The organism is Acidovorax sp. BLS4, assembly GCF_032929295.1.
GTDB lineage: Bacteria > Pseudomonadota > Gammaproteobacteria > Burkholderiales > Burkholderiaceae_C > Paracidovorax.
Genome location: NZ_CP136797.1, coordinates 3,528,015 through 3,585,685 on the forward strand (window position 1 = coordinate 3,528,015; position 57,671 = coordinate 3,585,685).

The 57,671-nt window shown below is 65.6% G+C and carries 36 protein-coding genes (2 of these 36 cut by a window edge); 16 read left to right on the forward strand and 20 right to left on the reverse strand.

The window, feature by feature from the left end; genetic code table 11:
• Window positions 1-180 carry the 3' end of a CreA family protein gene (locus R1Z03_RS16345; RefSeq protein WP_317352829.1) on the forward strand. 324 nt of this gene lie to the left of the window's left edge, so the window shows 180 of its 504 coding nt (coding positions 325-504); the start codon falls outside the window, past its left edge; the stop codon is at window positions 178-180.
• A 101-nt stretch (window positions 181-281) separates the two neighbouring features.
• On the opposite strand, the gene R1Z03_RS16350 is transcribed toward R1Z03_RS16345, so the two are convergent.
• Window positions 282-962: a DsbA family oxidoreductase gene (locus tag R1Z03_RS16350; protein ID WP_317352831.1), complete on the reverse strand. Its 681-nt coding sequence runs from the start codon at window positions 960-962 to the stop codon at window positions 282-284.
• Between the two features lie 215 nt (window positions 963-1,177).
• Between R1Z03_RS16350 and ada the strand changes: the two genes are divergently transcribed.
• Genes ada through alkB form a run of 3 tightly spaced genes read left to right on the forward strand, consistent with a single transcriptional unit; the run spans window position 1,178 to window position 3,651 of the window.
• Entirely contained in the window at window positions 1,178-2,248 is a 1,071-nt protein-coding gene (gene ada / locus R1Z03_RS16355) for a bifunctional DNA-binding transcriptional regulator/O6-methylguanine-DNA methyltransferase Ada (protein ID WP_317360404.1), read from the forward strand.
• Window positions 2,245-2,949 (forward strand): 2OG-Fe(II) oxygenase, encoded by a 705-nt coding sequence (locus tag R1Z03_RS16360; protein WP_317352834.1) that lies wholly within the window; start codon window positions 2,245-2,247, stop codon window positions 2,947-2,949. The genes ada and R1Z03_RS16360 overlap by 4 nt, the downstream gene beginning before the upstream one ends.
• Window positions 2,950-3,000: 51 nt before the next feature.
• Entirely contained in the window at window positions 3,001-3,651 is a 651-nt protein-coding gene (gene alkB / locus R1Z03_RS16365; RefSeq protein WP_317352837.1) for a DNA oxidative demethylase AlkB, read from the forward strand.
• A gap of 17 nt (window positions 3,652-3,668) precedes the next feature.
• Here alkB and R1Z03_RS16370 read toward each other — a convergent pair whose 3' ends face one another.
• Both R1Z03_RS16370 and R1Z03_RS16375 read right to left on the reverse strand, forming a co-directional pair.
• Window positions 3,669-4,406: a hypothetical protein gene (locus R1Z03_RS16370; protein ID WP_317352840.1), complete on the reverse strand. Its 738-nt coding sequence runs from the start codon at window positions 4,404-4,406 to the stop codon at window positions 3,669-3,671.
• 665 nt (window positions 4,407-5,071) lie between these two features.
• Complete coding sequence (locus R1Z03_RS16375; RefSeq protein WP_284429834.1) at window positions 5,072-5,992, reverse strand: transglutaminase family protein; 921 nt, start codon at window positions 5,990-5,992, stop codon at window positions 5,072-5,074.
• 270 nt (window positions 5,993-6,262) lie between these two features.
• On the opposite strand from R1Z03_RS16375, the gene R1Z03_RS16380 reads away from it, so the two are divergent.
• Both R1Z03_RS16380 and R1Z03_RS16385 read left to right on the forward strand, forming a co-directional pair.
• A complete protein-coding gene (locus R1Z03_RS16380) occupies window positions 6,263-8,383 on the forward strand; it encodes a catalase (protein ID WP_284429833.1) in 2,121 nt (706 codons plus the stop codon).
• A 95-nt stretch (window positions 8,384-8,478) separates the two neighbouring features.
• Window positions 8,479-8,871, forward strand: a complete 393-nt coding sequence (locus tag R1Z03_RS16385; protein WP_372588161.1) for a response regulator — start codon at window positions 8,479-8,481, stop codon at window positions 8,869-8,871.
• Between the two features lie 140 nt (window positions 8,872-9,011).
• Here the strand turns inward: R1Z03_RS16385 and R1Z03_RS16390 are convergent, their stop codons facing one another.
• From R1Z03_RS16390 to R1Z03_RS16410, 5 genes are all read right to left on the reverse strand, one after another.
• Entirely contained in the window at window positions 9,012-10,136 is a 1,125-nt protein-coding gene (locus R1Z03_RS16390) for a hybrid sensor histidine kinase/response regulator (RefSeq protein ID WP_284429832.1), read from the reverse strand.
• A gap of 26 nt (window positions 10,137-10,162) precedes the next feature.
• Window positions 10,163-10,750, reverse strand: coding sequence for a chemotaxis protein CheB (locus R1Z03_RS16395; protein ID WP_284405024.1), 588 nt, complete (start codon window positions 10,748-10,750; stop codon window positions 10,163-10,165).
• A complete protein-coding gene (locus tag R1Z03_RS16400) occupies window positions 10,747-11,601 on the reverse strand; it encodes a protein-glutamate O-methyltransferase CheR (RefSeq protein WP_284429831.1) in 855 nt (284 codons plus the stop codon). Before R1Z03_RS16400 ends, R1Z03_RS16395 begins: the two co-directional genes overlap by 4 nt.
• Window positions 11,598-15,074, reverse strand: coding sequence for a response regulator (locus R1Z03_RS16405; protein ID WP_317352852.1), 3,477 nt, complete (start codon window positions 15,072-15,074; stop codon window positions 11,598-11,600). Before R1Z03_RS16405 ends, R1Z03_RS16400 begins: the two co-directional genes overlap by 4 nt.
• Window positions 15,075-15,205: 131 nt before the next feature.
• On the reverse strand, window positions 15,206-16,048 hold the full coding sequence (locus tag R1Z03_RS16410) for a plasmid replication/partition related protein (RefSeq protein ID WP_317352855.1): 843 nt from the start codon (window positions 16,046-16,048) through the stop codon (window positions 15,206-15,208).
• 72 nt (window positions 16,049-16,120) lie between these two features.
• Between R1Z03_RS16410 and R1Z03_RS16415 the strand changes: the two genes are divergently transcribed.
• The 3 genes from R1Z03_RS16415 (at window position 16,121) to R1Z03_RS16425 (ending at window position 22,450) form a co-directional block, all read left to right on the forward strand.
• Window positions 16,121-17,821, forward strand: a complete 1,701-nt coding sequence (locus tag R1Z03_RS16415) for a diguanylate cyclase (protein WP_317352858.1) — start codon at window positions 16,121-16,123, stop codon at window positions 17,819-17,821.
• A 563-nt stretch (window positions 17,822-18,384) separates the two neighbouring features.
• Window positions 18,385-20,529: a TonB-dependent siderophore receptor gene (locus R1Z03_RS16420; RefSeq protein WP_372588162.1), complete on the forward strand. Its 2,145-nt coding sequence runs from the start codon at window positions 18,385-18,387 to the stop codon at window positions 20,527-20,529.
• A 100-nt stretch (window positions 20,530-20,629) separates the two neighbouring features.
• On the forward strand, window positions 20,630-22,450 hold the full coding sequence (locus R1Z03_RS16425; protein ID WP_317352861.1) for an ATP-dependent DNA helicase RecQ: 1,821 nt from the start codon (window positions 20,630-20,632) through the stop codon (window positions 22,448-22,450).
• Between the two features lie 103 nt (window positions 22,451-22,553).
• Here the strand turns inward: R1Z03_RS16425 and R1Z03_RS16430 are convergent, their stop codons facing one another.
• Window positions 22,554-23,561 carry a restriction endonuclease gene (locus R1Z03_RS16430; RefSeq protein WP_317352864.1) on the reverse strand — a complete coding sequence of 336 codons (1,008 nt, stop codon included), beginning with the start codon at window positions 23,559-23,561 and terminating at the stop codon, window positions 22,554-22,556.
• A 116-nt stretch (window positions 23,562-23,677) separates the two neighbouring features.
• On the opposite strand from R1Z03_RS16430, the gene R1Z03_RS16435 reads away from it, so the two are divergent.
• Window positions 23,678-26,491 (forward strand): ATP-binding protein, encoded by a 2,814-nt coding sequence (locus R1Z03_RS16435; RefSeq protein ID WP_317352867.1) that lies wholly within the window; start codon window positions 23,678-23,680, stop codon window positions 26,489-26,491.
• Window positions 26,492-26,546: 55 nt separating this feature from the next.
• Here R1Z03_RS16435 and R1Z03_RS16440 read toward each other — a convergent pair whose 3' ends face one another.
• From R1Z03_RS16440 to R1Z03_RS16450, 3 genes are read right to left on the reverse strand one after another with little or no spacing between them, the layout of a single operon-like run.
• Window positions 26,547-28,910, reverse strand: coding sequence for a xanthine dehydrogenase family protein molybdopterin-binding subunit (locus R1Z03_RS16440; RefSeq protein ID WP_317352870.1), 2,364 nt, complete (start codon window positions 28,908-28,910; stop codon window positions 26,547-26,549).
• Window positions 28,907-29,989: a xanthine dehydrogenase family protein subunit M gene (locus R1Z03_RS16445; protein WP_317352872.1), complete on the reverse strand. Its 1,083-nt coding sequence runs from the start codon at window positions 29,987-29,989 to the stop codon at window positions 28,907-28,909. The genes R1Z03_RS16440 and R1Z03_RS16445 overlap by 4 nt, the downstream gene beginning before the upstream one ends.
• Window positions 29,986-30,588 carry a 2Fe-2S iron-sulfur cluster-binding protein gene (locus tag R1Z03_RS16450; protein ID WP_317352875.1) on the reverse strand — a complete coding sequence of 201 codons (603 nt, stop codon included), beginning with the start codon at window positions 30,586-30,588 and terminating at the stop codon, window positions 29,986-29,988. Before R1Z03_RS16450 ends, R1Z03_RS16445 begins: the two co-directional genes overlap by 4 nt.
• A 295-nt stretch (window positions 30,589-30,883) precedes the next feature.
• On the opposite strand from R1Z03_RS16450, the gene R1Z03_RS16455 reads away from it, so the two are divergent.
• Complete coding sequence (locus tag R1Z03_RS16455) at window positions 30,884-31,567, forward strand: MOSC domain-containing protein (protein ID WP_317352877.1); 684 nt, start codon at window positions 30,884-30,886, stop codon at window positions 31,565-31,567.
• A gap of 39 nt (window positions 31,568-31,606) precedes the next feature.
• On the opposite strand, the gene R1Z03_RS16460 is transcribed toward R1Z03_RS16455, so the two are convergent.
• From R1Z03_RS16460 to R1Z03_RS16480, 5 genes are all read right to left on the reverse strand, one after another.
• Window positions 31,607-31,816, reverse strand: coding sequence for an MbtH family protein (locus R1Z03_RS16460; protein ID WP_284429821.1), 210 nt, complete (start codon window positions 31,814-31,816; stop codon window positions 31,607-31,609).
• Window positions 31,817-31,835: 19 nt separating this feature from the next.
• Window positions 31,836-33,107, reverse strand: coding sequence for a nucleotide disphospho-sugar-binding domain-containing protein (locus R1Z03_RS16465; RefSeq protein WP_372588163.1), 1,272 nt, complete (start codon window positions 33,105-33,107; stop codon window positions 31,836-31,838).
• A 66-nt stretch (window positions 33,108-33,173) separates the two neighbouring features.
• The gene (locus tag R1Z03_RS16470) at window positions 33,174-40,688 is read right to left on the reverse strand and encodes a non-ribosomal peptide synthetase (RefSeq protein ID WP_317352883.1); all 7,515 of its coding nucleotides are present in this window, start codon (window positions 40,686-40,688) and stop codon (window positions 33,174-33,176) included.
• A gap of 1,153 nt (window positions 40,689-41,841) precedes the next feature.
• The gene (locus tag R1Z03_RS16475) at window positions 41,842-43,281 is read right to left on the reverse strand and encodes a D-aminoacylase (protein ID WP_317352886.1); all 1,440 of its coding nucleotides are present in this window, start codon (window positions 43,279-43,281) and stop codon (window positions 41,842-41,844) included.
• 8 nt (window positions 43,282-43,289) lie between these two features.
• Window positions 43,290-44,294, reverse strand: coding sequence for a tripartite tricarboxylate transporter substrate binding protein (locus R1Z03_RS16480; RefSeq protein ID WP_284402992.1), 1,005 nt, complete (start codon window positions 44,292-44,294; stop codon window positions 43,290-43,292).
• Between the two features lie 200 nt (window positions 44,295-44,494).
• Between R1Z03_RS16480 and R1Z03_RS16485 the strand changes: the two genes are divergently transcribed.
• Entirely contained in the window at window positions 44,495-45,361 is an 867-nt protein-coding gene (locus tag R1Z03_RS16485) for a LysR substrate-binding domain-containing protein (protein WP_317352893.1), read from the forward strand.
• 332 nt (window positions 45,362-45,693) lie between these two features.
• Here the strand turns inward: R1Z03_RS16485 and R1Z03_RS16490 are convergent, their stop codons facing one another.
• Window positions 45,694-48,396, reverse strand: coding sequence for an excinuclease ABC subunit UvrA (locus R1Z03_RS16490; RefSeq protein WP_317352896.1), 2,703 nt, complete (start codon window positions 48,394-48,396; stop codon window positions 45,694-45,696).
• Between the two features lie 118 nt (window positions 48,397-48,514).
• Here R1Z03_RS16490 and R1Z03_RS16495 point away from each other — a divergent pair, with 118 nt between their 5' ends.
• The 4 genes from R1Z03_RS16495 to R1Z03_RS16510 all read left to right on the forward strand — a co-directional run bounded on the left by R1Z03_RS16495 (window position 48,515) and on the right by R1Z03_RS16510 (window position 55,045).
• The gene (locus R1Z03_RS16495; RefSeq protein ID WP_284429815.1) at window positions 48,515-49,705 is read left to right on the forward strand and encodes a glycoside hydrolase 100 family protein; all 1,191 of its coding nucleotides are present in this window, start codon (window positions 48,515-48,517) and stop codon (window positions 49,703-49,705) included.
• A gap of 173 nt (window positions 49,706-49,878) precedes the next feature.
• Window positions 49,879-52,011, forward strand: coding sequence for a LysM domain-containing protein (locus tag R1Z03_RS16500; RefSeq protein ID WP_317352899.1), 2,133 nt, complete (start codon window positions 49,879-49,881; stop codon window positions 52,009-52,011).
• The gene (locus tag R1Z03_RS16505; RefSeq protein ID WP_317352902.1) at window positions 51,965-54,331 is read left to right on the forward strand and encodes a hypothetical protein; all 2,367 of its coding nucleotides are present in this window, start codon (window positions 51,965-51,967) and stop codon (window positions 54,329-54,331) included. Before R1Z03_RS16500 ends, R1Z03_RS16505 begins: the two co-directional genes overlap by 47 nt.
• A 102-nt stretch (window positions 54,332-54,433) precedes the next feature.
• The gene (locus R1Z03_RS16510; protein WP_317352905.1) at window positions 54,434-55,045 is read left to right on the forward strand and encodes a DMP19 family protein; all 612 of its coding nucleotides are present in this window, start codon (window positions 54,434-54,436) and stop codon (window positions 55,043-55,045) included.
• Between the two features lie 116 nt (window positions 55,046-55,161).
• Here R1Z03_RS16510 and R1Z03_RS16515 read toward each other — a convergent pair whose 3' ends face one another.
• Together R1Z03_RS16515 and R1Z03_RS16520 are read right to left on the reverse strand one after the other, a co-directional pair.
• A complete protein-coding gene (locus tag R1Z03_RS16515; RefSeq protein ID WP_317352908.1) occupies window positions 55,162-56,337 on the reverse strand; it encodes an FAD-dependent oxidoreductase in 1,176 nt (391 codons plus the stop codon).
• A 17-nt stretch (window positions 56,338-56,354) separates the two neighbouring features.
• Window positions 56,355-57,671: the 3' portion of an amidase family protein gene (locus R1Z03_RS16520; protein WP_317352911.1), read on the reverse strand. It continues 240 nt past the right edge of the window; 1,317 of the gene's 1,557 nt are visible here — the last part of the coding sequence; its start codon lies off the right edge, out of view — the gene reads right to left on this strand; it ends in the stop codon at window positions 56,355-56,357.

The following is a 57,671-nucleotide window of genomic DNA, read 5'->3' on the forward strand; positions in this document are numbered from 1 at the left end:
GTGTTCAGCGAACGCATCTCCATTTTGTTCAAGCGCCTGCGCATCGTGCGAATGGTGGACCCGGCCCGCAACACGCTGGTGTACCTGACGTACTCCGACCGGCTCATCGAAGGCTCGCCGCAGAACGCGGTGACCGCCGTGCCGGTGGACCGCGCCACGCCGATTCCGCTCAAGAAGTGAGGCACGGGGCCCGGGCAAGCGATTCGTGGCCGAATCGCCCCCATGCCCTAGTACCCATTGCCTTCATTGCTATTATTTATATAGCAAAAAGCTGATCCGAATCACTGGCCGGCGGCGATCTGGCGCAGCGCCTGCTCGAACACCTCGGGCGGCTGGCCGCCCTGGATGAGGTGGCGGTCGTTGATGATGACCGCCGGCACCGAATGGATGCCGTGCTGCTGGTAGAACGCCTCGCGTTCGCGCACCACGTCGGCGTATTCGCCCGAGGCCAGCACGGCCTGCGCCCGGTCCGCATCCAGGCCGGCGCCGGCCGCCGCGCGCACCAGCACGCCATGGTCGCCCGGGCTCTGCCCATCGGTGAAGTAGGCCTTGAACAGTGCGTGCTTCAGGGCCGTCTGCGCAGCCTCGCCGCCCGCCTCGCCCGCCCAGTGCAGCAGGCGGTGCGCATCGAACGTGTTGTAGATGCGGCTGCGCTGCCCCATGTCGAACGTGAAGCCCAGCGCGGCGCCGCGTTCGGCGATGGCTTCGCGGTTGCTCTGCGACTGCTCAGGCGTGGCACCGTATTTTTCGGCCAGGTGCTCGGCGATGTCCTGGCCTTCCGGCGCCATCTGGGGATTGAGCTCGAACGGCTGGAAGTGCAGCTGCGCCGCCACCGTGCCGTCCAGCCGGTCCAGGGCCTGCTCCAGCGCGTGCAGGCCGATGGCGCACCAGGGGCAGGACACGTCGGAGACGAAATCGATCTTGAGGGGGACGGGGGTGGCAGGGGCCGGGGGGGTGGTCATGGCAACTCCATTGCAAAGGGCGAACGTGTGATGCTAGGCCGCCTCCCATGACCGTGCACGCCTGTGGGCACTGCCCGTCGGCCTGCGAATGCGATCGCAAGAACCGGGGTGCGGGCCCGCCGCGCCGTGCGTAGATTCAAGGCCAGGCCCTTACCATTGAACGAGGAATCGACGCCATGGCTTCCCGCCCCCACTCCTGCCCCACCCCACGCCCCATGTCCCCGGCGGCGCAGCGCGCCGCCGCCACGCTGGCCGATCCCCGGTGGGCGGCCGTCGCGGCGCGGGACGCCCAGGCCGATGGCCGCTTCGTCTATTCGGTCCGCACCACCGGCGTGTATTGCCGGCCCTCGTGCGCCGCCCGGCCCGCCCGGCCAGAGAACGTGGACTTCCATGCCACGGCCGAGGCGGCGGCGCGCGCCGGCTTCCGGCCCTGCCGGCGCTGCCACCCGGACCGGCCCGCCGGCTTCGATCCGCATGCCGAGACAGTGGCGCGGCTGTGCCGCCTGATCGAAGCCAGCGAGCCTCCACCGTCGCTGGACGCGCTGGCGCAAGCCGCCGGGCTCAGCCCGCACCACCTGCACCGCGTGTTCAAGGCAGCCACCGGCCTCACGCCGCGCGCCTACGCCGCAGCGCACCGCGCGGGAAAGCTGCGCGACGGCCTGCCCCACGCCGGCACGGTGACCGAGGCCCTCTATGCCGCGGGCTATGGATCGCAGGGGCGCTTTTACGAAGAGGCTGGCCGCGTGCTCGGCATGGCGCCCAGCCGCTACCGCACCGGGGGCGCGCAGGTGCGCATCCGCTTCGCGGTGGGCCAGTGCAGCCTGGGCGCGGTGCTGGCGGCGGCCAGCGAGCGGGGCCTGTGCGCCCTGCTGCTGGGCGACGACCCCGACGCGCTGGTGCGCGATCTGCAGGACCGCTTTCCGCGCGCGGAACTGCTCGGGGCCGATGCCGCGTTCGAGCAGTGGATGGCGCAGGTGATCGGCTTCGTTGATGCGCCCCGGCGCGGGCTGGCCCTGCCGCTGGACGTGCAGGGCACGGTGTTCCAGCAGCGGGTGTGGACCGCGCTGCAGGCCATCGCCCCCGGCGAGACGGCCAGCTACGCGCAGATCGCCGAGCGCATCGGCGCGCCGCGCGCGGTGCGGGCCGTGGCCCAGGCGTGCGGGGCCAATGCCCTGGCCGTGGCCATTCCGTGCCACCGGGTGGTGCGCACCGACGGCGCGCTCTCCGGCTACCGCTGGGGCGTGGAGCGCAAGCGGGCGCTGCTGGACAAGGAGGCCCAGGCATGAGCGCGCGCGACCCGTGCGCCATCGACTGGAACGCCGTGGCCCAGGCGCTGGACGGCCAGGGCTGCGCCGTGATCGACGCACTGCTGCCCGCGGCCGACTGCCGCGCCCTCGCCGGCCTCTACGCGCAGCCCACGCGCTTTCGCAGCCGCGTGGTGATGGAGCGCCACGGCTTCGGGCGTGGCGAATACCAGTACTTCCAGTACCCGCTGCCCGAGGCCATCGCGGCGCTGCGCACCGGGCTCTATCCGCACCTCGTGCCGGTGGCCAACCGGTGGCAGGCGGCCCTGGGCCTGGAAGACCGCTTTCCGGCGGACCACGCGGCGTTCATCGCGCGGTGCCATGCGGCCGGCCAGACGCGCCCCACCCCGCTGCTGCTGCAGTACGGCCCCGGCGACTACAACTGCCTGCACCAGGATCTGTATGGCGCGCACGTGTTTCCGCTGCAGGTGGCCGTGCTGCTCTCCGCGCCGGGGACCGATTTCACGGGTGGGGAGTTCGTGCTGACCGAGCAGCGCCCGCGCATGCAGTCGCGGCCCGAGGTGGTGCCGCTGCGCCAGGGCGATGCGGTGGTGTTCGCGGTGCACCACCGGCCGGTGCAGGGCACGCGCGGGCCCTACCGCGTGCAGATGCGGCACGGCGTGTCGCGGGTGCGCTCGGGGCAGCGGCATACCATGGGCCTCATTTTTCATGACGCGGCCTGACGGCAAGGCCCCCGGTGGTGGCCCTGGCCTCGGCCCTTCTTCGCTCACTCCATGACCGACGACCTGTTCGACACCGATGAAGCGCCGGGCGGCCGGCTCGTCCTCGGGCCCGGCGCGGTGCTGCTGCGCGGCTTCGCCCGCCCCGTGGCCGTGGCGTTGCACGCGCAGGTGGCCGCCATCGCGCGGCAGGCGCCGTGGCGCCACATGGCCACGCCGGGCGGGCGCCGCATGTCGGTGGCCACCACGAACTGCGGCGCCCTGGGCTGGGTGAGCGATGCGCGCGGCTACCGCTACGTCGCCGTGGACCCGGACAGCGGCCGGCCGTGGCCCGCCCTGCCTGCCGTGCTGTCCACGCTGGCGGGCGAGGCGGCGGCAGCGGCCGGCTTTGCGGATTTCGTCCCGGATGCCTGCCTGGTCAATCGGTATGCCCCGGGCACGCGCCTGTCGCTGCACCAGGACCGCGACGAACGCGACCTGCGGGCGCCCATCGTCTCGGTCTCGCTCGGGCTCCCGGCCACGTTCCTCTGGGGCGGCCTGGCGCGCGGCGACCGCGCCCTGCGCGTGCCGCTGCGCCATGCCGACGTGGTGGTATGGGGCGGGGAGGACCGACTGCGCTTTCACGGCGTGCTGCCCGTGGCGCAGGGCCACCACGCGGAGTGGGGAGCGGTCCGCGTGAACCTGACCTTCCGCCGGGCGGGGTGATCGGCGGTCGCGTAGCGCTACCGCCGCTCCCGTGCCCGCGCCAGCCACTGGCCCACGGCCTCCCGCACGCCGTCGGACAGCGATTCGGCCACGCCACGGGCGTACCCCTCGCCCAGCACGCCCTGCCCCGCATGGTGGAGGGCCACCACCGCGTTGGCCAGGACCACGCGGTCCAGCCCTGCGCTTCGTGGGCGGGGAGGTTCCCCATGCGCCGTGGTGGTGACCGGGGTCGCGGTGGTGTCCGGCACCTCCGGGGGCGAAATCGGCGCAGGCGCCGGGGCGCGGTGCTTCAGGTGCCAGTGGGCCATCACCGCGCCGATCCCCACGAACAACTGAAGTCCTGCCACGTCGCGGTCGGGCAGCCGCTGGAGCAGGCCCTGGACCGCCTCGCCCAGCAGCTCGCCCGCCAGCCGCGCGGCATCCAGGTCCACCAGCGCTTGCGCGATGCGGGCCACGGCCTGCGGATCGTCGCGCTCCTGCAATTGCCGCGACAGCGCGGCGGTGCCGGTGGCCAACAGCCCGGCCGCCAGCGCCACACGCTGCGCCAATGCAGCGGCAGAGGCTGGGTCTTGCAGCGTGTGCACGGCCAGCAAGGTCCATTCGGAGTGCGTTCGCATCTGCTCGCCCAGCCACAGGACGGGAGACGCCAGGTGCCGGGCACCGAACCGCAGCACGGCGGGATGGGGCTGCAGCAGGTGCATGCCGCGCGAGGCCAGCGCGCCCCAGGCGGGACCAGGGGGCGAAGCTTGGGGCAAGGCACGGGGCGGCAAGCTGGCCGCGCTCGCGGCGGCGGGGTCACCGGGAGGGATGGGCGAGCGCGGCAGGATCGCGGTGGGCTCCTGCCGTTGCGCCGAAGCACGGGGAGAGGCCGGTGCACGAGGGTGCGGACCAGCCCGAGGGCTGCCGGACCCAGCCCCCTCGTGCAAACCGCCGTCCACCGCCGCGCGGCGGGAAGGGAGCGATGAAGGAAGGGCAGCGGATGGCATGAAAGGCGCTCGGCGTTGCAGGGTGGCGAAAGAAAGGTTTCGCACGCGCGGGCCCGAAGCCGGTATTCCAGCCCGTGTTCGCCCTGTACCTGCCGCCAGGTCCTGTACAGCAGGGCCTGGCCACCTCTCCGTGAGGCTGCATTCCAACCCTGCCACGAACGGAAAGGAGGGATTCACCCGAAGAGCCATGCAACTGCGCGAAGCGGGGCCGGCCTGCCCGCGCCGGACATCGGAGATGCCATGACCGCCTTGGCGCACCAGTGCCGGGGCCTTGATTGCTACTAAATATATAGCAATCGAGCCAATGATTACTAGGGCATCGAGCAGTTTTCACGGTCACCAGGCATACCGGCTGCTTCCGCCGGCCAGCGATGCCCCCGGGCAGGGCCGCAAACAGCCCGGGCCGGAGCCACTGCGTTTCCGGCCCGTAGGCCTCAGCCGGCCATCACCGAGTGGCCACCGGACATCAAGGGTGACGCGCCCGAACTCTGCGGCGCATCGGTGGACAATGCCAAGGACGAATGCTGCGGCAACTGCAAGCCCCGCGACGGGTCTTGGACGGCCCATGCGCGGATCTTCGGCGGTTGTGACTGCACGCTGCCGAAGATGGTGGCGAACGCCACGTCCGCGGCATCCCGGCCGGTGGCCAGGCGCAGCATGCCCATGGGAATGGCCGTGCCCGACGGATCGAACAGGTACCAGCGGTCGCCGAGATAGGCCTCGACGTAGGCGTGGAAGTCCGGCGGCCCCAGCGCCGGGTCGGCGCCGTAGTCGGTGCCGGTGGCGATGCGCGCGGGAATGTTCACTGCCCGGCACAGCGCGATCATCAGGTGGGCGAAGTCGCGGCAGACGCCGACGCGCTCGACAAACGTGTCGACCGCCGAGGTGGTCGAGTTGGAGGTGTTGGAGCGGAAGGTCACGTGGTTGCGCACCCAGTCGCAGATCGCCTGAACACGGCTATAGCCCTGCCACAGGTGACCGAACTCGCGCATCGCCAGCGTGGCCAGCCGGTCCGACTGGCAGTAGCGGCTGGGAAAGATGTAGCCCACGACATCGTCGGGCAGGTGGCGAACGCCGACCTCGGGAATGAGCGCCGGATCGGCGGTGTGGTGGTGCAGGTCCACCGTCGCGGTATAGGCCAGCGTGAGTGGCCCGGGTTCGGCATGCAGCCGCAGGCAGCGGGTGCCCGTGGCGGGATCGGTGTGCAAGTGGGTCGGAATGTCCTGGCTGATGACCAGGTTCTCGTCCTGAACGATCTGGCAACGCGTCTGCGCTGCGTGGATGTTGAAGACGAAGTCAGCGCCGGGATCGCCTACCGCGTACTCCAACTCCAACTGGAGTTTCATTCGGATCATGGGGCCTGCCGTGGTGGTAGATGGGAAAGAGCCTGCGTCTGGTGGGTCGGTCATTCGATCGATGCCGCATCAGCCGCTACTGGAGTATGTGCCCCATCGCGGGCGCGCCTTGTCAGTGGACAGCGCATCGAAGTGCCAGCCCGCGCGGCAGCTCGCCCGGTGATCCGCCCTGCGGGCAGTCCGGCCGACGCGGGCTTGTCCTACACCAGCGCCCCCCTGCACGGCAAAAGATCGGCGGTCCCACGGCAATCTCAACCAAAAGGCCCCTCCATGGCAAAAGCACCCGCAGTTCCACGTCCCGTGAAAAAGGCCTCCGCCCCCTCGTCCCAGGCCCACGAAGGCGAAGAACTGCGCGGCACCGGGGGCGAATTGCAGCAGCAGGCCGCAGGCGCCCACCCGGTGCTCACCACCCAGCAGGGCATTCCGGTCGGGGACAACCAGAATTCGCTGCGGTCCACGCCCCGCGGCCCCACGCTGCTGGAGGACTTCATCCTCCGCGAAAAGATCACGCATTTCGACCACGAGCGCATTCCCGAACGCATCGTGCATGCCCGTGGCACCGCCGCGCACGGCTTCTTCGAGCTGACCGAATCGCTGTCTCAGTACACCACCGCCCGCATCCTCACCGAGGTGGGCAAGCAGACGCCACTGTTTTGCCGCTTCTCCACCGTGGCCGGCGGCGCCGGCTCGGTGGACACCCCGCGCGACGTGCGCGGCTTCGCCGTCAAGTTCTACACCGAAGAAGGCAACTGGGATCTGGTGGGCAACAACATCCCGGTGTTCTTCATCCAGGATGCGATGAAGTTTCCCGACCTGGTGCATGCCGTGAAGATGGAGCCCGACCGCGGCTTTCCGCAGGCGGCCAGCGCGCACGACACGTTCTGGGATTTCATCTCGCTGATGCCCGAGGCCATGCACATGATCATGTGGGCCATGAGCGACCGCACCATTCCGCGCAGCCTGCGCACCATGGAAGGCTTCGGCGTGCATTCCTTCCGACTGCTCGACGCAGAAGGCCAGAGCACGTTCGTGAAGTTCCACTGGCGTCCCAAGCTGGGCATCCAGTCCACGGTGTGGGACGAGGCTTTGAAGCTGCAGGCGGCGGACAACGATTTCCATCGCCGCGACCTGTTCGAGTCCATCCAGGCCGGCAGCTTCCCCGAGTGGGAACTGGGCGTGCAGCTGTTCACCGAAGAAGAGGCCGAGGCGTTCCCCTTCGACCATCTGGACCCGACCAAGCTCATCCCCGAAGAGCTGGTGCCGCTCAAGATGATCGGCCGCATGGTGCTCAACCGCTGGCCCGACAACTTCTTCGCCGAGACCGAGCAGGTGGCGTTCTGCCCCGCCAACGTGCCGCCGGGCATCGACTTCTCCAACGACCCGCTGCTGCAGGGCCGCCTGTTCTCATACCTGGACACGCAGCTGTCGCGCCTGGGAAGCCCGAATTTCGTGCAGATCCCGATCAACGCGCCCAAGTGCCCCTTCCACAACATGCAGCGCGACGGCCACATGCAGATGCAGGTGCCCAAGGGCCGCGTGGCCTATGAGCCGAGCAGCCTGCTCGGAGACAGCCCGCGCGCCTCGCTGGCACAGGGCACACGGCATTTCGCCGAAGTGGCCGATGGCGGCGCCAAGGGCCGCGTGCGGCCCGAGAGCTTTGCCGACCACTACAGCCAGGCGCGCATGTTCTTTCGCAGCCAGAGCCCGCTGGAACAGGCCCACATGGCATCGGCCCTGGTGTTCGAGTTGTCCAAGGTCGAAACGCCGGCTGTGCGGACGGCCGTGGTGGCGCAATTGCGCAATGTGGACGACAGCCTGGCCGGCCGCGTGGCGGACGGACTGGGCATGCCGGAACTCCCCGAGCCGTTCCCGGCAGCCGCCGCCGTGCAGGACCTGCCGCTGTCACCCGCGCTGCGCATCATCGACCGCATGAAGCCCACGCTGGAGGGTCGCTGCGTGGGCATCCTGGTGGCGGACGGCTCGGCCGCCGCACCCATCGCCGCGCTGCGCAAGGCGGCGGAAAAGGCCGGTGCCACAGTCAAGATCGTGGCCCCGAAGGTGGGCGGCGCCGTGCTGGCGGACGGCTCGCGGCTGCCGGCCGATGGCCAGTTGGCCGGCACGCCCTCCACGGTGTTCGACGCCGTGGCCTCGGTCCTGTCGCCCGAAGCGGGCGAGCAACTGTCGCGCGAAGCCGCTGCCGTGGACTGGTTCCGCGACGCCTTCGGCCACCTCAAGGCCATCGCCGCGTGCAAGGGCTCGCAGCCGATCCTGAAGGCCGCCGGCATCCAGCCGGACGCCGGCGTGGTGGACCCCGCTGAGACAGCAGCTTTCATTCAAGCGGCCAGCACGCGACAATGGGCGCGCGAACCCTCCGTGCGCACGCTGGCATGATGCAAGCGCTGGCCCACCCCTCCACCCCGTTTTCCACTGACGCGCGACCGCCAGCCGGAGACCTTCACAGACCGCTCGACCGGACCGACCACAGCATGACCCCTCCCTTGCGCATCCTTTACGTAGAGGACAACGCGGAGCTCCGCGAAACCATCGGCATGCTGCTGGAGGGGGACGACCGTGAAGTGTCGCTGTGCGCGACCGCCGAGGAGGCGCTGAAGCTGGATGCGCAGGGCCCCTATGACCTGGTCGTTACCGACGTCAGCCTGCCCGGCATGTCGGGCACCGACCTGTGCCGCCAACTGGTGGCGGAGAATCCGCAGCGCTGGATCGTGCTGTGCTCGGGCTACCAGTTCGGCCACGGACTGAATGCCCTGGGCCCCAATGTGCGTGCGCTGCTCAAGCCATTCGAGCTGGAAGAGCTGGAAGAGCTCATGGATTCGATTCGCGATCAATTGCGCGGATCCAGCTCCAATCACCCCGCCTGACCGCAGAGCACCGCCACAGTGAACGGGGGCTTCGTGCCCCCTTTTTTTTGTTCTTCTGGCAGCACAGCCGCCGCGGCCACGCCAATAGATCCCAACGCTCGCTGAAGCAGGCCCAGGCCGTGTGCGGCCCGTGGGGCAGATCAGCGTGCTGCCGGACGGGCCACGGCCGGCTGGCGGGGCAACTGCACATGGAAGGCCGTGTGGCCCTCGCGCGAGCAGACGTCGATGCGGCCGCCATGGCGCTGCACGATCTGGTGCACGATGTAGAGGCCCAGCCCCAGCCCCTGGTGTTGCCCCGGCTCGCGCTCCCGCCCCCGGAACGGATCGAACAGGTGGGGCACCAGTGCCGGGGGAATCGTGCCGGCATTGCGCACGGTGAACTCCACCCGGTCGGGCGCCGTGCCGTCCAGCATCACCTGCACCGGCTCGGCCGCATCGCCGTGGTGAATGGCATTGCCCAGGAGGTTGGCCGCCACCTGGCACAGGCGCTCGGCATCCCACTGGCCCGTCAGGTTGCCCTTTTGCGTGATCTCGATGGTCCGGTCGGGGTGGCTGACGTGCAGCTCGTGCACCGGGCGCTGCACCAGCTCGCCCAGGTCGGCGGGCCCGGTCTTCACGGGCAGCCCGCCGGACTGGCGCGCCCGCGTCACATCCAGCAGGTCCTCGATCATTCGGCCCATGCGCTGTGCGCTCGACTGCATCTTGCCGGCGATGGCCTGCACCTTGTCGGGCTCCTGCGGCCGCTGAAGCACCAGCGCGCTCGCCAGGAGGGCGCTCAAAGGCCCCCGCAGGTCATGGCTCAGCACGGCCATGAACATCTCGTTCACCCGCAGGGCTTCGGTGCGTTCCTGCAGTTCGCGCGCGAGGGCCACCTTCTGCTTTTGCAGGTCGAAGAACACGTTGGCCTTGTTCACCAGCACGTGCGGATCGATGGGCTTGTAGAGAAAGTCGACCGCACCGGTCTCGTAGCCCTTGAACTGCCAGTTCTGGTCGCGTGAGCCCGCCGTCATGAAGATTAGCGGCACATGCCGGGTGCGCTCGCTGCCGCGGATCAGCTCGGCCAGCTCGAAGCCGTTCATCTCGGGCATCTGCACGTCCAGCAGCGCCAGGGCCACGTCGTTGTGCACGAGGAGCAGCTCCAGCGCCTCGGAGCCCGAAGCGGCCTTGAGAACCTGCACGTCGTCGCGCTGCAGCAAGGCCTCCAGGGCGATCAGGTTTTCCTCCACGTCGTCGACGATCAGGCACTTCACCGGGGCAGTGCGCATGGGGGACGGCGGGATGGGGGCGGGTATCAAGAAGCTCTCCGATGGAACAGGGTCTCGAGCAGCGAAGCGATGCGCTGCGGGGAAAGGACATGGCCGGGGGTGCAGGCGCTCATCGCGGCTTCGGGCATGAAGGGCATGGGGGCGCTGTCCGGGTCCTGCACGACCGTAGTGCCCCCCGCGGCCTGCACGGCTGCCAACCCTTGCGCTCCGTCGCTGTTGGCGCCCGACAGCAGGATGCCAAGCAAGCGCTCACCATACGCGTCCGCCGCGGATTCGAACAGCACATCGATGGACGGGCGCGAAAAATGCACCGGATCGTCCACGGACAGGGCCAGCGAAGGCCCGGCATCGATCAGCAGATGGTAGTCCGGCGGCGCGAAGTAAACGGTCCCGGGCTCCACCGGCTCCTTGTCCTGGGCTTCGCGCAAAGGCACGGCACAGCTCGGCTGGAAGATTTCGCACAGCAGGCTGGGCCGCTCGCGCGGCAGGTGCAGCACCACGAAGACCGCGGCCCGCAGGCCGGACGGCAGCGCCGGCAGCAGGACCGAGAGCGCTTCGATGCTCCCCGCGGAGCCGCCGATCACCACCGCCTGCGGGCGGATGCGGTCGCTCATGCCCCGCCTTTCTTCTGGTACAGGCGGTCCTGCGGCACGAGCTCTTCGAACTCGCCCGCATGCGACGAAAAGCGCAGCGACTCCTTCGACCCCAGCCCAAGAAAGCCCTTGCGGCACAGCGCATCGCGGAACAGGCCCAGTGCGCGGTCCTGCAGCTCGCGGTCGAAATAGATCAGCACGTTGCGGCAGGACACCAGCTGCACTTCGGCGAACACGCTGTCGGTGGCGAGGCTGTGGTCCGAGAACACGATGTGCTTGCGCAGGCTCTTGTCGAGCACCACGCGCCCGTAGGCGGCGGTGTAGTGCTCCGAAAGCGAGGTGCGCCCGCCCGAGCGGGCATGGTTTTCCGTGAAGGCCGGCACGCGCTCGATGGCGTAGATGCCCGCCTCGGCCTTCTGCAGGGCGTTGGCGTTGATGTCGGTGGCATAGATCAGGGTGCGCTCCAGCAGTCCCTCCTCCCGCAGCAGGATGGCCAGCGAATACACCTCCTCGCCCGTGCTGCAGCCCGCCACCCAGATCTTGAGCGACGGATAGGTGCGCAGCACCGGCACCACGGTTTCGCGCAACGCCCGAAAGTACGTCGGGTCGCGGAACATCTCGCTCACCTGCACCGTGAGGTATTCCAGCATGGCGGGAAACACTTCCGGGTCGTGCAGCACCAGGTGCTGCAACTGGGACACCGACCGGCAATGGAAACGCGTGAGCGCGGTCTGCAGGCGGCGCTTGAGCGAGGCCTGCGCATACCCGCGAAAGTCGTAGTGGTAGCGCTGGTAGATGGCCTCGACCAGCAGGTGCTGCTCGATGTCGAACGTCTTCTTTCGCTGCTGCTGCGCCGCCGGGTCTTCGCTCATTTGGGCATCCACACGCGCACGAGCGACAGCAGTTTCTCGACATCCAGCGGCTTGGCGATGTAGTCGTTGGCACCGGCGGCCAGGCACTTTTCCTGGTCGTCCTTCATGGCCTTGGCGGTCAGCGCGATGATGGGCAGGCGACGCCATTCGGGGCGTTTGCGGATCTCGCTCATGGCGGTGAAACCGTCCATCTCCGGCATCATGATGTCCATCAGAACGAGATCGACCGTGGCCGCATCGCCGGACTGCGCGCGCTGCAGGGCTTCCAGCGCCTCGCGGCCGTTGCGCGCGATCTGCACCTTGGCACCGGTGGGCTCGAGCACGCTGGACAGCGCGAAGATGTTGCGCACGTCATCTTCGACCACCAGGATGTTGCGCCCCTCGAAGGTGGACTCCCGGTCCCGGGCCATCTGCAGCATCTGCTGGCGGTCCGCGGGCAGTTTGGACTCCACTTGGTGAAGGAACAGCGTGACCTCGTCCAGCAGCCGCTCGGGCGAGCGCGCGTCCTTGATGATGATGGACTTGGAGTAGCGCCGCAGGCGCTGCTCTTCGTCGCGCGACAGCGAGCGGCCGGTGTAGACGATGACGGGCGGGAACGCCACCTCTTCCTGGCCGGCCATCTTCTCCAGCAGCTCGTAACCGCTCAGATCGGGCAGGTTCAGGTCCATCACCATGCAGTCGAACGTGCTCGTGCGCAACAGTTCGAGCGCGCGCTGCGCCGTCTCGGCACCGACGATCTCCACATCGCCATTGGCCAGCAGGTGGTGCATGCTTTCGCGCTGGCGCTCGTCGTCCTCCACCACCAGCACGCGGCGCATGGCCTGGGTGAACTTGGCCTCCATGCGCTCCAGGGCCTGCACGAGTTCTTCGCGCTTGACGGGCTTGAGAGCGTAGCCGATAGCCCCCCGGCCCATGGCCTCCTGGGCGTAGTCGGCCACGGAGACGACATGCACCGGAATGTGCCGCGTCACCGGATTGCGCTTGAGCTGGTCGAGTACCGCCAGGCCGGAAATGTCCGGCAGGTTCATGTCCAGCACGACCGCGCTGGGCATGTATTCAAGCGCTGCGGCCAGGCCTTCGCCACCGGTGTGGGTGATCACGGACTGAAAACCCATCTCCCGCGACAGGTCCAGCAGGATGCGCGCGAAACGCACGTCGTCCTCGACCACCAAGATGGTGCGGCGGCCAGGCGCCAGTTGGTCCCGGTCGTCCGCTACGGCATTCGCCGGGCGCCGCACCGGGGCGGGCGGCGGCAGCACGACGGGCAAGCCGTCCGCCTGCGGCACGGACGGGCGGCTGGCCGGCGCGGGAACCGCGGAGGCCGGAGACGCCTGCGCGGTGGGCCGCGCCGCGTCCTGCGGTGCATTCAGCGGCGCCACGAGGGGCAGCACCAGGGTGAACACGCTGCCTTGTCCCGGCGTGCTTCGCACGGCGATGCTGCCGCCGAGCAATTGCGCCAGGTCACGGGAAATGGACAGTCCGAGGCCTGTGCCGCCATACCGGCGGTGTGTGCTGCCATCAGCCTGCCGGAACGCCTCGAAGATCAGTTCCTGCTGGTGCTCGGGAATGCCGATGCCCGTGTCGCTGACCGCGAACGACACCGTGCCGTCGGCGTTGCCGACGACGCGCAGCGAAACCTCGCCCTGCTCGGTGAACTTCAGGGCGTTGGACAGCAGGTTCTTCAGCACCTGGCCGAAGCGCTGCACGTCGGTCTGCAAGGTGGCCGGGGCGCCTGGCTCCACCGTGCAATGCAGGGCCAGGCCCTTGTCGTGCGCGATGGGCCGCAGCGGTTCCACCAACGCGTTCACCGCACGGGCCACGTCCATCGGCTCGATGGAGATGGTGGCCTGCCCCGCTTCGATCTTGGACAGGTCGAGGATGTCGTTGATGAGGGACAGCAGGTCGTTGCCCGCACCATGGATGGTCTGGGCATATTTGACCTGCTCGCCCGTCAGGTTGCCGGACTTGTTGTCGGCCAGCAGCTTGGCCAGGATGAGGCTGGAGTTCAGCGGCGTGCGCAACTCATGGCTCATGTTGGCCAGGAACTCGCTCTTGTACTGACTGGCCTGCTCCAGGTCGTTGGCCTTTTGCGACAGGGCATCCTGCGCGCGCAGCAACTGCTGCTTTTGGTACTCCAGCTGCTGCGTCTGCTCTTCCAGCTGGGCGTTGCTCTGCTCCAGCTCGGTCTGCTGCGCTTCCATCTGGGCTTGGGACTCCTGCAGAACCCGGCTCTGCTGCTCGAGCTCTTCGTTGCTCACGCGCAATTCCTCCTGCTGTGCCTGCAGTTCTTCGGCCTGGCGCTGGGTTTCTTCCAGCAGGGCTTCGAGCCGGGTCCGGTCGATGGCCGAGCGGATGGAGGTGGCGAGCAATTCCGACGCGCGGGTGAGCAACTGCAGATCGGCGTCGCGCAGCGTACGGAAGAATCCGAATTCGATCACCGCATGCACGACACCGTTGTGCACGGCCGGCACCAGCACGATCTCGGCCGGCGTGGCGTGCCCCACCCCAGAGGAGATCGGCAGGTAGTTCGTCGGCACGTCCGTCACATGCATCAGCTGGCGGGAATCGGCGGCCTGCCCCAATAGGCCCTGGCCGCTCAAGACACGGGCACCGGCCTGGGGATCGGCCAGTGCATAGCTGCCGAACCGCTGAAACACGCCGCCGCCTTCGGCCACATACGCCGCGCCCACCCGCGCGCCCAGCCAGTCTGCCAGGTAGTCCATCACGATCGGGCCCAGATCGCTCAGGCGGTGATCGCCCTGCAGCCGGTTGCCCAGCCCCACCAGGCCGCCCTTGATCCAGTCCTCCTGGGCCTTGGCGCGGTGATCGCTTCGGGCAAGGACAGCGGACATCAGGATCAGCAGCAGCAGCACGAACGAACTGACCCAGGTGAAATACGCGCCGAAGGTCGCCGCGGCATCCCATTCGCCGCGCCGGGTATCCAGTTCCTGGCGCTCAGCGTTCAGCATTTCCCGAAGGATGTTGCGGATCGCGTCCATGGTTGCACGGCCCTTGTCCGTGCGCACCACGTCTGCCGCACCCTCCGCATTGCCTGCGCGCCGCATGTTCACGGTTTCGTCGAGTTCCGTCATCTTCTGCGCCACCAGGGCCTGCAGATGCTCGAAGCGCTGCACCTGCTCGGGCGATGCCTGCACCAGGGTGCGCAGCCGTCCCATCTCGGGCTTGAGCGCGGCCTGCGCTGCCGTGTAGGGCTGCAGGTAGCGGGTTTCGCCCGTGAGCAGATAGCCGCGCTGACCGGTTTCCGCATCTTTCGTGATGGACAGGACGGTCTGCATCTGCGTGAGCGATTCCACGGCCGCATTGATGCGAGTCACCGCTTCGGCCCGCTCCTGCTGCGACTGGTAGGTGAACAGGGCGATGATGGTCGTGGCCAACGCGGCCAACATGAAGCCAGCGAACAGCCGGATCGGCATGCCTCGCTGGATCTGGGAGGAAGGGGCGTTAGATGTCATGGCGCGGATCGGAGTGGGCCCAAATCATAGAGCCCAATGGCATGGCAGTAACACCCGCACACAAGGTGCGGATACCTTCGAAAAAATGGGGCGCGGCGTCTAAAACCGCCCGTGCGCCCCCCGCCCTGACGCTAGGCGCCCGGCTGTGCCTGCCAGGCCGCCAGCTGGCGGCGCAGTTCCTCGTTCTCGGCCGTGAGTTCGGCCACGCGTTCACGCAACGACTGCAGGGTCTCGGGCGATGGGACATCGGCCTCGTCCCGGGGCTTGCGCCTGGCCTCGCGCACCCGCTTGGCCGCCTGCTTGAGTTCGTCGCCTCCCGCCATGGCTGCCGCACGCTGTTCGTCCTGCGGCAACGTGGCCACGGCCGCCGCTGCGTTCAGTGAGAGGGCGCCCGCCTTGACCGCTGCCACCACCTCGGGCGCGGCCTGCTTGCGTATTTTTTCGATCATCACCACTTGGCTGCTGCTCAGCCGTGCGGCCTTGGCAATGGCCTCCCGACTGGACAGCGGCTGGGGCTCTGGCGATGCCTCCTGCGCCAGCGCATCGGCTGCAGTCGGGGCCGGGGCGGCGGCACCGGGGGGGTGTGCATCCTCCCCGGGTTCGCCGGGGGAAGCCCCCCGAAGGGCCTCGCCATTGGCGGCACGCACGTTGCGATCGGCCAGAATCTCCCGCTTGCGCAGGGCCAGCACGCCGCGCTGGAAGTCCGATACGCTACGCCGACCCAGGTGCTGGTCGATCATCCACAGGTGCACGTCTTCCATGGAGCGGAAATTCTGATTTTGAACCGTCTGGAACGGCAACCCGTGCTTTTGGCAGATACCGTACCGGTTATGGCCATCCACCAGCACATCGCCCCACAGCACCAGCGCATCGCGGCACCCTTCCGCCAGCAGGCTGCGCTCCAGGGCCGCGTGCTCCTCGGGGCTCAGGGGGTCGATATAGGCCTTGAGTTCTTCGTTGACGACGATATGCATGGGCGGGGTTTCCAGGACCAAAGGGCCGGCATTGTAGAGAGCCCCTTCTGATCCGGAGAAAATCGAAAGGCTATGCAAACCACCGACAAGGCCAAGGGCTCGCGCCAGAGCTTCAGGGGACAGCTCACCCTGCTGTTCGGCGGGCTGTCGCTTGCCAGCCTGCTGGGCGTGGGGGTCTACGTGGGCCACATCGCCACGGGGGAACTGGCCCGGTTCGGCGGTGAACTGCTGCACACCAGTGCCCGATCGGCCGCCGACCTGCTGGCGACCAACCTGCGCGAGCGGGCCCAGGAAATCGACCTCCTGCGCCAGTTGGCGCTCTTCACCCGCGGCGACCTTTCCGCTCAGGAGATGCGGCAGGCGCTGGACCTGCGCAAGACCACCCACAACGAATACGCCTGGATCGGCGTCACCGACGCGAGCGGACGGGTCACGCAAGCCACTGATGGCGTGCTGGTCGGTGCCCAGGTCGAGCACCGGCCTTGGTTCCAGTCCGCCCGCTCCGGGCTGTTCGTGGGCGACGTGCACGAGGCCGTGCTGCTCGCCAAGCAGTTGCCCAACCGCAACCCGGACCAGCCGCTGCGCTTCATCGACTTCGCTGCCCCCATCCTGGACGAGCAGGGCCAGTTGCGGGGGGTGCTGGGTGCCCACGCCCACTGGTCCTGGGTGACCGAGACGGTAGAGTCCATCGTGGTGAACCGGGTCGGCCAGCACGGTGCGGAGGTGCTGATCGCGGACAGGGCCGGGCACATTCTTTACCCGTTCCAGCATGTCGGACTGTTGAATCTGCCTGCCGGCGCCTCTCCGCAGGCGCAGTCGGAACGCCTGCAATGGAGCGATGGCGCAGAGTACCTCACCAGCATGGTGGAGCTACCGACCGTGGCGCACACCGATCTGGGCTGGCGCATCGTTCTGCGCCAGCCGCTGGACAAGGCACTGGCCCCGGTGAAAGCGCTGCGCCAGCAACTGATTCTGCTCGGCCTGCTCACGGCCCTGGCCTGCGCCCTGGTGGCCTACCGGCTGGCAGCGCGCATCAGCCGGCCCATCGAACAGCTGGCCCGCGCCGCCCGCATGATCGAAAACCGCGCTGGAACGCCGATCTATCCGGGCGACGAACACGCATCGGAGATCACGCAACTCAACCACTCCTTCCAGTCGATGACGGCGTCCCTGCTCGAGCGGGAGCGCGAACTGTCCCAGTTGAACACGTCCCTGGAAGCCCAGGTGGCGGAACGCACGCTGGCGTTGCACCGCGCCAACCAGGAACTGGAGAACCTGGCCATTCACGACGCGCTCACCGGGCTCTACAACCGCCGCAGGTTCGATGAAAAGCTGCGCGAGTACGTGCAGCTCTTTCAGCGCACGGGCCGGACCTTCGCACTGCTGGTCATCGACGCCGACCATTTCAAGCATGTCAACGACCACCATGGCCACCAGGCCGGCGACGCGGTGCTCCAGCAATTGGCCCAGGTGATCTCGGGCAGTGTGCGAATCACCGATTTCGTGGCGCGCTACGGCGGCGAGGAATTCGTGGTGCTGCTGCCGGAGCCGCAGGACCGGCAGGAGGGCCGTGTGGTGGCTGAAAAGATCCGCTTCGCGGTGAGCCAGAGCCAGTTCCCGGCCGTTGGCCAGTTGACCGTGAGCCTGGGCATGAGTTTTTGCAGCCTGAAGGACACCAACGAAACCGACATCGTCCAGCGTGCCGACCAGGCGCTCTACCAGGCCAAGCAGCAAGGGCGCAACCAGGTGGTAGTGGCGACCGAAAGCGCCTGACCCCTTTTGCCTCGGCGGGAAAGCGGCAAAGACGCCGCTATGATTCGGCGCCCTCGCCATGAACCATCGCCGCGCCCTCCTTCGCCTGCTCCTGCTTGCCGTGTTCCTGCACACGTGCATCGGGCTGCCCTTGCACGAGGCGGAGCATCTGCAAGCCGCCATGGGCACGGGCCCGGAGACCGCCAGCGCGGAGCAAAACGATGCGCCCCAGCCGGCGAAGCCGGCACACGCGTTGGAGCACGGCCCCTGTGCCGGTTGCCTGGCATTCGCGCAGCCCGCCGCATTGTCAGGCGGCATCGGACTGCCGGTTCCGCAGGCAGGCGCCGGCCCCAAATGCCCACAGCCCACAGCGGCATTTGCCTTCGTGCCAGCACCTGGCCGCTGGCCTTTTGCATCGCGCGATCCCCCTCTTCCCATCGCCTGATGCATGCCGCACCGCAAGGCGGCCGCATCCCAGTTGGATCTTCTCTCTCTCGCCGTGGCGGCGTTGCCGCCGCGGGCGGGTCCGTGCATGCCATCCGGCCGCCCTGAATCGCGGCCGGCGATTTTTCTTCAGTACGTTCATGTTCCTTATTGCCTGCCGGGGCGCTCGCGCCCCCTTTCCCCTCACGCTCGCCATGGCGGCCCTGTCGTGCGGCTCTGCCATGGCGCAGACCGCCGACAGTGCGCCCCAGCTGTCCACTGTCGAGATCGTCGGACGCACCGAGTCCGGGGCCTACCATGCCGAAGAAGCCGCGGGCGCCAAGACCGACCTGCCATTGCGGGAGCTGCCACAATCGGTGCGGATCGTCACCCGCCAGGCCATCGATGACCTGGGCGCCACGCGGCTCGATGACGTGCTCGATTACGTGGGGGGTGTGTCCCGCCAGAACAATTTCGGCGGGCTGTGGGACAACGTGGCCATCCGTGGCCTGCCTGGCAATGAAAACACCGGCATGGCCACGTTGATGAACGGCTTTTCTTCCAACCGGGGCTTCAACGCGCCGCGCGATCTGGCCGGCGTGGAGCGCATCGAATTTCTCAAAGGCCCCGCAGCAGCGCTTTATGGCAGCAGCGAACCCGGCGGCACCCTGAACATCGTCAGCAAGCGGCCCTTGTGGAAAGCAGCCAATGCCGTCGAGGGCTCCGTGGGCAGCCAAGGCCTCAAGCGGGGCGCATTCGACAGCACCGGGCCCATCGGCGAGAACTTCGCCTATCGCCTCAACGTGGCAGCGGAGGACCGCGACAGCTTCCGCGACCATGTGAGTTCCGAACGGCGCGTGGTCGCCCCGGCATTCACCTGGAAGCTGAGCCGCGACACGTCGCTGGAATACGCCGGGGAGTTTCTGCGCCATGCCACGCCTTTGGACCGAGGCGTCGTGGCCGTGGGCAATCGGTTGGGCACCATCCCGCGCAGCCGATTCCTGGGCGAGCCGGGCGATGGCGATGTGACGGTGGAGAACCAGACCCATCAGTTCATCCTGTCGCACGAATGGAGCCCGCAATGGCGCAGCCGCTTGGGCTTGTCGTACCGCGAGACCTCCATCCAGGGCTTCTCCACCGAAGCCAGCGCACTGCAGTCCAGCGGCTTGCTCACCCGCCAGCGCCGCTTTCGGGACTTCGCCTCGGACGACATCGCATTGCAGGCCGAACTGCAGGGGAACGTCAAGGCCGGCGGCATGGAACACGAGCTGCTGTTCGGCGTGGAAAGCTTCAAGTTCCACCTGGACACGCTGATGCTGCGCGCCAACCCCACGGCGGCCTCGCCCTATGCGATCGACATCCAGGCCCCTGTCTACGGACAGTCCCAGCCCACGCCATTGCCCAACACGGACACCCTGGAGCGCCAGCGCAACACCGCGCTTTATTTTCAGGATGCCATCAAGCTGTCGCCGACGTGGCGCCTGGTGGGCGGGGTACGCGTGGACCAGTACCGGCAGTCGCTGGAAAACCGGCGCAATGGCACCACGGTCCGCCAGGAGCCTTCATCCACCTCGCCGCGCGTTGGCCTGAGCTGGCTGCCGTCCTCGCAATGGACGGTGTACGCGAACGCGGGGCGCTCGTTCCGCCCGAACGTGGGGTCCGACAGTGCTTCGCAGCCCTTCGATCCGGAAACCGGGCGTTCCCTGGAAGTCGGCGCAAAGTGGGAGAGCGCCGACCAGCGCATGGGTGCCACGGCCGCCCTGTTCGACATCCGCAAACGCAATGTACTGACCTCCGACCCGCTCAATTCGAGCTATTCCGTGGCCGCAGGCGAAGTGCGCAGCCGGGGCCTGGAGCTGGATTTCGCAGGCCAGGTGACGGCCCGCTGGCGGGTCAATGCCAGCCTGGTTCTGAACGACGTGGAAATCACCCGTGACAACACCCTGGAGGTCGGGGGCCGGCTGCTCAACGTGCCCAAGGTCAATGGCAGCGTGCTGGCGGTGTACGAGAACGCCTTCGACAATGGGCAACGCTATGGCATCGGGGGCGGCGTCACGCACGTCGGCCGTCGCCTGGGCCAGGCCCGTACCCAGGCCGAGGCCAATGCGGGATCGGCGGCCTTCGATCTGCCCAGCTACCGCACAGCCAAACTGGTCGCCTACTGGCGCATCACCCCGGCCGTGCGGCTGACCCTGGACGTGGACAATGTTTTCGACACCACGTACTACACCAGTTCGTACAGCCGCCTCTGGGTTGCACCGGGCACGGCGCGCGCGGTGACGCTGGGCGTGCAGGCACGCTTCTGACGCACCGGGCAGAGGGGTGGAGGGCAGAGACAGCGGATGACATTCGGCGTGAGCAACGTCTGACGCGGGGGAGATGCGGCCCCCGCCAGCATGGCAGCCTATGCCTGTCATCCCGCCCCAGCCCACACCCGCCTCTCCCAAACGTGCCCGCCAGCCGCGAGCACCCCGCACGCCGTCAGCGGCCCGAATCCAGTCGGTGCTGAAGAAGACGTTCGGTTTGCGCGCATTGCGGGCGGGCCAGCGCGAGGTGATCGACCGCGTGCTGCAGTCCGAAAACACGTTGGCGGTGATGCCGACCGGGGCGGGCAAGTCGCTTTGCTACCAATTGCCTGCCCTGATGATTGAAGGCAGGACGGTGGTGGTGTCACCGCTCATCGCGCTCATGCGCGACCAGTGCGACTCGCTGCGCGAGCGGGGTGTTCCTGCCGTGCAGTTGCACAGCGGACTCACACCGCAGGAAACGCGCGAGGCAGAGCAAGCCATTGCCGACGGTAGCGCACGCATCGTGCTGACCACCCCGGAGCGGCTCGCCGATGCAGAATTTCTGGCCCTGGTCGCCTCCAGCGGACCGATCGGCCTGCTCGCGGTGGACGAAGCCCACTGCATCTCCCAATGGGGCCATGATTTTCGGCCGGCCTTTCTCGAAATCGCCGGTGCGGTGGCACGGCTGGGCCGCCCGACCGTGCTGGCGCTGACCGCTACGGCGGCCGGGCCGGTGGCGGCGGACATTCGCAAGCAACTGGGCATTCCTGCAGCGGGCGTCGTCGACACGGGGACCTACCGGCCGAACCTCCGCTACCGCGCCGAGGCGCTGGCCAACGAAGCCGACAAACGGGCCCGCCTCATCGATATCGTGAAAGCGGCCGAGGGTTCCGGGCTGGTCTATGCCGCCACGGTGAAAGCAGCGCAGGAGGTTCATGCAGCACTGCGCGCTGCGGATGTGGCGGCCGGCCTCTACCACGGGCGCATGCCAGCCGCAGAGCGCAGTGAAGCCCAGGATGCATTCATGCACGGAAAGGCCCGCGTGATGGTCGCCACCAATGCGTTCGGACTGGGCATCGACAAGCAGGATGTGCGCTTTGTCGTGCACTACCAGATGCCAGGCGGCCTCGATGCGTACTACCAGGAATCAGGGCGTGCGGGGCGCGATGGCGATCCAGCAGACTGCACGCTGCTGTTTCTCCGCAAGGACAAAGCGGTTCAGCAGTTCTTTCTGGCAGGCCGCTACCCCAGCGCGGACGACATCGACGCGCTGTACCAGGCATTGCGCGATCCCGCGCCGCAAGAACCGGGCTTCTGGACGCTCGACAGCCTGCAGGCGCGCCTGGACCGGCCCCGCAGCAAGCTCCAGGTGGGGCTGGGCCTGCTGCAGCGGCACAAGATGGTCTCGAAAGCACGCAGCGGCGCACTCACCCTGCGCAAGACGGAACTGGAGCCCGCGTCGGTGCGTGCGCTTCTGCAGGCCTATGCCGACAAGCGGGAGCAAGACCAACAGGCGCTGGAGCGCATGGTGTTCTATGCGCAGACGGGTCGCTGCCGTTGGCAGGTGCTGCTCGAGTATTTCGATCCATCGAACGAACCGCAGCGTTGTGGCACCTGCGACAACTGCATTCGCATGGCCGAGCTGGCCCGACAGACGTTGGTCGAGCGGGCTGCCGACACGGTACGGAAACTGGTGGCGAGCGACCTGGGCGAAATGGGAGAACCGGTCATCGCATCGGCAGCCCAAGCCCGTCATGATGCCCAGGTGCTCGAACTGGGGGCAACCGTTCGCGTCAAACGGTATGGCAAAGGCACCGTGGCAGCCATTGATGCGATTTCTGTCACGGTGGATTTTGCCGACGGGACCCAACGCTGTTTTCAGCCGGACTTCGTGCAGCGGTTTGTTCCCCGGGGCACCCGGGCCAAACCGCTGTCTTGAGCCGGGCTCACAGACCGGAGTGGGTTGGCTGAACGGGGCCTGCCGGTCACGCTGTCGCTGGGCGCCCAAACCCTGCAAGGTCTGCGCACCGTGCAAAGCCCTTTCAGCCGTTGCGCGTTTCCCGGCAGGAAGGGTAATCAGAGCAACCCCAGAAAGATTGACCGGCCAGCACGCCTCGCTTGGCTGTGCGCCGCACCATTCGGCTGCCGCATTGAGGGCAGGACACTTCGGACCGCACTGCCGCGGTTTCCTGAGGTGAGGAAGGCACCGACACCTTGGACGCGGTTTGCGGGGCCTGGCTGCGATCCGCAGTGGTTTCGCGAATGAGTTGCAGCAGTGCTGCACCATCGATCAGGCGGATGTTGCGCCCGCTGGCGAACGCCGTGGCGTCTTGCGTGAAGCGCCCTGAGGTCACCACGAAGCCGGCGGACGCCCCGTGGGCGGCCATCACGCCGTACAACTCGCGGACTACCTGGACGCCGACCTGGAAGGCTTTCCAATGCTTGCACTGGACGAGGGACATCTCCCCTGCCTTGGTGAGGACCAGATCCACCCCGCCATCCGCGCCCTCTTGCGCCCGCTCCTGCACCGCATAGCCGCGTCGCCGGAACCCCTCACCCACGAGCTTTTCGAAAGCCTGCCAGGACATGCCTTGCAAGGCCTGTGCGCTGGAGCTGGCGGTCCCGCAGTCGTCCAGCAGATGGCGCCGCTCCCGACGCCTCACGGCGGAAAGCACCGCGCCCGTCAGGCACAGAAGCGGCAGCACGAATTGCCCGGCATAAGCCAGACTGCGCCAGAGCGCGCCGGTGATCACTTGTCCCATCTCGTGCGGCGTTCTCATCGCTGGCATGGGCTGGGATGCCAACATATGCAGCGCCCAATAAATCATGGCCGCCAGGCCAAGTCCAATCCACCATGGAAGCCGTGCCACCCAATCCAGGAAATCGTCTGCGGCACTTTGTTTTTGACGTCTTCTTGCCATTTCTCCCCTCCTGCATTCCGCCAAGCGGATCAATCGAACATTTTGCAACAAATCTTCGGTCAGAGGCCAGGGGGCCAGAAAATTTGCGGAACAGAGGAGGAAAGGAATCTGCCCGGGCGGAGATAACATGCTGTCGCCTTCCACCCCTGCCCTGCACCCAGGCCACGCCGCAAAACGGTCATGCTTGCGCCTGCCCATTGCGCCACACCCGCCCGTCTCAGTGGACACAACGCCTTTCGAAACCCGTGCGCACCGTTCCCTTGAAAACCCAACTGCTGCTGGTGGCTGTGGCGGCGATCCTGCCGCTGGCGATCGTGTGCGGCATCTCCCTGTCCGCCCTTTTCGAAAGCCAGCGTGCGCAAAACGAGGCGTCGAGCCTGGGTGTCGCACGCGCGCTGTCCACGGCAGTGGAGGGAGAGCTGCGACTGACGATGTCCGCCTTGCAAACGCTGGCTCTGGCAGATCCGTTGGGCACGGCGGACGGCGAGGGCAGAGCGCAGGCCCTCGCACTCAGCCGGGCGGTGCGCGCCTCCCATCCGGAGTGGCGCGGCTTGCTGCTGGCGGACCCTTCCGGGCGCGTGGTGTTTTCCACTGAAACCGACCGCCCCAACAGCGCGAACGTGGTGGAGCGATCCAGCTTTGACGCAACCGTCCAGACCCGACGACCCGTCGCCGGGTCCATGGCGCGTGGTGCCGGGGGCAATCTGGCCTTTCCGGTCCGCGTTCCGGTGATACGGGATGGCGTGGTGAAATATGTGTTGACAGCCATCATTCGACCGGAGGCCATTGCCGCCGTGCTGCGTGCGCAGCGCGTTCCCGAAGGGTGGTACGTGTCCGTCTTCGATGCCAATCTGGCTCGCATCGCCCGCACGGTGGACGACGAAAAATGGCGGGGTTCCGGCCCCAGTGAATCGCTCAAGCCCCTTTTCCAGGCACTGGGCCACGATAAGCAAGAACTCCTGGGCACCAGCACCAATGTCGATGGTGTGCTTGCGAAGACTGTGCTCGCGCGGCTCGGCGAAGGGGGCTGGACGCTCGTCCTGGGCACATCGCTGTCGAAGGCAGAAAGCTCCTGGTGGCGCACCGCCGGGGCCTACGTGCTGGGTCTTCTGGCATCACTGGTTCTCGGGGGGACGGGTGCCTGGTGGATGTCGAAGTCCATCACAATGCCCATGCGCAGCCTGCGAGACGACGCCGATGCCCTGGGCCGGGGCGAATTGCGGCCATCCGGCATGTCGCGCATCACGGAAATCGACGCCGTGGCACGGGCGCTCGAATCGGCCGCCGTGCAGCGCGCCGGCAGTGAGGCAGAGCGGGAAGAGTTGCTGCAGCTTGAAAGCCATGCACGGTCCGCAGCCCAGGCGGCCGAACAGCGGCTGGGGTTGCTGGTCAATGCCAGTGCCGTACTTTCCGGATCACTGGAGGAGTCGGATACGCTCGACGCGATTGCCCGCCTGGTGGTGCCTGCCATCGGCGATGCCTGCCGGATCGATCTGCTGGATGAGCAAGGGGCCTTGCTTCCAAGGCTGAGCCACTCCAAATGGGCGGAGCACAGCGGCAGGCTTGCCGAACAGGACCACGTGCTGGTCCATGCCGCGGAAACGCCGCAGGTGCTGATCACCGCCCTCAAGACCGGCAAGCCCCGCCTGTATCCGTCCGGCCAGACCGGCGAAGTCGAGGGCCAGATCAAAGACATTTCAGCGCTTGTGCCGGAACTCGAAGCCGGCGCGGCCTGCGTCGTTCCACTCATTGCGCGGGGACGCACCATCGGCACCATGGCGGTGCTCCAGGCCGGTCCTAACCGCATCTTTGAAGCGGAAGACAGCGCACTGATCGGCGAACTTGCGCAACGCGCAGCCTTGGCGCTGGACAATGCGCTGCTCTTGTCGGAGGCACGGAAGGCGCAGCGCGAAGCCGAGTCGGCCAACCGCGCGAAAGATGAATTCCTGGCCATGCTGGGCCATGAACTCCGCAACCCTCTGGCCCCCATCGTGCTGGCCCTGCAGTTGATCGCCCGCCGCGATCCCACGGCATTTTCCCGGGAACGTGAAATCATCGACCGGCAGGTCAAGCACCTGTCGCGCCTGGTGGACGACCTGCTCGACATCTCGAGAATCGTGTCGGGAAAGATCACCCTGTCGCTGGAACCCGTGGATCTCCGAGAGGTGATGGAGCGTGCGCTGGAGCTGACGATGCCCGCCTTGCAGGCGCGCAGCTCCACGCCCCAGTTGAGCATGCCGACGACGCCTGTCCTCGTGCAGGGCGAATTGCTTCGGCTCGTTCAGATCGTCTGCAACCTGCTCAACAACGCCGCGAAATTCAGCCCACCGGACACACCCATCCGGATGGAACTCGCCAGCGAGGCGGGCTGGGCAGTGCTCCGCGTCAGCGATGAGGGCGTGGGCATCCCTGCCCACCTGCTCCACCACGTATTCGAGCGGTTCGTGCAGGGTGAGCAGGCCTTGGAGCGCGCGTCCGGGGGGCTCGGCCTGGGACTGGCCATCGCCCGCAGCTTGACGGGCCTGCACTCCGGCACCATCAAGGCGCACAGCGACGGACCGGGCAAAGGAAGCACTTTCACGCTGCGGTTGCCCTTGCTCGGCCAACCACAGGCCACCGATGACCCGCGAGGAGATACGGGATCGGAGGCCTTGCCTGCATTGCGACTGCTTTTGGTCGATGACAATACCGATGCCGCCGACCTTTTGGCGGAGTGGCTGGTAATGGAAGGCCATCGGGTGCGGGCCACCTACAGTGCCGCCGGCGGCCTCGCCCAGTTGGCCGAAGCACGGTTTGACGCGGCCATCTTCGACATCGGCCTGCCCGAGATCAGCGGGTACGAACTGGCGCGCCGCGTTCGCTCTCAGCCAGACACCCGGCACCTTCCTTTGATTGCATTGACAGGCTATGGAAGCGATGCCGACCGGCTGCTCGCGCTGGAGGCAGGTTTCGACGACCATTTCTCCAAGCCGGTGGACATGGGCAGATTGCTGGAGCGCCTGAGGGCGCTGCTGGCCGACCGCCACCAAAAGGACGCAGCATGGCATCCACGCCCATGAATCAGGACTGACGACCCGCCACGACCCGGTCGCATGCGGCGGCGGCCCTGGCCGTCTACAGGGACACAGCGTCCTCCGCGGAAGACGGCACGGCCGGTGGTGCAGGGAGCATCACCTTGTCAGGCGTCATGGGGGTGGAGCGAACGCGCCGGCCAGTGGCATGGAAGATGGCATTGCACACGGCCGCCGCCACACCCACGATGCCGATCTCGCCCACCCCCTTGGCGCCCAGGCGGCTGACGATCCGGTCATCCTCCTGCACAAAAATCACGTCGATCGGCGGAATGTCGGCGTTGGTGGCAATGTGGTATTCCGCATAGTTGTGGTTCATGAACCGGCCCAGGGCATGGTCGGTCTGCGTCTCTTCATGCAATGCCTGGCTGATACCCCAGACCACGCCCCCGGTGATCTGGCTGTGGGCCGTTTTGGCATTGAGAATGCGCCCCGCAGCGATGGCACTGACGACCCGCGTGACACGAACCGTTCCCAGAGCCTCGTCTACCCGCACTTCGCAGAACACGGCGGAGTGGGTGGCCCTGACGAACTTCTTTTGCCGGAGCACGTTGGGAAGCATGAGGTGCCGCACCTCGATCATCGAGCGCCCTTGCGACGCCAGGATGTCGGCGAACGTGACACCCAAGTCCTGCGGTAGGGCGTCCCGGCGACGCATGCGACCCTCCTTGAATTCCACCTCCTGGAGCAGCACCTTGCCGAAGCCCATGCTCCGACTGCGCCTTGCCAGCGCCCAGAGCAACCGTTGCAGCTTCTCGCATGCGCCCTCCACCGCGGCACCGACCGTCGCTACATGCGACGAGCCGCCTTCCACAGGGGCCAACGGCAGGTTCGAGTCGCCCAGGGCGAAGGTTACCTGTTCCAGTGGCAATCCCATCGCTTCGGCGGCGATCATGGCCATCACCGTGTAGGTGCCGGTACCGATGTCGGAGGCCGCACTGCTCACGACCAATCGCCCGTCGGCATGCATCACCGCGCGAACGCGCGCGAACATCTGCATGGCATCCCAGGTGCCCGTGGCCATGCCCCAGCCAATCAGCTCTCGCCCCTGCTGCATGGAACGTGGCTCCAGCGGGCGCTGCGCCCAACCGAACCGCTCCGCACCTTGCTGGTAGCACGCACGCAGCTCCTTGGTAGAAAAAGGCAACCCCTTGGAGGCATCGCGATCGGCGTAGTTCTTGAGCCGCAAGATCAGCGGATCCATGCGCAGCTGATAGGCCAATTCGTCCATGGCCACTTCCAGCGCGTGCACGCCATGGGCGGCCCCCGGTGCGCGCATATCGAGGGGGCTGTACTGGTCGAGAGGGACCAATCGGTAGCCGAGGCTGACGTTGTCGCACTGGTAGAGCTGGCCGGACCAGTTCACCACCACTTCCACGTAGTCTTCCAGGCGCGAAGTCTCGGCCACAGCTTCGTGCATGACAGCCTTCAGAGAACCATCGTGGTCCGCGGCCAGCCTGACGCGCTGCCATGTCTCGGGCCGGTGCCCGAACGTGAACATCTGCTGGCGCGTGAGCACCACCCGCACCGAACGCTGCAGGTGCAATGCAGCCATCACCGCCAGGATGAGCTGGTACTGCGGCCGCAGGCCCGACCCGAATGCGCCGCCAACGAAAGGATTGCGAACGGTCACCTCTTCCTGCGAAAGACCGAACACGCGCGACACCACCCACCGGCTGTTCTGCGGGCTCTGGGTCTTGTCATAGATGGTGAGATGGCCATCGGCACTGCGCAGTACGGTGGAGGCATGCATCTCCATCGGATTGTGGTGCTCCACGCCGCTGTAGTACTGGGCATCGATCCTGACCGGCGCCGCGCCGAACGCTCGGGGGGCATTCCCCCGGGGCTTGGGTGGCGGTGAGTAGCCAGCCTTGAGCCGGCTCGGTTCCCGCGCATGGCGCAAGTTGTGCACCAGATGGGTCTCGTGTTTTTCAACCTCGTAATCCAGCTCCACCAAGGCAGCTGCACAGCGCGCAGCCTCGAACGACGTGGCAACCACCAGCGCGACCGGCTGGCCGCTGTAGTGGATGCGCGCGTCGTGCAGGGGCTTGAACGGCGAGCCCCCAGGGGAAGTCATGTCCTTGTAGAAAAGATCGAGCGACCGAACCGCGGGGCGGTTCATGTGTGTGATGACATCGAGCACGCCCGGCACTGCACGCGCTCGATCCGTCCGCAGATTCAGAATCAGCCCTTTTGCCACGGTGCTGTTGACAACCACTCCATAAATCAGGTCATCGCTGGCATGCTCCGCAGCGTAGCGCGCCTGGCCCATGACCTTGAGGCGGCCATCGATGCGGGAGACGGGCGCACCCGTCTTCACCAGCCCGGTGCCAGGCTCCGCCATGGGCTGCTGGGGGAGGGCCTGCCCGGCGCCGGGGTCTGTCCGGAAATCATCGTGGGTGCTCATGGTTGAAATTCCTGTACAGGTCCGGTACCCAGCTCTCCGGTGTTGGTCAGTTCGCCATCGCGCGCCATCTCGAGCGCACGCACGATGGCACGCCGGGCCAGAACGATCTTGAAACGGTTGTCACCGGGTCCACCCGGGGCCCCGTGGCCGCAGGCATCCCGCAAGAGCAACTGCGCCGCCGCATGGAAGGCCGCAGCTTCCGGCGGCTGCCCCTCCAGAATCTGTTCCGCTTCGGCGTCGCGCCAGGGCTTGTGGGCCACGCCGCCCAACGCAATGCGAGGGCTTCGCATCAGCCCGGCAGCGTCCAGCTCGAACGCCGCAGCCACCGACACCAGGGCGAAGGCATAGGAGGCCCTGTCACGCAGCTTCAGATAGGTGCTGTGCTGCTGCAGCCCGTTGGCCGGCAGTTCGATGTGCACGATGAGTTCATCGCCCGACAGCGTGTTGTCGCGCTGCGGCGCGTTGCCTGGCAATCGATGGAAATCGGCGAACGCGATGGTTCGCTGCCCGTTCGGCGATTGCACATGCACCACCGCATCGAGCGCGGCAAGCGCCACGCACATGTCAGACGGATGCGTGGCCACGCAATGGTCGCTGGTCCCCAGGATGGCCAGTTGCCGGGCCAGCCCTTCACGCGCGGGACAACCCGTGCCCGGCTCACGTTTGTTGCAGGGTGTTCCCGTGTCGTAGAAGTAGTGGCACCGCGTGCGCTGCAACAGGTTGCCCCCATTGGTCGCCATGTTGCGAATCTGCGGCGATGCGCCTGTCAGGATGGCCGCCGACAGCAACGGATAGCGTTCGCGCACCAAGGGATGGCGCGCAGTGTCCGCATTCCGTGCCATGGCTCCAAGGCGCACGCCTCCATCGGGCAGGGCCTCGATGGAGGCCAGCGGCAGGCGGCTGACATCGATCAGCCACTGTGGGCGCACGACGTCTTCCTTCATCAGGTCGATCAGGTTGGTTCCCCCCGCGAGAAACTTGGCCTGCGGTGCGGTCTCGCCAGTGTCTGACGCTTGGCCGCGCATTGCAGACAGGGCGGCATCGGCAGTGGCGACGGCTTCGTACCCGAATGCCCTCATGCTTGGCTCCCCTGCACCTTGAAGGGGCCGGGCGATGAATAACACATGGCATCGACCCGGATGCCAGCCACCTGAGCGACCGCCTGCACGATCTGCGGATAGGCCCCGCAACGGCAGAGGTTACCGCTCATGCGCTCCCGAACCTCCTCAGCCGTGTGCACTCCCCCTTCGTTCAGCAGACCCACCGCGGAGCACAACTGCCCTGGTGTGCAATAGCCGCACTGGAATGCGTCATGGTCGATGAAGGCCTGCTGCAAGGGATGCAGTCCGGTGTCTGTGAGCCCTTCTCCGGACAGGGCGGGCAGCCCCTCCACCGTGGTGATGTCCACCCCATCCTGCATGACCGCGAGCGTGAGGCACGCGTTGATGCGCTTCCCATCAGCCAGCACGGTACAAGCGCCGCACTGGCCATGATCGCAGCCTTTCTTGGTTCCCGTTAGCCCCAGCCGATCGCGCAGCAGGTCAAGCAGCGTGACCCAACTGGGAACTTCGACATGGTGGTCATGGCCATTCACGCGCAGTCGCACGGAGTGGGCAGAAGCAAGGCGGTCGCCGCAGCTCTCATTGCGAGCTGCTGACAAAGGTTGGCTGGATTGCATGGCGCTTCTTTCACGGCCTGGTGGGCGAGCCAGTTTGCTCGGCAGGCCGCAGCCGGGTTGTAGGAATTGCGCCTGCATCCGCCGTCGCATGGAAATTTCTGTCAAGCTGTGGAACAAAGCTCTGCCCACACGCCGTTCCCGCCCCTTGCCGCCTCCCCAGATGCCAGCCGCTGCCCCTGCGAGTGCCCTCACTTTGCAGTTTTCCCTATCCATGCCCTGGCGGGCCGTGGGCACACTGCAAGGTCTGTGCTTGCACAGTCAGGCCGCTCCAAGCCCCCAGTTGGTATCGGAGGCCATGGCCATGGCCGATCAGGGATTGCTTGGCGACCGGTATGCCAATCGGCTTTCGCCACGCCAGGTTTTGCTGGCGGGGATAGATGCGTATCGCGACCTCCAACTGCCACCTTCCACGCTGCGCGAAAACCTGCTCATCGATGGCCCCACGGCAAGCCTGCCCTCCGGGTCGCTGTTGAGAATCGGCCCGGAGGTGGTGCTCTGGATCACCTTCCAATGCGAGCCCTGCGCCCGCCTGGAGCAATGCCGGCCGGGCGTCGTCAAAGCGTTGAAGGGACGTCGCGGCACACTGGCGCGGGTGCTGCAAGGCGGCATGCTGCGGGTGGGCCATGCCATTTGCCAAGGACCTGCGCCGATTCCCCCTCTGAGCGACGATTGGAAGGATCGCATCGTCGACATCGTGCGGCGGATACCGGCTGGCAAGCGCGTCGGGTATGGGCAGTTGGCCGAACTCGCTGGCGTCGCCAAGGGGTACTGCCGGGCATTCCCACGGGTGTTGAGCCAGTGGTGTCCTGACATGGCAGAGCGTGCGCAAGCAGGCATGGTGACGCATGCACAAGAGCGCTGGGAGGGCACCGAACTCTTTGATGTGCATGCCCTCCTGGCTGCGCAGGCCGCGCGCCACGGAATGGGCGTCCAGACCGTCGCATGGGCCGCACAAGGGTTCCCGGAAAAAACGCGTTGAATCCCGAAGGAAATTTCGCGGCGGCCGATGGCACGGCGATCAACCGCCCATTGCGACGACCAGTGAACGGGGCCGCATGTCCCTCCAGTGCGTTTCGATGTACGAACGGCACGCTGCTCTGTCGGATGCAGGCAAGGCCACCTCCCAGCCAGCGGGCACATCGAGAAACGCGGGCCACAGTGAGTGCTGGCCTTCGGGATTGGTCAGCACCAGGAAACGGCCGTTCTCGTCGTCGAATGGATTGCTCATGTCAGGTCTCTTTGGAAAATCATGCAAATTCCGCGATGGCGGGGGCTCTTTCATGCAACGTCACCAGGGCCGATGCGATCTCGGTCAGCGCGTGGTGGCGTGCGAAATCCAGTCGCAGCGCTTGGGCGCGCTGCCGGTAGGAAGGGTCGTCCAGCAGTTTGCGCACCGCATCGCCGATTTGACGCGCGCTGGGCTGCCCGGTGGCCAGGTTGATGCCGGCGCCCGACCAGGCGACTCGCGCGGCGATTTCCGGCTTCTCCTCGGTCGCGCCCGCCACGGCCAGCGGCACGCCCAGACTGAGCGCATGGTTGACCGAGCCATATCCACCATTGGTGACCATGGCGTGCACCTTGGGCAACAGCCGGTCATATGGCAAAAATGGCACCACACGGGCGTTGGCGGGCAGCATCGCGGCGCTGAGGCCTGGGGGCACTGGTCCGCCCGTGGTCGCAATCACCTGGATGTCATCGAACCTGGCCAGCGCCTGCACGGTGGGCCCGATCAACTGCGCAGGGTTCTGATTGGCCAGCGTGCCCTGCGTGACCAACACGACGGACCGGCCGTCATCCAGTTCGGGCCACCAGCCAGGTGGGTTGAAGTCGGCACGTGACGGTGCCAGCAGCGGCCCCACGAACCGGACGGAGCCAGGCAGGTCGCTGCGTGGATACTCGAAAGATGCCGACGTCAGTTGGAGGTACCGATCCGGCAGCGTCACCATCGCATCGATGAAAAAATGGGGCAGTGCCGGCGCTCCCAAGCGCGCCAGTTCACCATTGAAATGGCGTTGCACATCGCCGAACATCACCTGCTGAAGATTGCGGTTCATGGCTTGGTTGCGAGTGCGACCTTCGGCCGTGGACGAAGGCGGCAGCGCCGTGCCAAAAAAGGCAGTGTCCCGGCTGGACAGCGCCAGCGCCGAAATGCCGATGGCGACGATGACGGGCCGCTCCTCCCGCGGTCCCAGCAGCATCGGGAACGTGCCGCAAAACATCGTGTCCACCAAAATGGCATCGGCATCGAAATGCGCCAGGATGCGCCGCAACCCCGCCAGTTGCGGCGCCATCGCGTCGGCAAAGAAGTGCTTCAGTCCAAAGCACAGCTGCGCATGGGCGGAAGGCTGTTGCAGACGTTGCGGAAACCGCCGGTCCAGCTCCTGGTGCTCGAAGTCAATCGACGGATCGAACGCGGTGAAGGACGCGCCCGTGGCCAGGGCCTGTTCCTTGAAGTGGCTGGCAGTTTGCACCCGCACCTGGTGTCCCTGACGCACCAGATGCTGGGCGATGGCCAGCATGGGCAACACATGTCCCGGCAGGGCGGTTGCTGCAATGAGATAACGTGCCATGGTTTCCTCCTTCGTTCAAGAAATGCTGGTTTCCAGGGCACGGTGTGCCTTGGCATCGATACCCAGATCGACGAAATAGCGGTGCAGCAGATCACGATCCACCGGCCGGATTGCCGCACCGATGGATTCAAGTTGCGCGTGGGTTGCCGCGCCGCACACCTTCGGTGGCGTGGCCGATGCGTCATAGCGGTCCAGGATGGCCAGCACGGCAGCCAAATCGCGGTCCTGCCCCTCGGCCAGCCGCACGTGGGCACGCCGCAGCCAAGACTCCAGCGCCACCGGTTCCAGATGCAGCCCGAGACGCTCGAACACCGGAGGAATGTCCCGCACCCGCAGCGGCGCCGGACTCACCAGGTGGTACACCTGCCCCCAAGAAGATGCCCGGGCAGCCAGGCCCAGGATGGCCCGCGCCACATCGTCCACCGGGGTCATGTTCAGAGGCAAGTCCATGTCGGGGATGGACTGCAGGTCCGCATACAGGTGTGCCACCCGCCAGATCAGGTCAGCGGCATTGCAAATCGCGTGATCGTGGTCACCGGTCACGGCACCGAGCCGATAGATGGCCACCGGCATTCCCCGCGCCTGCGCTTCCCGGGCCAACGCGTCGGCGACCCACTTGCTCTGGCTGTAGCCGTCCACCAGGCCGTTCCAGGAAGGCAGCGCCGAACGCTCCGTGACCGTGCCACCGTCCTCGTTCTGGCCAATCACGGCCAGCGTCGAGACGTAATGCAGGGTCTTGGGCCGCCCTTGCGATGTCCATTCGAGCAATGTGACCACGCTGTCCACATTGGGGCCCTTCAGGCTGGCGTACGGATGCAGAAAATCCACCTGCGCGGCGCAGTGGTAGATGGAGTCGCAGCCGTCGCGGACCCGTTGCACGGCGGCTTCATCCAGCCCCAACTGCGGTGCACCCAGATCGCCCGTGACCACCTGGATTCGCGCATCGTCCCATATCGCGCCAAGCTGCCGCTCTGCCATGGCGCGTTGCAGGCGCTGCCGCCCCTGCGCCTCGTCGGCAGCCCGCACGTGGCAGACCACGCAAGCCGAGGTGTCGCGCAACAGCGCAGCCAGCAGATGGCTTCCGACGAATCCGCTGGCCCCGGTGAGAAAGACACGCGCCGGCGTCAGACTGGGCGCCTCGGGCTGTCCCTGGATGTGCTCTGGCAAATGGATCTCGCGCGCCAGATCCAGGGAGACTCCATCGTCGCCAGCCTGGTCCATCCACTGGGCCAATTGTGCGATCGACGGACGGTTGTAAACCTCCGCATGAGGAAAGTCAGGGTGGATCTGGTCCCGGATCCGCATGCCCAACTGGATTGCCATCAGCGAATGGCCACCGATTTCGAAAAAGTTGTCGTGAATGCCCACTCGCGGCAAATGCAGGATGTCAGCCCACAACGCGGCCAAAGCGAGTTCCGTGTCGGTGCGCGGCGCGGCGTAAGGCTGGTCGCCCGGCGCCTGCGGCTCGGGCAGCGCCTTACGGTCCAGCTTTCCACTCGGGCTCAGCGGCAATGCCGGTAATTGAACGAACGCCGATGGCACCATGTACTCGGGCAGCGACAGCGCCAGATGGCTGCGCAGTTCCCCTGACACAGGTTCGCCCTCACCGGTGGACACCACGTACGCCACCAGCCGCTTTTCCCCTGCCACGTCCTCGCGGGCTATCACCGCCGCCTGCGCCACCAGAGGGTGCTGCAGCAAGGCCGATTCGACCTCTCCCGGCTCAATGCGCAAGCCCCGGATCTTCACCTGCTGGTCGGCCCGGCCCAGGAAGTCCAGACTGCCGTCGGTGCGCCAGCGCGCCAGATCGCCTGTGCGGTACATGCGGCTGCCCGGACCGCCATGCGGATTGGCCACAAAGCGCTCTGCGCTCAGCACCGGGCGGCCCAGGTAGCCCCGCGCCAGGCCCATGCCCGCGATGTACAACTCGCCGACCACGCCCGCAGGCACGGGCTGAAGGTCTCCGTCCAGCACGTACATATGCGTGTTGCAGATCGGTTGCCCGATCGATGGCACGGTCCCGGCCTGCATGGGCTCGCTCAGGCTCGCGCAGATCGTGATCTCCGTCGGGCCGTAGGCGTTGATCATGCGGCGCCCTGTCGCCCACTGCGCTGCGAGCGCGGGCGGGCACACATCGCCACCGACCACCAGCGTGCGCAGCGCTGGAAATTCGCCGGGCGGCACCGAAGCCAGCGCGGCAGGCGGAATCAGGGCATGGCTGATCGACTGGCGAACCAGCCCCTGCGCCAGATCCTGTCCCAGCCATGGCGCAGGCCCGGGCAACACCAGCGCCGCGCCAACGTGAAAGGCCATCAACAGGTCCATCACCGACGCATCGAAACCACTGGAAGAAAACTGCAGTACGCGGGCGTCCTGCCCAATGTCCATCTGCTCGGCCATGGAAGCGGCCAGGGAGTGAAGGCCTGCGTGCGGCACCACGACCCCCTTCGGGGTTCCGGTGGAGCCCGACGTATAAATGAGGTATGCCGCCTCCTGCGCGTGAGGGCCATCATGGTGTCGCGCAGCGCCCCAACCGCCTGGGCGGCTGTCCGACTGGATCGCCAGGGCCGCAACCGTCAGGTCGCTGTCAAGCGCCATGCAATGGGCCACATCGCTCAGCCTCGGCAGCAACGCTTCGTGCGTAAGGACGGCGGTGGGAGCGGCCTCTTGAAACACCAGCGCACTGCGTCCTGCCAGATGGTTCGGATCGAGGGGCAGGTAAGCTGCCCCCGCCTTGACGATGGCCAGGTGCGCTACGACCAGATCGAGCGAGCGCGGCAGCACCGTCGCGACGATGGACCCAGCAGCCACGCCCCGTGCCTGCAGCAGGTGGGCCAGGCGGTTGGCCCGTGTGTCGAGCTCGCCATAGCGGATCGTGGTGCCATCCAGAATCACCGCAGGTGCCTGGGGTCGCCGGCTGGCGTGGCCCTCAACCATCGAGGCAATGGTCTTGGTAACCAAGGGGCGCTCGAAGCCGCTCCACTCCTGCAACAAACGGCGGCGCTCCTGGGGATGCAGGATGTCGATGCGGCCCATCGCCTCGTCCGGGGTGTCGCACGCCTGTTCCAGCCAGCTTACCAGCCGGACCGCCAGGGACTCCACGGTGGACCTGTCGAACAGATCGGTGCTGTATTGAATGCCACCCGAGATCCCACCGGGCAGGCCATCGTGATGGCGTTGCTCCGTCAGGATGAAGGACAGATCGAATTTGGCAGTGTCCACGGCCACAGGCTGCGGCGTGATCGACAGCCCCGGAAGACTGAATGACAACCGGCTGCTGTTCTGGAATCCCAGCATGACCTGAAACAGCGGCAGATTGGACCGCGAGCGCCCCGGCCGCAGCAACTCCACCAGGCGGTCGTAAGGAAAATCCTGGTTCGCATAGGCCGACAGATTGGTGGTACGCACACGCGCAATCAGTTCGCGCAACCCTGGCTGGCCCGACGTATCGGTACGCAAAACGAGCGTGTTAACGAAACAGCCGATCAGCCCATCCAGGGCGTGGTCACTGCGCCCCGCGACCGGGCTGCCGATCACGATGTCGTCGCCAGCCCCCAAGCGGCTCAGCAACGCGGCCAAGGCAGCCTGGAGCACCATGAAAACGCTGGCTTGCCCGTCTCGGGCCAGCTGCAGCATGCGTTCATGGACCGCAGCCGGTATGTGCAGCGGGACCACGTCGCCACGGTGGCTGGGCACCAGGGGGCGGGGACGGTCGACAGGCAATGCCATTTGCTCAGTCAGGTCGCGCAGCGCGTCATGCCAGAACCTGCGCTGCCGGCCGGCCAGGCTATCGGGATCGTCTTCGCTGCCCAGCAGCGCCTGCTGCCACAGTGCGTAGTCAGCGTACTGGAGCGGCAGCGGCTCCCAATCTGGAGTCTGGCGGCTGCAACGCGCAGCGTAGGCCACGCTCAGGTCCCGCGCCAATGGCAGCAGCGAAGCACCATCGCCTGCGATGTGGTGGGTGAGCAGCAACAGCACATGCTCGTCCTCGGCCAGCCGGAACAGCGAGACCCGCAAAGGCATCGAATGGCACAGGTCGAAGGCGTGGCGGGCCGCCGCGTGCAACTGCGCAGTCAAATCGTCTTCGCAGGCCTCCGCCTCAATCACGGGTGGGTGGGCGTCGGCACCGTCAAGGATCTGTTGGTATGGCAGCCCCGCCTCATGCGGGTAGATCGTGCGCAAACTCTCATGGCGCTGCACCAGATCGCCCAAGGCGACGTGCAGCGCCACGCGGTCTAGCATGCCGGACAAGCGTAACGCCAAGGGCATGTTGTAGGCCGGATTGGCACCATCCAGCTGGTTTATGAGCCACAGGCGACGTTGTGCGGACGACAGCGGAATCCGCGCCGGGCGGGGCATCGGTGCCAGGCGCGGCCGCGCCACCGCCTCCTGGTCCAGCCGCTCCGCCAGCCCCGCAATGGTGGAGACCTGGAACAAGGTGTCCAGGGGCAGATCGATCAGGAACTGCTGCCGGATCATCGAGATCAACTGCACGATCATCAGAGAATGCCCGCCCAACTCGAAGAAGTTGTCGTGAATGCCGACACGGGGCAGATGCAGTGTCTCGGCCCACAGGTCCGCGAGTGCCTTCTCCGTCGGTGTGCGCGGTGCCGCATAAGCAACGGCGCTTTGTACCTCTGGCGCAGGCAGCGCCTTGCGGTCCAGCTTTCCACTCGGGCTCAGCGGCAGTGCCGGTAATTGAACGAACGCCGATGGCACCATGTACTCGGGCAGCGACAGCGCCAGATGGCTGCGCAGTTCCCCTGACACAGGTTCGCCCTCACCGGTGGACACCACGTACGCCACCAGCCGCTTTTCCCCTGCCACGTCCTCGCGGGCTATCACCGCCGCCTGCGCCACCAGAGGGTGCTGCAGCAAGGCCGATTCGACCTCTCCCGGCTCAATGCGCAAGCCCCGGATCTTCACCTGCTGGTCGGCCCGGCCCAGGAAGTCCAGACTGCCGTCGGTGCGCCAGCGCGCCAGATCGCCTGTGCGGTACATGCGGCTGCCCGGACCGCCATGCGGATTGGCCACAAAGCGCTCTGCGCTCAGCACCGGGCGGCCCAGGTAGCCCCGCGCCAGGCCCATGCCCGCGATGTACAACTCGCCCGTCACCCCCACGGGCACCGGCTGGAGTCCACTGTCCAGCACCACCATTTGCGTGTTCCAGATGGGGTGGCCGATGGGTACGCCCTCCGAACCCGGCTCCATCAGCGGCGTGCTTGGGCAGGCCCATGCAGTCACATCGACAGCCGCCTCCGTGGGACCGTACAAGTTGTGCAGTTCACATCCCAACTGCTGGTGAAATTTGCCTGCCAGCGCAGACGACAGGGCCTCGCCGCTGCAGACCACGCGCCGCAGGCTGGCACAGGCGGATGCTGCCGGCTCCAGCAGGAAGACCTCCAGCATCGAGGGCACGAAATGCAGGGTGGTGATGCCTTCGCGAACGATGATCTCGGCCAGGTAGGCTGCATCCTTATGCCCTCCCGGCTTGGCAAGCACCAGCGTGGCGCCGTCGATCAGGGGCCAGAAGAACTCCCACACCGACACATCGAAGCTGGAAGGGGTCTTCTGCAGCACTCGGTCATCGGCTTGCAGGCCATATTGGTTCTGCATCCACCGGAGCCGGTTGACGATGGCACGGTGCGATACAGCGACCCCCTTCGGATTTCCGGTCGATCCAGACGTGTAGATCACATAGGCCGGCTGCGCCGTGTCAAGCGTTCCCAGCGGCTCCGGGCGGGTCTCGGGATGTCTGCCCAATTCGTCGATGGTTTCCGGGTCATCGAACAGCACAAACGACACTGGTGCGGCCAGGGTTTGCGCTAAAGACTTGGTCGTGACAAGGCATACCGGCCGGGCATCGCCCAGCATGTAGGCAATGCGATCCGCCGGAAAGTCCGGATCAACCGGCAAATAGGCGGCCCCGGTTTTCAGAATGGCCAGCAAGGCCACCATGAGATCCAGCGACCGCGGCACGGCGATTGCCACAACACGCTCCGGCCCTGCGCCACGCGCACGCAGCAGGTGCGCCAACCGATTCGCCCTTTGATCCAGTTCACCACGGCTCAGCACTTGGTCCTCGAACCGCAAGGCAGTGGCTTGGGGGTCAGCCAGCAAACCAGCCTCAATGCAGGTCGACAGGTGAATGTCGGGCACCGCCTGCTCCGTGTCATTCCAACCCGCCAGCACCTGTTGGCGCTCCTGCGCGCCCAGCAACTCGATGCGTCCGATGGCCTGATCCGGCCGCTCGATCACGGCCGCCATGAGCGTCAGCAGCCGCCGCTGATGCTCGGCCAGGGTCTGTGCGGTGTACAGTGCTGGATTCGCATCGAAATCGATCTGCAGATCCTGGCCGTTGCCGCGCTCGTACAGAAAGATGCCCAGATCCTCTGCCGTTCCGTTGGAAAGATTACGTGGTTTGGCCACGTGCCCCGCAAAACGGAAGTCGTAGTCGAAAGGCTCCACATTGACGACCGTGGTGAAGAGTTGCCGGTGGTTCAGCAGAAGATTCAAATCACCCCGCAGGGTCTCGTAGCGATAGCACTGGTGCCGCAGGATCTGGCGCATCTGGCGGCCCACTTCGCGAACGAGCTCAGGGAAGGAAAGGTCAGGGCGCATGGACAGGCGCAGCGGCAATGCATTCGCCACCATGGCAGGAACCCGTCGCATGCGCTCGTTGTGCCGCGCGGTGACCGGGATGCCGATCACCATGTCTTCAACCCCCGTGGTGCGATAGAGATAGGCAGCCGTCGTGGCGATCAGGATCTGAGGCAGCGTGCTTCCCCAGGCCTGGCCGATGGCATGAAGCGCTTGAACGCTGGCGGCCGGCAGGTGCACGGTCTGGCGCAGCAGGCCGCCGATGTTCACCGACTGACGCGACGCCAGGGTCAAGGGTTCCGGCACGTCAGCAAAGCGCTCCATCCAGTATTGGCGGTCCCTCGGAAACCGACCGGATTCACGGTAGGCGCGCTCCTCTTCGGCCAACTGTGCCATCGGTGCAAGTCGCGAGGTTTCAGGAATGGTGTTCCCCTGAGCCAGCGCCGTGTAGATATCCGCAATGCGCCGCGCCACCAGGCCGCCACCGAAACCATCCAGCAGGATATGGTGGCTGCGCTGATAGCAGACATGCCGCCCTGGCGCGAGTCGGATCAGCGCGCAGAGCCACAACTGCCCTGATGCCAGTTCTGCCCGATGACTGAAATCAGCCTGCATCCATGCCTGCGCTGCGGCCATCGGGTCGGCCTCGCCGCTGAAATCGAGGAAGGGCAACTCTCCATTGAAGGTCGGTGCGAGCACCTGCTTCGGGCCTTGCCCCGCATCGAGAAAGTTGAGCCGCGTGGCCTCGGCTTCGTCGGTGACTCGGCGCACCGCCTCGGCGAACAATGCGGGATCGATGTCTCCCTCGATGTCGATGGCCTCAGCCAAATTGAAGTTGGTGTCTGCCGAAGCGAACTGAGACCCCAGCCACATGGCCATCTGGCCTGCCATGAGCTCGGCGGAGCCACCGGATTGATCGACCGTATTCATGCAATTCTCCCTGTCGTATGGACGAAAGTCAGCATCCGCACCTGCACCGCACGGACGTATGTCGCTCTTGAAATCGTTATTGGCAGGCTCGCAAGAGCCTGAGATCGCGCTGGCCGGCCAGAGCCGGCCGGGTGTGGAACGTGCCGGCATCGCGCGGCCTTGGCGGCCCGCGCCTGCCGGGCTTAGTCGACGTTCGAGATCAAGGGAAGAAAGCCCTTCACCGCCGCCCTGGAAAACCGCCTGAATGCACCGGCCAGCCGGCCTCGCCCCCGCCGCATGGCGGAGCAGTGGCGCGTTGCAGCGGCGTGAGGCAAAAACATCCACACACATCCAATGCGCTAAAGACACCGGAGCGTTTACTCGCGTGGGGGCGCCGGTAGGCGGAGCAAGACCAAGCCCTCCCATGGCCCGCGGGTGGAAACATTCTGCGGCGTCCGACGTCGCTTTTTTGAATGCACGCCCGCAGACGCAACCCCGGCCTCCCAGCACCTTGGACGCCCATGCAATGACGCGCCTTCCAAATCACGCCCATACGCTGCGCCCACCCTCTCCATTGATTCAATGACATGAATCCCTCCCGTCCCTGTCCATTACGGCTGTTTATTTTGAGCCGACACATTTATTTTCAAAAAGTCTATTAGGGGTGATCACTCTCAATGCAAGGGTTTACCCTTATTATTCAAACAGTGAATAATCCCTTCAAACGCAAATCCACAAAAACCCATTACCAATAGAAAAATATAATGATCAATCACTGCCCGTTCGACCATTCCATATCGCACACAGGCCATGACTACTCCGAGATGAGATTCAGGCCCCCTTCTGCTAACGATGCATGCCTCACGCACCAAAGTATTTTTTATTTACAGCATCGATAAATATTTGAGATTCTTTATTCACACAATCACAAAGAATGTCTTATCGGACACAAGAAAAAACTTCTTATGAATTCTTATCAGATGCAATTATTGAAGGAGTTGATTAAATCAATTATCGGTATCTGATAAAAATGGGCGAAACTGCTTAATCACATCGACAGAAACATCCACGCTCGTGGTGCGGCGATGCTGCAGAGCCATCCAGCCTCCAGTCAATCAATCGCCCGGACGCGCTTGGCATGCCCGCCAACCAAGTGGCTTCCTGCGTTCGGAAATCAGAACGAGCGTTGTCGCCGCAACACATGACCTGCATGCGCATTGACGGTATGGCCATGCGCGCAAGCCAGCTGGCCATTGATGAACACTGCATCAATGCCTGCGCTGGGTGCGGTAGGCTGTTCGAACGTGGCACGGTCCGCGATGCACGTCTCATCGAACACCACGATGTCCGCCGCATGACCCTGGGCGATCACCCCCCGGTCGCGCAGCCCGAAGCGGCGGGCGCTCAACCCAGTCATCTTGTGCACCGCTGTTTCGAGAGAAAACAGGCGCTGGTCGCGCGCGTAATGCCCCAGTACGCGGGGGAAGGTTCCCCATAGACGAGGATGCGGCACCGCATCGTGGGCCAGTCCGTCCGAGCCGACCATCGTCAAAGGGTGTCGGAGGATGCGGCGCACATCATCTTCATGCATGGCAAAGTACACCGCACCCGCGGGAGACAACGGCTCCACCAAGGATTCGGGGGAACAGCCCCGTTCGCGCGCCATTGCAAACAGCGATTTCCCAGCCGCCGATGGATCGCCAACAGACCAAGTAACGAGAACCTCCCGGGACTGCCCGACGCGGCTGGCCAGCAGCATGGTGGACGAAGCGTTGTAGGGATAGCAGTCCATACAAACGGGCTGCGACAGCGCGGCGGCGTCGACCACGGCCAAGGTGTTCACCGAGCGCCCATGGTTGCGTTGGCCAATCAACTTGTGATGCGACAGCACAGTGCTCACCCCCAGCGCCTGGCCAATGTGCAAGGCTTCGCGCAATGCATCGTCAATGGCATCTGCCTCGTCGCGGATATGCATCGTGATCAGGCCCTGCGCCGCCGAAAGCGGAGCGCCCACCGCAATCACCTCTTCTGCCGTGGCCGCCCGGGCGGGAGGGTAGTAAAGCCCGGTGGACAAGCCGAAAGCGCCCGCATCCAATCCTTCGGCCAGATCCCTGGCCATGCGCTCAGCTTCGGGCGGGGTGGCCGGTCGACGCAGGTCCGGCACATGGCGCACCCGCAAAGTGGAGTGCCCCACCAGGCATGCCGCATTCAGCGCCGGCCCCGCGGCCTCCAGTGCATCGAGGTAGTCACCGAACCGGTCATACCGCCAGTCGTCCGCGCCAAGCAGGTCCAGTGGTGCTGGCGGTGTCTCATTGCTCAGAAGCGGCGCCAGGCTGATCCCGCAATTTCCGGTGACAACTGTGGTCACGCCTTGCGTGAGCTTGGGATGGGGGCCGGCCGGTGATGTGAGCAACAACCGATCATCATGGGTATGGACGTCGATGAAGCCGGGGCACACGATGCGCCCGACAGCGTCGTGGCGTTGGCGGGCAGGCTGTGCTGAGAGGTCACCCACGGCGAGAATGCGCCCGCCTGCAATGCCGACGTCGGCCTGCCGACGAGCCGCTCCGCTGCCGTCCACGACGGTGCCTCCGAAAATGAGGAGATCGAACATGGCCTGCCTCACCCCACCTGGGCACCCGAGCGCTTGACGACGTCTGCCCACATTGGTGATTCCTTTCGGGCCCGCTCGATCAGGCGCTCTGGAGGGCCAGGCGTCAGTTCGAAACCGAGGGCCGCGTATTTCTCTTGCACGGGGGGCAGGCGAAGAGCGTCATTGAGGGCCTTGTTGAGCTGGGCAGCAATCGCGCTGGGCGTGCCAGGCGGGGCGACGATGCCACCCCAGCCCACGGTCTCGTAACCCTGCACGCCGGCCTCTGCCACGGTGGGCACCTGCGGCAGTTGCGGACTGCGCGCGGCGCCTGTCACGGCCAGCACGCGCACCCGGCCCGACTGGATGTGCGGAAGAATGGAGCTGAGGTTGTCGAACATCAGGTCCACCACGCCGCCCATCAGGTCAGTGATGGCCTGCGGGCTGCCCTTGTAGGGGATGTGCGTCATCGACACCTGGGTCGATGCCTTGAACAACTCGCCGCTCAGGTGCCCCGTGGTACCGCTGCCGCCCGAAGCCACCGTCAACTCCCCGGGCTTGGCGCGCGCAAGCGCGATGAGGTCCTTCACGCTCTGCACGGGCAGGTCTTTGCGCACCACCAGCGCGTTCTGCACGAACCCGATCAAACCGATGGAAACCAGTGCGTCAGGGTCGTAAGGAAGCTTGGAATACAGGGCCTTGTTGATGGCCAGGGTGCCCACGTTGGCATAGCCCAGCGTATAGCCGTCTGCAGGGGCACGAAACACGTCGGCCATGCCGATATTGCCGCTGGCACCGGGCTTGTTGTCCACCACGAAGGGCTGGCCCAGTGCTTTGGGCAACTCGTTCGTCAGGATGCGGCAGACGGCATCCGGAGAACCGCCTGCGGCCGATGGCACGACCAGGCGAATGGGACGATCGGGATACCCTGGCGCCGCCCGGGTCGAATCCGGCAACAGTGCGACGGAGGGGGTGAGAGAGACCGTCTGCAGCCAGCGGCGGCGCGACAGGGATGCGGGGCGGAGCGGAGCGTTCATCGGTGCATTCCTTCAGTTCGTTGGATTCAACCGCATGAATGCTAGAAATCGATCTGGCTTGGCACAAACCATGTTTGCTGGGGATACCATGTCTTTTTCTCATGCACCATTGCGGTGATCTTTGACCCCTTCCCGGTGCATCTTGCTGCCGGCATGTGCATTGCTCATGGTTTCCCTTCATGTACCGTGCTCCATCCACCATGTCCCTGCTATGCTTGGAGGCCAGCGCGCGCCTCGGCTCGTTCACTGCCGCAGCCCAGGAATTGCACCTCACCCAGGGCGCGGTGAGCCGGCAGATACAGGCCTTGGAATCACGGCCGAACGTGCGTCTGTTCGTTAGGCGACGTGAATCGCTGATCACCACCGATGCCGGACGCTACTACCTCGAGGAGATTGCGCCATTGCTTCAGCGCCTGGAGCGGGCCACGGTCAATGTGATGGCGTTCAAAGGGCGCGGCGGCGGGTTGGCTTTGTCGGTGGGCGCTTCGATCGGTGCGTATTGGCTCATCCCCCGCCTGCCTGCATTCACCCGGGCGCATGGAGAAATTACGCTGAGCTTGAGCACACGCGTGGGCCCCGCCGACTTCAAGACTGGCACCATTGATGCTTCCTTAGAATTCGGCGATGGCCAGCGCGCCGGCCTGTGCTGCGACTTCGTGGCGGCACTGGACCTCGCACCCTATGCCGCCCCCGCCTGGGTGGCGCGCCACGGCGCGCAGATCGGGGCAGCAACGCCCGGTTCGGGGCTGCTGCATCACCACACACTGCCGGATGCCTGGGAGCAGTGGTTTCTGGCAGAGCAAATCGACGCTGACCCCGGCCGCGCCGGCCCCCGCTTTGAGATCATGTCCATGGCACTGAATGCCGCTGTGGCGGGCCTGGGCGTGGTCTTGCTGCCGGACTACATGGCCGACGACATGGTTCAGGCCACGCGGCTTGTGCGCCTGTCTTCGCGCACATGGCGCAGCCCCAAGGGCTACTACCTCGTTTATCCGGAAGAGTCAGTGCAATCACCGACCCTGCAGACCTTTAGGAGTTGGCTGCTGGATTCAGCGCAGCAGCATTGATGGGAGACCCTCCAAGCCAGTGCGTTCACTCTGCTGCCGTGAACGGGCTCGACAAGCCCAACCTCTCGTTCACCCCCTCACACAAGGATCAGTGCATTCCGCAGAAGACGACATGGCCTCGCCCGGACTTCCTACAAGGCGTGGCTGACAACGCATGGAAGCTCTGGGCTTGATCAAACGGAGTCTTCTGATGCGAAAAATGATTCTCATGGCTGTCGCCGGCTATCTCTGGAAAAAATACCAGTCTCGCAAGACGACAGGTAGCACAACCACCCCATCACGCGGTTAAGCGGGGCGGTGCATCCTACCGTTGCTCATGGGTTCCTGCTCGCTTAGGCTTCAGTTGTGATCACTCCCAACACCGCTTTCAGGTAGGCGGCGGTGCGAGACTCTGCACAGCGTGCCACCTCCGCCGGAGTTCCGCTCACTACGATGCAACCACCCTGGGCGCTTGCCCCCGGACCGATGTCGATCACCCAATCGCTAGAGGCGACGAAATGCATGTCGTGCTCAACCACTACCACCGTGTTGCCTGCCTGCACGAGAGCATCCAACTGGGATAGCAGGCGGTCCACATCGGCTGGATGCAAACCGGTGGTCGGCTCGTCCAGCACATACAGCGTGTGCCCGCGTTGCGTGCGCTGTAATTCGGTGGCGAGCTTGATGCGTTGTGCTTCGCCACCCGACAGTTCCGTGGCGGGCTGGCCAAGGCGCAGGTAGCCGAGACCGATGTCGCGCAGGACTTGCAAAGACCGGAAAACAGTGGGTTCGTCCACGAAGGTATCGCATGCTGCGTCCACGGTAAGTGCCAGCACGTCGGCAATCGACAGTCCATTCCAGGTAATGGCCAATGTCTGGGGGTTATAGCGTGCTCCGTGACAAGTGGGGCAAGGCGCATAGACACTGGGCAGAAAGAGCAACTCCACGCTGACGAAACCTTCGCCCTCGCAGGTGGGGCACCGACCTTTCGCGACATTGAACGAAAACCGCCCTGCGTCGTACTGCTTCTTTCGTGCAGCAGGTGTGGCCGCAAACAACTTTCGCACGGCATCGAAAAGGCCCGTGTAAGTGGCCAAATTGGAGCGGGGCGTGCGTCCAATGGGTTTCTGATCCACCCGCACCAGCCTGCGCACCTGATCGGTTGCGCCACCCAGTCGGCCCACGGTGAGAATGGCTCCACCCAACTCAAGAGTAGCACCCGGATCATCATCGCCAGCAGCCGCATCGGGCGGTCCTTCCGGCATGCCACCGTCCTCGGGCGTCGGCATGGGCTGCCCCAGATGGGCGCTGACCAGTTCCAGGAGCGCTTGGCTGACCAGACTCGACTTGCCTGACCCTGAAACACCGGTTACGGCGGTCAGGCAGCCGATGGGGAAAGCCGCATCCACACCATGCAAATTGTGCCGATGCACATCCTCCAATGTCAGCCAGGCTTGCGGTGTTCTCTGAACGCGGCGATCACGTGCAACGTCGTCGAACAGATACCGGCGTGTATGGGAGTGCAGCACGCGGGCCAATCCTGGCGGTGGGCCGCTGTAAAGCACCTGCCCACCATGCTCTCCGGCGTCCGGTCCCACATCCACCAGCCAGTCGGCACGGCGCATGGTGGCGATGTCGTGCTCCACCACGAAGATGGAGTTGCCGGCGGCTTTCAGACGCTCCAGCGCCGTGAGCAACGATGCGCTGTCAGCGGGATGCAGGCCTGCAGAAGGCTCGTCGAGCACGTACACGACCCCGAAGAGTTGCGATGCGAGCTGGGTCGCCAGACGCAACCGCTGCAACTCGCCGGGCGACAGGGTAGGTGTGGCGCGATCGAGCGACAGATAGCCCAGTCCGAGGTCCGTCAATGCGCGAACACGGGAAAGTAGCTCTTGCGAAATGCGCTGAGCGGCCAATTGCTTCTCCGCCGACAGGTTGGGCGTACGGCGGACGTCGGACGCGCCCGTGTGGCCCGGAGCTCCTGCCGCTTCGCGCTTTGCGGCCGCACGCATGCGAGCCGCTTTCGACAAGCTGGCGCCTGCATTTTCCGAGGGCCCACTGGATGGCGAACCCTCTGCCACCGGCCCGAGTACATCGGCCAATGCGGACAGGGACAGGTGCGCGAGGTCGCCGATGTCCAGTCCGCAAAAAGTGACGGACAGGGCCTCCGGCTTGAGCCGTTTTCCATGGCACACGGGACAGGGCGTCCCCACCATGAACTGGGCCACCTTGCGCTTCATCATGGCGCTCTGGCTGGTGGCGAAAGTCTGCATCACGTAGCGGCGAGCGCCGGTGAAGGTGCCCATGTAGCTGGGCTGCTGCTTGGCACGTCGCGCCCGGCGTACCTCCTCCATCGTGAAGCCTGCGTACACAGGGACTGTCGGCTGCTCGTCGGTGAAGAGAATCCAGTTCCGCGTCTTGCGCGGCAGATCTCGCCAAGGCACATCGACGTCATGCCCCAGCGTGGTCAGGATATCGCGCAGGTTCTGCCCTTGCCAGGCGCTGGGCCAAGCCGCCACAGCCCGCTCGCGCAGGGTGAGCGAATCGTCGGGCACCATCGAAGCCTCGGTCACCTCGTAGACATGGCCCAAGCCGTGGCAGTGCGGACAAGCGCCCTGTGGGGTGTTGGGCGAAAAGTCTTCCGCATACAGCATAGGCTGTCTGGCTGGGTAGGTTCCAGCGCGGGAGTACAGCATGCGTACCAGGCTGGAAATAGTGGTCACGCTGCCCACGGAAGATCGTGCGGTGGGCGTGCCCCTTTGCTGCTGGAGGGCCACAGCGGGCGGCAAACCCTCGATGGCATCGACCTGAGGCACGCCCACCTGGTCGATCAAACGACGCGCATAGGGCGCCACCGACTCAAAATACCGGCGCTGCGCTTCCGCATAGATGGTGCCGAACGCCAGCGAGGATTTACCGGAGCCCGAGACGCCGGTGAACACCACGATGGCATTGCGGGGAATCTCGACATCCACATTTTTCAGGTTGTGTTCCCGTGCGCCCCGCACAAGAACGAATCCATCGTGGTTATTCGCCCGCTTCGATTGGTTTGGCATAGGATGGATTGTCGTTTCCGTTGATTTGCAGCGATGTGCCGCGCAAAAGGAGAAAGGGTCAGCGCTCGCCACGATCGGCAAAATCCACGCATCGTTCACTTTGGCATCTGAACTGCCCATGTCCGACCATACCCTTGATCCGTCCTCGCTCGCCTTGATTGAAACCTGCTCGGAAGCTGCGCTGACGCTGCTGGAGAGCAACCTCACCCAGCACGGCATTTTGGCGGCAAGCCGCACTGCGGCTGCAGAGGCGCGACGCTACACGCGCATCTTCGGGCGGGATGCAGCGATCTGCGTGATGGCCATGTGCGGCAGCGGAGTGCAGGCGCTCGAACAAGGCGCTGTGGCCAGCCTGGATGCGCTGGCAGTGAAGCAGGCGCCTAACGGGCAGATCCCCAAGTACGTAGATCCGGAAGGCCATGATGCGGACTTCTGGTACCTGGGTTGCATTGACGCCACGCTGTGGTGGCTGATCGCGGTGGACCACGTGCGGCGCCATGGTGAGGTGGGGGCGGACCACTGGGCCAGCGAAGTCGACCGAGCGATTGGATGGCTGCTGGCACAAGAGCATCAGCACTTTCGCCTCTTGCAGCAGAACGAGGCAAGCGACTGGGCGGACATCATGCCGCGCTCGGGGTACGTGCTCTACACCAACGCGCTGTGGTTCGACGTCAAGCGCCGCTTCGCGCTGTGCCATGCGGACGAGACGCAGCACCACTTCAACCATCTCTTCAATCCGTTCCAGCGCGATCTGCACCAGTACCACCGTGCGCGCCTGCTGCAGCACTATGCGCGCCGTGGCCGCCGGGATCGTGGGCTCTACCTGAGCTTCGTGAATCTGGCGGTCGTGGGGGACGAAGGCGATGTGTTCGGCAATTTGCTGGCCATCCAATGCGGCCTGGCCGACGAGGCCATGTCGCACAGCATCACGAACGCGATCGGGGCCGCGCGGGCCAGCGATCCTTATCCGGTGCGGGTGGTGCTGCATCCCCTGTCGGAACAGCACGATCTCTGGCGAGCCTACATGGGACGGCATCGACAGAACCTTGCGCACCAGTACCACAACGGAGGTATCTGGCCCTTCGTCGGTGCTTTCTGGGTCATGGCACTGACGAAGGTGGGCCTGCAAGCAGAAGGCTGGGCCGAACTGGTCAAGCTGGCGCGCACGAACGAACTCGACAATTGGCGCTTCACCGAGTGGTTCCACGGCCGCACGCTGGCGCCGCTCGGCATGGCCGGGCAAAGCTGGAATGCAGCCACCTTCCTGATGGCCCGGCGTGCGCTGCAGGGTCAAGAGACGGCTTGGTGAAAGGGGCTTGCTGAAGTTTGGCCGGGCAGGCATCCTGGTGCCGGCTCTCAGGGTGCCACCCATTGCCCGAAGGTGGTGCAGAGCTTCCAAGATATATTGCGCAGCAGCACTGCATCCAAGGCAGTTGCATCGGCCGTCTCGGCCAGCCTGACAGCGCCAGGGGACGCGCGACCATGAGCGCCGCAGTGAACTCTCCGCCCTCTCCCTCCCAAGCCACCGCCCCATCGAGCGATGCAAAGGCCGACACCGACAGCACGCCGGTCGGCTACAGCGATGCCGTGCTGGGCATTGCATCCTGGCCAAGCACCACCATGGCATGGCGTTTTTTGCCTGCCAGTGCCGAGACCACGGGCGCCACATTGGCGGTGAACATCGCCATGCGTCCCGAAGGCCTGCTGCCCGCACCCACAGCGGCGGGCGATGCGGCGGCAGCCATGGCCAGCGAAGTCGCAACCCGCTTCGAAGCCATCATGTGGCAGTTGGTACAGCCGGACATGCAACTGTCCCTCGCCACCTCGCTGAACCAGCCGGCTGGCGGCACGCCGATCCAAATGCCGGTGGAAATCCCGCCGCTGCGCGCCTATGCCGCAGCGTGCCACGCATTCAGCCAAGCGGCTGCAACGCTGGGCGTGGCCATGGCCGACCCCGTCGCAGCAGCCACGCTGGCCGATGTCTCTTCGCATTACGGTGTGGATTGGCAGGCGATGGGCCTGGCCGCTCGAGACCGCACGATTGGCACCCTGATGCACCTACCACCCGAGGGGCTGTGGATGCCCAGCTATGCCGCTTTCGTGGCCGGTGGCACCGTGGCAGCGCTGGTGGCCGAGGATCTGGACCCTGCTGCCGTGCTGACCGACCCGAACAACATCTCACTGCCGTTGAACCCCGGCATCGAGTTGGCGATTCCGACCACCGACCAGACACAACCCACCGGCGGCCTGCCGCTGTCGACAGTCGCCGCCACGCTGCACCTGACTCCGGCCAGTCTGGTGGCGGCCAACTGCACCCGCCCCGCCCTGCTGGCGCCAGGTTTTGTCTTCGAAGCCGAAGGCGTGGCGGTGCAAGTTCCGGCCGAAGGCGATCCAGGCGCCGATGCCTGCCTGAACGACATCGCGCACCTCTTTTCAGACAAAGGTGTACCGATTGAAGCGGCCATGGTCGCCCTGGCCAACGCAGACAAGCCAGGCATGTTCCGCCCCGGTATCACGCTGGCAGTGGACCGCAGGCTGATCGAAGCCGGCTGGACGCTGGCGGACAACCCCACCGGCATTGCCATGGGCCCGCTGGCCAGACTCAATGTCGGTACGGTCGATCTGCTCCCTGCAGGTTCGGCGCTTTTGCTCAAAACCACGCTGACCACAGGCCTGGATGCAGAGCCTCTCGGCGCCTTGGCCCACGCCCATGCCATCGGACCGGGCGATCTGCTGCGCCACAACGCGGGACTGGCGGTGCGCGATTTGCCCGTGCCCGGCTTGGCGGCATGGCCTGGCACATCCCTTTCGCTGCGCATTCCTTACCGCGTTCGCGCTGGTCAAACACTGTCCACCATTGCTGGGCTGTTTGTCCCGGCCGCAGCGACAGACACAGAGCAAACAGACGAACAGGCATTGTGCGAGACCAACCGTTCCATGCCCGCCACGCTGGCGCCGGGCCAGGTGATCATCGTCGCAGGCCAGCCACTGACCACCCAATCCGGCGACAGCTTCGACACGCTGATCGCGCGAGCCAACCCAGCCATCACTCTGGATGAATTTGCCACAGCCATCGCCACCGATCCCGAAGCCCTGGCCGCTGGCGCGCTGCTACTTTGTCCACCCGCTGTTTTGGCAAGCGCTACCACGCCAGAGGATCTGGCTATCGCTTATGGCCTGAGTGCGACAGCACTGCTCAGCGCCAATGCAGCCACGCCGAAGCTGATCGTGCCAAGCGTCGTGCTCAAGCCATCGCAAGTCGCCGATGGACCCACCATTGAGACCGCGCAAGGCGACAGCATCCATGCCATCATCCGCCGCTTCGCATTGGCCGGGAATGACGTCAGCATCGAGGACTTGGTCCGTGCGAATCAGCGCACTGCGTTTCTGGCAGCCGACGCGCAATTGCTTCTGCCGCCGGTCGATACGGTACTGCGCGCTGCCTTCGGCGCTGGCGGCTGGCAACTGCCGGGAGCGATTTTTCCTTTGCGTACCTGGGTTACGCTGAAGCGCGACGCTGACCAAGTACCACCGGCGTTGCGCGGCACCACAGAAGCGCCCGGCGGCGGTGCAGGACAGCAGCGTGGTGGTGTCGGTGGGCAACGGCATTGGTGATGGCCAAGAAAGCAACGCTGTCGCGCTGGGCCAGTTGGCTGTTGCCATCGAGAGCACTGTGATCGGCCTGAAACTGGCCACGGTGCATGGCACTACCCCCGCCGATGTATGGGGCATCTCTTTCGTCGACCCTGGCGGCATCGCCGAAGTGAAAGTGTCGCCACAGGCCAGCGTGCCCGGGGTTGAAGGGCTCCAGCCGCTGAGCTTCGCGCTGCGCCCTCTGTCAAACACGTTGGAGCACGCGACTGGTGTCGAAATCCGATCCATTGACGAGACCACCGGCGGCTGGGGTGCCTCTACTGTCAACGATTACCAGGGCATTGACCTGGAGGCCTGGGCGCGCATCTGGTTGGCGGGATTGGACCAGCTTTGCACTGGCCGCTATGCCGTGCCCGCTGCACAAGTGGCGCCCGAAGCGCTCGCTCGGCTGATGACCGCCAAGAAGGTTCTGTCCCACGCCGTGGCAAACGGGCTTTCCCCCGTCCTGGTGATCCAGGAGGCAAGCCTTGGTGCCTTAGATTCGGAGGCATGGCAAGCGGCTCGCGAAGCACTGCAACAGCGCCTGCAGGACCAATTGCTGAGTGGCTACGACACCGCTGCCATCCTGCAGTTCAATGCCGCTGTCACATCCCCAGCCACCGCGTCCATGGCACGGCTCTGGGGGACTGGGCACGTGGGCAATCCACAGGCTGCAGGCGCACACGACTCCGTCTCCGACGATCCAGGCGCGTGGAAAATCTGCCAGTTGGGAAATGCCGCGACCGCCCTGGCCAACACCCGCAAAGGCACTGTCTCCTTCCCGCTGGATGTCGACCAGCCCGCCCTCCACCGAGCGGTGGCACTGCAACCAGACTATGCCGTCCATGACATGGAGGTCGCCTGCCAGCTTTCGGACAACGACAGTGGCAAGCCAAAGCGACTGAGCTTCTTGCGCGACTTCGAACGGTTCCCACCCGCGGCCTTCAAAGCGCCGCTGGGCACGACGGTCGTACCGGTGCCGCTGCGCGCCTGCCCCAACCCGCCGCTCGTGGTCTCGCATCAGGCCGAAGGGCCGACCGACCCAGCCACGCTGGCAGAGGCTCTGCACTGGTCTTATGTGTTCACCCATGCCCACGACAATGCAGCACAAGACCAAGCCCTCATCGAGATTGAATTCAACGGTCAGCCGCCCGTTGCCACCGACCTCGGGAACTGGGGTGACAACGCGCTGTTCCAGGCCCTGGCGCAGTACACGGCCGTGCAGAAACCCCTTTGGGCCATCCTTGAGCAACTGCAAGCGCCCAGTGTTTCGCCGAAGGACCCGGTGCTCGTGACAGCACTCCATACCTTCGCCGACCTGGCCGAACGTGTGGGCGCACTCTGGTCGGATTGGTGGCCCAGCCATGATTCGCAGGACTCGCCCCCTGCCACGCACTGCATGGACGGACATCAGGCGCCACACCTTTCCGGCAGCGACGAAAGTACCGCCCATGGCGTCGCCATGCCAAGTTTGACCGATGCGAGTGTGCCGCATGAGTGCTACCAATACCTGGCAACGCTGCACACCACCACAGCCGCTGGCGACGGGACCAATCCACCGGCCTACTGCAAACTGACGCTGCAGCGGCTGCAAGCCGATGGTCCCTTAGCATGGCCCGAGATCACCATCCTCTGCGCAGACGGCGTGAACCTCCCACTGATCGGAGCAAAGCCCATGGACCAGAGTCGTGACTACAACTTTCCTGCGGGTGAAGGCGTGCCCAATGTGCCGGCTTTCACCCCTGTGTCGTGCCAATGGACGCTTTCCGGTCTGCACGTGGCTCGCTATCAACGGGCCAACGCGACCGTGGCCGTCATACGCAATGCGCAATTGCTGGGCACCGACGGCGCCCTGACCTGCCCGGCCTTTGTCTACCGAACCCCGCAGAGGGGGTTTTCAGAACCTCTGATCCCACTCATCCGCATCGATACCCCGCTGCCCATCGGCATCTGGACCAACGACGTGGCCACCAACCCACTGACGTCACTGTTCAACGCGTTGTTCGATAGCGATGAAACGGGTCGCGAGATCATGGTCCGTACCACCTATGGCTACCCTGTCGCAAGCTCCACGCCGGCCATTGAAACCCTGACTCCAGTGATGTTCCTCCCACTCTCTGAATTCAATGCGACCAGCACGGTGCAGAGCATCATCGGCGCGTTCGAAGCCTGGAGAACCAATACGGGCACCCCAACCCATGGGGGGTTTCTGAGCTTCGAGATCAGCTTGTACGCCCATGCTGGTCTGGCGCACCCTCAGCCCTTGGTGGTACTGCGGCAAATTGTTTCAGCGCTTGCATGAAGGCCGGACGGCGAGGCAAAGTCATCCACTTCAGACGCACAAGCCAGTTCGTGATCCCAACGAACGGCGCAGGCGACTTGAGCCACACACAGGAATCAACCCTTGCAACGTCTTCCATGCACCAGATGCGGCGACTCCATTCACCCCGATACGGCAGCAAGCAACGATGGCCTGTGCATGCCTTGTGTGCGAGGCAATACCCGCTCCATTGAAGAGCGTCGCGATGAACATCGGCAGCGCCGCGAGGCCGAGCGTGCCGATCGAGAATCCCCGGAACGCCTGTATTGGATTGCCCTCGTCGACCGGGTGTACAAGGGCGAGGGCTTTGAATCGCTCTCGCATGGCGACCAGCTTTATTACTTGCTCAGCGTCCTTTCTGGCGAGGTCCACAACGGAGGCTTCGATCAGTTCTTCTCCAACTCCAGCGGTAACCACTACCGCGAAACCGTCGATGCGCTCAAAGAGATCGGGGATACCTTGGCCCTGGACCTTCTATTGCAGGCAAAGGCTGCGGTATTCGGTGACGCACCAGTACCCGCCAACCGCGTGGCTCGCTTCGACCTCATGCGCACGGCATCGGAAGACCACCCTGAATATGAAATTGCGAACCAGGTGCTCGATGGCCTGGACCGGCGCTTTTGGAGCCATGCGGAACGGTTCGGTGCACAGCTCGAGAATTTGGCCGCGTCCCATCAGCTGTACAAAATGATTTGACCTCTCAGGCCCAAGGTCGTGATCGTGGTGGCCGCCATGGATGTCCCATGACCGCGATACAGACAGCACCCATCGGTGATCGGGGAATGGTTTTTGACTTCGCGGCCAGGAAAGGGCTATGTCACCTGGCCCGGAATGCTTTGCCGTGTGGACAGCCGGGCAGGCGATAGCCCTTCCACCACCAAGCCCTCACGCACCAATTCCTCAGGCAGTGGCTCGCCGCGCAGCAATTGCCGAGCAAGCAGCGACGCGCCAGCAGCACTCTGAATGCCATACCCGCCCTGCCCTGCCAGCCAGAAAAAGCCTGGCACATGGTTGTCCCACCCGATGACCATGTCGCCATCCGGCACAAATGAGCGCAGCCCCGCCCAGGTATGGGATGGGCGGCGGATCTGGAAAGTCGTCATTCCCTCGATGTGATAGATGCCGGTGGCCACATCCAGTTCTTCGGGCACCACGTCGTGCGGATGGGTGGGGTCGGCATTGGCAGGGGAACCCAGCAACTGGCCTGCGTCAGGCTTGAAGTAAAAACTTTCGTCAATGCCTACCACGGCCGGCCAGTGGGCGGCATCCAGGCCCTCGGGCACGGCGAAGGTGAAGGCGGTGCGCCTGCGCGGCTCCAATCCGATGGGCGGCACGCCGGCGAGGCCTGCCACCACATCGGCCCAGGCGCCCGCCGCGTTGACGATGGTTCCGGCCTGCAGCTGCCGGCCATCTGCCAGTGTGACCCGCCAACCGCCGCCCTGGCGCTGCAGATCCGTTACCTCGGCATGGGTCAGCACCTGACCACCACGCTGCCGCAGCCCACGCAGATAGCCCTGGTGAAGCGCATGCACGTCGATGTCGGCAGCGTCGGGCTCGCGCATGCCTGCAGCCACGGCATCGGGCCTCAGGCATGGCAGTTGGGCCAGCAGTGCTGCCTTCTCCACCCATTCCACATTGGGCGATGCGACCCGGGCTTCGTCATAAGCCTGCTGCAGCAGGTCCAGTTGGTCAGGCCCCGCCACATAGACCACGCCACGGGGCGAGAGGATGGGGTCCGCTCCGAACTCGGGCGGCGGCGCGTCATAGAAGGCGCGGCTTGCCCGGGTCAACGCCTGGATGTTGGGAGTGCCGTAGGTGGCCATGTAGAGCGCCGCGGAACGCCCTGTGGTGTGATAACCGGGCTGGGATTCACGCTCCAGCAGCAGCACGCCGGGGCGGTCGTTCTCACCCTCCGAATTGACCAATTGCCAGGCCAGCGAGGCACCTGCGATGCCTGCGCCGATGATGATGAAGTCCACTGATTGCATGGTTTCACGCTCCCCCATCACACCGCAGACACCTTCGCCGCCGAGGCCGCTCGGTCATCGCGCGGCAGGCTGCGGACATCGCGCGGATCAGGTGCGCCGGTCACGATCGAGGTCAGTGCGGGCTCCACGCGGGTTGCCACCAACTTGGCCAGGTCCGGCCTTGGGCGGTCCAGCCCGGCGATGCCCTTGAAGGCCTGCTCCATCGCATGGCCCACGCCCAGCGTGTAGCGGTCTGCCCGGAAACGTCCCACGATCTGCAGGCCAAAGGGCATCCCTGCGTCGTCCAGCCCGCACGGCAGGCTCAGCGAGGGGTGTGTGGTGAGCGTGGTCACATAGGTCAGTGCCAGCCAGCGGTAGTAATTGGCCTGCGGCTCGCCGTTGATGTGACTGGCAAACAGCTGCGTCCATGCGAAGGGAGACACGGGCGTGGTAGGAGACAGGATCACGTCGTACTGCTCGAACAGCGCCTGAAACCGCGACAGAATGCGCGTTTGCTCGGCCTGTGCCCAGGCGATGTCCAGCAGCGTCATAGCGGCACCCATTTCGTAGTTGGCACGGGTATTGGGACCCAGGCTATTTGGGTCGCGCTGGTAGGCTTCGCGCATGCCGGCCACGAAGGCCTCGGCGCGCAGTACGTCGAAGCAGCGGTGCACGTCGCCCAGATCCATGTCGATCGTGTCGCAAGTGCCGAACAGGTGCTTCATGGCTTGCACCTTGGTGCGAAACACGGCGCGGATGCCGTTGTCCACCGCGCAGGCACCAAAGTCCTCCGTGATCGCCACGCGCAGGCGGCCCAGGTCCACCGTTTCGGGTAATAGAAAGCTTGTGGGGTCCAACGGGTAGCTCAGCGGATCGCCGGCCGACATGCCCGCCGTCGCGGCCAGTTGCAGGCAAGCTTCTTCCACCGTGCGGCCCATCGGGCCCACGACGGAGATGGGCGTCCAGCCAAGCAGCTTGCGCGAGCTCGGCACCACGCCGGGTGACGGCCGAAAACCCACCACGCCGCAGATGGAGGCGGGAATGCGCAGCGAACCGCCCGTGTCCGAGCCTGTACACACGGGCAGCATGTCGCAGGCAAGTGCCGCGGCCGAGCCGCCCGATGAGCCCCCGGCATTCAGCGTAGGGTTGAACGGGTTGCCCGTAGCCCCCCACACGGTGTTGCGCGAGTTGGCGCCGGCGCCCATTTCGGGAATGTTGGTTTTACCCGCCACGATGGCGCCAGCGGCTCGCAGGCGGGCCACCAGCACGTTGTCTTGCACAGGGATGTGGTCGCGATAGATTTCCGAGCCATAGGTGGTCAGTAGCCCAGCCGTGGCTTCCAGATCCTTTACGCC

Excerpts from the sequence above, each read along its gene's own strand:
- R1Z03_RS16350 (WP_317352831.1), bottom strand. The coding sequence starts at position 962 with ATGACCACCCCCCCGGCCCCTGCCACCCCCGTCCCCCTCAAGATCGAT.
- ada (WP_317360404.1), top strand. The coding sequence starts at position 1,178 with ATGTCCCCGGCGGCGCAGCGCGCCGCCGCCACGCTGGCCGATCCCCGG.
- R1Z03_RS16360 (WP_317352834.1), top strand. The coding sequence starts at position 2,245 with ATGAGCGCGCGCGACCCGTGCGCCATCGACTGGAACGCCGTGGCCCAG.
- alkB (WP_317352837.1), top strand. The coding sequence starts at position 3,001 with ATGACCGACGACCTGTTCGACACCGATGAAGCGCCGGGCGGCCGGCTC.
- R1Z03_RS16375 (WP_284429834.1), bottom strand. The coding sequence starts at position 5,992 with ATGATCCGAATGAAACTCCAGTTGGAGTTGGAGTACGCGGTAGGCGAT.
- R1Z03_RS16380 (WP_284429833.1), top strand. The coding sequence starts at position 6,263 with ATGGCAAAAGCACCCGCAGTTCCACGTCCCGTGAAAAAGGCCTCCGCC.
- R1Z03_RS16385 (WP_372588161.1), top strand. The coding sequence starts at position 8,479 with ATGACCCCTCCCTTGCGCATCCTTTACGTAGAGGACAACGCGGAGCTC.
- R1Z03_RS16390 (WP_284429832.1), bottom strand. The coding sequence starts at position 10,136 with ATGCGCACTGCCCCGGTGAAGTGCCTGATCGTCGACGACGTGGAGGAA.
- R1Z03_RS16395 (WP_284405024.1), bottom strand. The coding sequence starts at position 10,750 with ATGAGCGACCGCATCCGCCCGCAGGCGGTGGTGATCGGCGGCTCCGCG.
- R1Z03_RS16400 (WP_284429831.1), bottom strand. The coding sequence starts at position 11,601 with ATGAGCGAAGACCCGGCGGCGCAGCAGCAGCGAAAGAAGACGTTCGAC.
- R1Z03_RS16405 (WP_317352852.1), bottom strand. The coding sequence starts at position 15,074 with ATGACATCTAACGCCCCTTCCTCCCAGATCCAGCGAGGCATGCCGATC.
- R1Z03_RS16410 (WP_317352855.1), bottom strand. The coding sequence starts at position 16,048 with ATGCATATCGTCGTCAACGAAGAACTCAAGGCCTATATCGACCCCCTG.
- R1Z03_RS16415 (WP_317352858.1), top strand. The coding sequence starts at position 16,121 with ATGCAAACCACCGACAAGGCCAAGGGCTCGCGCCAGAGCTTCAGGGGA.
- R1Z03_RS16420 (WP_372588162.1), top strand. The coding sequence starts at position 18,385 with ATGTTCCTTATTGCCTGCCGGGGCGCTCGCGCCCCCTTTCCCCTCACG.
- R1Z03_RS16425 (WP_317352861.1), top strand. The coding sequence starts at position 20,630 with ATGCCTGTCATCCCGCCCCAGCCCACACCCGCCTCTCCCAAACGTGCC.
- R1Z03_RS16430 (WP_317352864.1), bottom strand. The coding sequence starts at position 23,561 with ATGTTATCTCCGCCCGGGCAGATTCCTTTCCTCCTCTGTTCCGCAAAT.
- R1Z03_RS16440 (WP_317352870.1), bottom strand. The coding sequence starts at position 28,910 with ATGAGCACCCACGATGATTTCCGGACAGACCCCGGCGCCGGGCAGGCC.
- R1Z03_RS16445 (WP_317352872.1), bottom strand. The coding sequence starts at position 29,989 with ATGAGGGCATTCGGGTACGAAGCCGTCGCCACTGCCGATGCCGCCCTG.
- R1Z03_RS16450 (WP_317352875.1), bottom strand. The coding sequence starts at position 30,588 with ATGCAATCCAGCCAACCTTTGTCAGCAGCTCGCAATGAGAGCTGCGGC.
- R1Z03_RS16455 (WP_317352877.1), top strand. The coding sequence starts at position 30,884 with ATGGCCATGGCCGATCAGGGATTGCTTGGCGACCGGTATGCCAATCGG.
- R1Z03_RS16460 (WP_284429821.1), bottom strand. The coding sequence starts at position 31,816 with ATGAGCAATCCATTCGACGACGAGAACGGCCGTTTCCTGGTGCTGACC.
- R1Z03_RS16465 (WP_372588163.1), bottom strand. The coding sequence starts at position 33,107 with ATGCTGGCCATCGCCCAGCATCTGGTGCGTCAGGGACACCAGGTGCGG.
- R1Z03_RS16470 (WP_317352883.1), bottom strand. The coding sequence starts at position 40,688 with ATGAATACGGTCGATCAATCCGGTGGCTCCGCCGAGCTCATGGCAGGC.
- R1Z03_RS16475 (WP_317352886.1), bottom strand. The coding sequence starts at position 43,281 with ATGTTCGATCTCCTCATTTTCGGAGGCACCGTCGTGGACGGCAGCGGA.
- R1Z03_RS16480 (WP_284402992.1), bottom strand. The coding sequence starts at position 44,294 with ATGAACGCTCCGCTCCGCCCCGCATCCCTGTCGCGCCGCCGCTGGCTG.
- R1Z03_RS16485 (WP_317352893.1), top strand. The coding sequence starts at position 44,495 with ATGTCCCTGCTATGCTTGGAGGCCAGCGCGCGCCTCGGCTCGTTCACT.
- R1Z03_RS16490 (WP_317352896.1), bottom strand. The coding sequence starts at position 48,396 with ATGCCAAACCAATCGAAGCGGGCGAATAACCACGATGGATTCGTTCTT.
- R1Z03_RS16495 (WP_284429815.1), top strand. The coding sequence starts at position 48,515 with ATGTCCGACCATACCCTTGATCCGTCCTCGCTCGCCTTGATTGAAACC.
- R1Z03_RS16500 (WP_317352899.1), top strand. The coding sequence starts at position 49,879 with ATGAGCGCCGCAGTGAACTCTCCGCCCTCTCCCTCCCAAGCCACCGCC.
- R1Z03_RS16515 (WP_317352908.1), bottom strand. The coding sequence starts at position 56,337 with ATGCAATCAGTGGACTTCATCATCATCGGCGCAGGCATCGCAGGTGCC.